The following is a 57,671-nucleotide window of genomic DNA, read 5'->3' on the forward strand; positions in this document are numbered from 1 at the left end:
AGAGCCGCAAGGGTTTGGGGAGAGTGAGGGGGAGGGGAAGGACGAAACCAACATTTTAGCAGTTGAATAAACTGTAAAGTAAAGTCTTTTAAGGTTGTAATCATGTTGCACCGTTTTACCCCTTTGGATTATTTTTAATCTAAAGGGGTGTTTTTATGTCGAAAAGTACTAGAACATCTGAAATGAAGAAATGGATAAAACAAGGCGCTATCATTACTGGTTCGCCGGGGGACTGGTAAAAGTACAACGGCTTCTATTGTTGCTAAAGAATCTAAACTGATAAACTCAGTACATATGCACACAGAATCGAATGGTGATTCAATTTTTCTTTCATTTTAAGCTCTTGCTAATCCTCTTTCAAAAGCAGCAAGATGATTTAATGATGCGTCGTGTAGTTGAGTAAATACTGCCTGAACGTCTGAAGGTAGATTTTGCGATAGGAATTTTTCGTACATGCCAATATTCTCTATTTCTCCTTGCACACCTAAAGCATAAGCGTCTTTAATTGTTTGGGGTGTAGTGACAAACATTCGGGAAATATCTTCAGGAATTGGCACTTGGTATCTTGTGAAAAGGGGAAGAAGTAAGCGAATATGTCTTAATTCTGCTTCCTGTATGTTTGCGAAAGTACGTACATAACCAAAGTTTAAGAGAATATCATTATATCTTGACTGAGCTAAAAACTCATCTTGTAGTGCAAAGGTTAGCATTTGTGGTAAAGAAAGCGTGGATGCATTTAAAGCACCTTTCGCACCATATTCTGCTTCTGTTTGTCTATGTGGCATCTCCTGCATATTTCTTAGGGAAAAATTAAACCATACCGCATGATTCTGTTCATCATCTGCTGCCCTACGAAAAGCTTCTTTTACAACGTTATCTGAGGTTCGGTCAACTATATCTAGATAAAAATCAACGGTTTCTTGTTCATCTTTGAAGGAGGATATTAATCCTTCCTTATACGTATTAGAGCATTCTTCGATAATTTGAGGTGTTGGTTGTTCACCTGTAACATTTACATATATTGAAGAGAAAGTTTGTAAATGCCTCCTTTCATCTTTAATTATTTCCCAAATTTGATCCCTTTCGATAATGGTAGGTGCTAGACTGGCTAATTTTTCATAGCAAATAATCGCACTGTACTCTCCACTAATCGCAGTTCGCAAGTCTTTTACTAATCGAGAATCAATGTAACTATTATTCGGATTGAGGTTCCAGTAGCTATTTGAATACACAAGTTATCCCTCCATGTTTGAATATGTCATTACAACATATGCTTTTAACATGGGTATAGGTTCATGGACCTCCATATATCTTGAATGAAAAAGAAGTTACGTATTTGCTTTTATGCATAAACCTCACTTGAATCTAAGTACAGATCTATATTTTTCACCAAAAGAATAAAAATAGTGGAATAGCCCCTTCAGTGAGGTCAAGGAAAGGTTATTAGAATTGAATTTAATGAGGTGAAAATATACGGAACCAATAAGGGTCTTGTTAATAAATGTAATTTAAATGTCGATATAAAAAGAAAAATGGAGGATAACCCTTTTGATGATTTTATTAGGAATTGTATTTTATATTATATCTGTTTTTATTTACTTTTTTCCAAGTTATGTGGCTAATAAAAGAAATAAACATAATAAAATATTCATTTATTTAGTTAACTTTTTTGGAGGATGGTTTATAATCGGTTGGATTTTAGCGTTAATTTTAGCGACTAGAAAAGATAATCGTGACCAGATTACCGTTAATAAACGTATTTGATGCAAGGGATGAATGAGGGTTATCCACCAAAGAAGTAGAAAAGAAAAGTTATAAATGTATGGAAGTACTCTTCCACACCTGATAATTAGCAAGATAAAGCAAACTTTTCTATAAAATTATTGAACATGTCCTTTTGATTTAATATAATAGGAACAAATGTTTCTGTATAGGTGTAAGGGGATAAGAATATGCAACTTCATTTTTACCATGCTAGATTCAATGACGCAGTAGAGGAATATAAATTATCAGAAGAACAGCTATACTATACAGGGTCACCAAAACAAAATATCGCATTATCAAAAGCTGATCAAGATCGATATTCGGTATTAGCTATGGAACAAGAAAGGCTAGTAACGTTTTTCGTTTTACATAAAAATGAAGGTGTAAAACCATATGTAAGTAATAATGATGCCATTTTATTACGATCCTTTTCAACTGATTATCGCCATCAGGGGAAGGGCTACGCTAAAAAGGCATTAATGCTTTTGCCTAGTTTTGTTAAAGAGAATTTTGACCATATAAATGAAATTGTCCTAGCTGTTAATCGGAATAATGAAAGTGCGCAATACTTATATAAAAAGTGTGGCTATGTTGATGAGGGTAAACGGAAAATGGGGAAAAAGGGAGAACTTATCCTAATGAGCTATTATTTATAAGATATTCAGAATTAACAATTCGATGTTATTGAAAGAGGTTAAAGAAAACAGGTGAAATGATGATCATAGAGACAAAATTAGATAATCGCTTCCAGCCTCTAGTAGCACATGTAAAGGACACATCCAATGTTTTGGACTGTTCAGGTGCAGGTATAATGGTTATCCATCACGATAAAATCGTAACAGAGCAGTATTGGGGAAAACATGCAAAAGCTCCTGATGCCAGACCGATACAAGAAGATTCTCAATTTCATGTGGCTTCCGTTCGGAAAAGTTATATCGGCTTTGCTGTTGCATATGCTGTACAGAATCGATATATAGTGTGTATTGATGATAAGGTTACGAAATATATAGCTATACATAACACTGCCGTTTATAAAAATATGACGATTAGACACCTGCTTACACATACCCATGGTTTAAACATCAAAGAAGGAAAACAGATTCGAGAATTTGCTGCGGGACAAAGCTGGGCATATCGTGACATAAATATTGATTTATTGGCAGAGATTGTTGAACAAACGACTGGAAAAACGATTGCTCAAATTGTTAGTGAGCACGTATTTGAGCCATTAGAGTTTAAAGAAACCGGTTGGTATGATGAACAGAATGAGCAGTTGGTGCAAGTTATTAGGAAGCCCAATAATAAATTTTGGTCAACAAGTAAAGGTACAGACGGGGATAAGAAAAATATGTATGTATCGACAAGAGAACTTGCATATTGGGGTTATATCCATTTGAAGCAGGGATTCATAAATGGGAGACAAGTAGTTTCTGAAGATATCATTCGGCTAGCTACATCACTTCAATCACCAAGCTTAAAGAATAAGGAACTGCCCCAAAATGGCTTTTTATGGTTTGTAAAGGATTTGCCTGCGATGAAAAGTGAAATTGGCGAACGTGTGCCTAAAGGCTCCTTTCAAATTTTAGGCTATACAAGTGTCGCATTATTGGTTATTCCGAAGCATGATCTAGTAGCAGTTCGCATGTTTAATAGTTTTGGCTCTACACCTGGATACGATTATTTATCGGATATTAGATCGTTTGGGGATACAGTAATAGCGTGTTTGTAGATTAAATAATTTTGTATAAAGAGTTACGGCAAGGAGCATTCACAAGTGGAATGCTCTTTTTTTTTGGGATAAAACCTACGAATAAACTTTTACGAAAGTTTTATTTTTTTGACCAAATTAAATATTTAGGTTACAATATAAACATAAGTTTATAAAATAAACAAATGTTTGAGGAGGTGTTCCAGTTTGGAGAAAAAGATGCATTCCTTAAATGAAAAGGAGAAAAAACTCTATCAACTGATTAAGAACGATCCGTATTCATCTCAGCAGGAATTAGCTAATGCACTTGGTTTATCGAGGCCTTCCATCGCAAATATGATTTCGGATTTAATCAAAAAAGGGTTTATTTTAGGAAAAGCATATGTTTTAAATGAATCAGAGCAAGTCTTTTGTATTGGCGGAGCGAACGTTGACCGCAAGTTTCATGCAAAGAAAAAGCTGCAGCTAGGTACATCGAATCCAATTCATTCGGAACAGAGTGCAGGTGGTGTTGCACGGAATATCGCTGAAAATCTTGGAAGGATTGGTATGGATGCCACGCTGTTAACTGCAGCTGGTACGGATACGGAGTGGTCCTTTATTGAAAAGGCGTCTTCTCCTTACATGAATTTAGATTATGTAGCAAGCTTTATCGATGAATCTACCGGATCGTATACAGCTGTACTGGATGCCAACGGCGATTTAACCTTTGCTTTAGCTGATATGGATGTGTATGAACGGATAACTCCAGAATTTATTCGACAGCATGCATCTGTGATGAGCCAAGCGAAATGTTTAGTAGCGGATTTAAATATCCCACAAAACACGTTAGAAATGCTTTGTGAATTTGCAGGTAATCATGCAATTCCGATTGTCCTTGTTACGGTTTCGGCTCCAAAAATGGACAGGATGCCAACTAATCTAAAGCATGTAACATGGTTAATTACAAATAAAGAGGAAACAGAGGCGTATTTCAAGAAAGCGCTAACAACAAGGGCCGACTGGGAAAATGCGGTGAACGAGTGGCTTCAGTTAGGTATCTCCAATGTAGTTGTAACAAATGGAAATCAAGGTGCGATGCTTGGAAATCATGCAGAAGGCATTCGATTTGCGGCTTCCGGTGAACCGAAAAGAATCGCAGATGTTACTGGAGCTGGTGATGCGTTTTCTTCAGCAGTTATTTTCGCATGGCTAGAAGGAAAATCGCTTGAGGATATTGGAAAAGCAGGAATTGCCAATGCAACCAAAACATTAGAATCTACCTTTACTGTTCGTCAAAACCTGACAGAAGCACAACTACAAAAGGATATGGAGGAATTACAATGATAAAAGCATACATTTCACTTTCGGAGGAAGTACAAGCAGCGAAGGCTGAAGGAAAACCGATTGTTGCGTTAGAATCAACTATTATTTCGCATGGAATGCCTTATCCGCAAAATGTAAAGACAGCACGTGAGGTGGAACAAATTATTCGCCAACAAGGCGCTGTCCCGGCAACCATTGCGATTATGGATGGTAAAATAAAAATCGGCTTATCAGAGGAAGAATTAGAGACGTTTGGGAATAGCACGGATGTTGCCAAAGCATCTCGTCGCGATTTAACGTATTTACTTGCTACCAAACAAAAAGGAGCAACTACAGTTGCGGCAACGATGATTTGCGCGGAGCTTGCTGATATTCCGATTTTTGTTACAGGTGGAATAGGTGGGGTTCACCGTGGCGCAGAAACAACGATGGATATCTCTGCTGATTTAGAGGAATTAGGCAAAACAAATGTCGCTGTAGTATGTGCTGGAGCAAAATCGATTCTTGATTTAGGATTAACGATGGAATATTTAGAAACGAAAGGTGTTCCGGTTATCGGCTATCAGACCGATGTATTGCCTGCTTTCTATACAAGAACAAGTGAGTACCCGGTGAATTTCCGATCGGATGACATCAATCGTATTGCTTCTACATTAAAAATTAAATGGGATTTGAATATGGATGGTGGCGCGGTCATTGCGAATCCAATTCCGGAAGAACACGCCTTGCCTGAAGCTGAGATTAACTTAGTGATATCAAAAGCTTTGGCAGAAGCGGAAAAAAACAATGTACATGGAAAAGAAGTGACACCGTTTTTGTTAGCTAAAGTAAAAGAATTAACTAGTGGTAAAAGCTTGGAAGCCAATATCGCGCTTGTGAAGCATAATGCCGTTGTCGGTGCAAAGCTAGCGGTTCAATTCCACCAAATGAAGCAAGAAGGTTAATGGGTAAATCATATTGAAAATAAGGCCACGGCCTTAAAAAATTATATAAACGTATTTCGCATAATGGAGAGCGACTCATTTTTAAAGCGCATTCTTAGGAGGAATGCGCTTTGAACTGTACATTTCCGTTTACAAGGATACACTTTCTGCTCTTTCTAACTGCAATAGTTTTTCCTTCATATCTAGCCCGCCACGGAACCCTGTTAATGCACCGTTTTTTCCAATCACCCGATGACAAGGAATCACGACTAAGACCGGATTGGCACCGATTGCTGCTGCAACCGCACGTACAGCACGGGGATTTCCGATGGAATGTGCAATTTCAGAGTAAGTTACGGTTTTGCCAAACGGGATATGCTGCAATGCTTGCCACACCTGTTTCTGAAAGGCGGTGCCGTACAAATCAATCGGTGCGCTAAATTCCTTTCGTGATCCATCAACATACTCACGTAGTTCAGAAATATACGATGTCAGCTTTTCCTCATTTTCTTCAAGCGGTTCGTTTGGTAGCTGCTTTTGCAAAAATGGATGCATTTCACTTTCCGCTATATGCTGAGGACTTAGATAGCAAATGCCATTCTCTGTTGCTGCTACATAAAAGCGCCACTCCCCTTGCTGAAATGTTGTCCAATAGATGGTCATTTTTCCTTCGCCTCCTGTATCAATCCTGGAATAAAAGCTATAAGTATGTTAGCTTTCCTTTTGAAAGGATAACCGAAATTGTTTTGGTGTTGTTCCGGTTTGTCGTTTAAATAACGTAATGAAATATGAGGTGTTGGGTATCCCAACGTTTACACCGATATTTGCAATGGATTTTTCTGTTTCCACCAGCTCCTGCTTGGCATGTGCTATTCGTACACGTTGTAAATAAGCGATTGGGGATATATGCATGATTCGTTTAAAGGTTTTTTGTAAATGATAGGGGCTGCCATGACACTGATCGGCTAAATGAGCCAGCGTTAATGGCTTGTCATAATGCTCGTTAATATAGGCTTTGATTTTGAGTGTCCAATCCTCATCCGGCATCCGCAAATCACAAGGCTTACATCGTTTGCAAGGTCGAAATCCTTCTGCTATTGCTTGCTGTGCATCTTTAAAGATTTTGACATACTCTTTTTTAGGGTTTCTGGATTTGCAAGATGGACGACAGAAAATACCTGTTGAACCTACACCATATAGAAAGGTGTTATCAAAAGTAGCATCATTTGTTATAATGGCATGCCATTGTTCTTCTGTTAATGAAGCAAACATTTCGTCTCACCCCTTTTATTATTTCTATTATACCTGCATTTTTTGATTAGCAGAATAGCTTCCGAATATCGTAGCAAGATAGTGAAACTTTTCAGGCAATAATTATGATACAACTATAGAAAAGGGAGGAATCAGAATGCACGAGGAATTGACGTGGCAAATAGAAGCTCCAAAAGCATTTTCCTTTGAACAAAACTTGCTTTACCTTGCAGAGGGTGGTGATGAATGTACATATGACATACAAGGTAATCATGTACGGAAGGCAATCGCCCTAGGAGAGGCATATTTTTTAATAGAATTGAGCGAAGCAACGAATGGAAACGTGATCATTCGTGTATTAAAAGGCTCTATTTTTCCTTCCGAAAAGATAAAAGCACAGCTAACTTCCTTCGTACGAGACTGGTTTGATCTTGATACCGATATTTTGCCCTTCTATGAAATGGCTAAAGCGGATGATTATTTGCATTCACTGATCGATCATTATTATGGTCTCCGTAATATCGGGATTCCTAATTTCTTTGAAGCGCTTTGCTGGGGGATTATCGGGCAGCAGATTAATCTTCGCTTTGCTTATAAGTTAAAAAGAAGATTCGTGGAAACATATGGCCAAGCAATCGAATGGGATGGGGAACAGTACTGGTTGTTTCCGACTCCTGAAGCGATTTGTAATGTGTCTGTTAATGAGCTTATGTCATTACAGCTTTCTCAAAATAAAAGTGCGTATTTAATTGGAGTAGCACAAGCGATGGTTCGCGGCGTGTTATCGAAGGAAAACATACAAGCTTTACCAAGCCTTCAAGAAGCAGAGCAGGAATTAACAAAGCAAAAAGGGGTTGGGGCTTGGACAGCGCATTATGTACTCATGCGCTGCTTTCGTTTTCCCGATGCTTTTCCAGTTGCAGATGTAGGACTACAAAATGCAGTAAAGCAGCTAGGAGAAATGGAAAAGAAACCATCGAAGGAGGAGTTAATCCAATTGGGCGCCCCGTGGGAAAATTGGAAAAGCTATGCTACCTTTTATTTGTGGAGATCGCTCTATGAAAAAATGTGAAAATAAGCTTGCGCATTTGGATGCATTCACATTTTGCTATTGATTTACTTTTTTAATTGGTTCCTGTAAACTAAATTTACTAAATTTTTAATCAAAATCTGAAACTTCACTTTATCCATATACCAATTTTTCAAGGAGGAAAAGCAATGATTAATCGAGTAAATCTCATTACCCTCGGGACGAAGGATATTATCAAATCGCATGCGTTTTTTAAGGAACTTGGGTTTGATACGTCGATTCGCGGGACTGAAGAAAATCCTATTATCATCTTTTTCAGAAATGAAGGAACGAGGCTGGCATTATTTCCTTTACAGGAGCTTGCTAAGGATATTAATGAAGCGGCACCACCTGAGATTTCTACAGGTTTTCAAGGAATTACATTAGCTTACAATGCGAAATCGATGGAAGAAGTGGATCAGGTGATGCAAAAAGCCGAGCAAGCAGGAGCAACGATTCAAAAAGCGCCTAAGAAGCTTGATTGGGGTGGCTATGGCGGATATTTTACCGATCTGGATGGTTATTATTGGGAAGTTGCTTATGGGGAAGACTGGGAATTTGACGATGCAAATATGCTTGTTATTGAAGATCAATAATAGAATATAAGAGGCATTATATGTATGACCGCAGTCAGTTGGGCTGTGGTTTTATTTATTATCACAGCATCTCTCAATAAAGAAAAAACCACTTGTTTCCACCGGTTTTGTCAAAGAAAGTTCCTATTTCTTCTTGAATTTTTTTCTTTTATAAATGTATAGTTAAAAGGCAAGGGCATCCTATATCATACAGTAGCTATATTGCATTTTAACGTTAAGGGAGTAATTGTTTTGGCCTATTTATTAAGGAAAAATATTTGGAAACCAGCACAAATAATTGTGTTATTTTATATTTTAGCTGTGATTGTTTCAACAGCTTTGCTTAGTTTACCAGTGGCGCTAAAGCCTGATGCTTCTTGGTCTTTTGTTGATGTGCTATTTACTGCGGTAAGTGCGGTAAGTGTTACTGGCCTATCTACTGTTCCTATTGTAGACATGCTTAGTACAACAGGGATCTTTTTCTTTTTATTCATTTTACAATTTGGCGGAATTGGAATCATGACTTTAGGTACGTTTATTTGGTTAATGGTTGGAAAGAAAATCGGTATGAAGGAAAGACAGTTAATCAAAACGGATCAGAATCAATCGAATTTGTCTGGGCTTGTAAAGCTCATGAAGCAAATTTTAGTTATTATATTAATTATAGAATTTTTTGGCGCGTTGGTGTTAGGTACGTATTTTCTGACGTATTTCCCAACTTGGCAGGAGGCCTATATGCAAGGGTTGTTTGCATCTGTTAGTGCAACAACGAATGCGGGCTTTGATATTACGGGAAACTCATTAATTCCATTTGCGGATGATTATTTTGTTCAAATTGTTACCATTCTGTTATTAACATTAGGTGCAATTGGTTTTCCGGTTTTAATTGAAGTGAAAGACTTTTTAAAAACTAGAAGTCAAGGTCATTTCCATTTTTCGTTATATACGAAGCTAACAACAGTTACTTTTTTTTCCTTAATGGTCTTTGGAACGGTTATTATTTTACTGCTCGAGTTTAATCATTTTTTTGCAGGTAAAAGCTGGCATGAGTCCTTTTTCTACGCTCTGTTTCAATCTTCGACAACGAGAAATGGTGGGTTAGCGACGATGGATGTTAATCAATTTTCGGAGCCAACCTTACTGGCACTCTGTTTGCTTATGTTCGTAGGTGCATCGCCTAGCTCTGTTGGAGGCGGGATTCGTACGACGACATTTGCTGTTATTCTGCTGCTCATTGTTTCTTTTGCACGAGGAAGTAAGGATGTAAGGGTGTTTGGTCGTGAGCTTCATGAAGAAGATATTCGGAAATCGGTCGTTGTTGGTTTTCTTGCTTTGCTTATCTGTATGGTGGCGACGATGATTCTTACAGCTACCGAACCTTTCACACTAATGGAAATTATTTTTGAGGTAAATTCTGCATTTGGTACGACGGGGCTTTCGATGGGGATCACAGCTGATCTAAGTACAGCCGGTAAAATAGTCATTATTGCGTTAATGTTTATCGGTCGGATCGGAATCTTGTCATTTATTTATCTTTTTAACCGCCGGAGAGAAGAAGCGGCATATCATCTTCCAAAAGAGCGTGTGATTGTAGGATAATCTCTACATGTGGATAAGCAACTTGGGGAATAAATTATATTCCCCAAATAGCTAAGCCTCATTATGATTCTTGATTATATTTATTCACTTCAAATAAATCGATCAGCTCAATCGTTGGATGCTTATCTTGGAACCAACGTAAGGAAAAGTCGTTTTTGAATAAAACAACAGGCTGCCCATCTCTATCCTTTACGAGCATATTTCGCTCGTCAAAGAGTGTTTCATCCACTTGTTCGGGATTCAACCAGCGAGGAATACGTTCGCCAATTGTTTCCAGCATTACCTCTACGTTGTATTCATTCTTCATGCGATATTGAAACACTTCATATTGCAGCTCGCCAACAGCGCCTAGAATAAATGCCTCTGTATGATGTTGCTTAAATAATTGGATAGCACCTTCCTGCACAAGCTGCTCAATACCTTTTCGATATTGCTTTGATTTCATTACATTTTTTGCGGTAACTTTTTTAAATTGCTCTGGCGGGAATTGAGGCATTTCATCATATTCAAATGTGCGTTTTCCATTAATCAATGTATCGCCAATTCGATAAATATTCGGATCGTAAATGCCGATGATATCGCCAGCATATGCCTCCTCAATCGTATCTCTAGACGAAGCTACAAATTGCTGTGATTGAGAGAGCTTCATTTGCTTTCCAGTTCGAGCCAGCTTCACATCCATACCACGCTCGAATTTTCCTGAGCATATGCGAAGAAACGCGACACGATCGCGATGTGCTGGGTTCATATTCGCTTGGATCTTAAAGATAAACCCTGAAAAGTCAGGTTCTTCAGGCTGAATGATGTCTGCCGTTGATCTTCTTGCTCCTGGCGCTGGTGCCATTGAGACAAACGTATCGAAAAACGTTTGGATTCCGAATGGTGCTAATGCACTGCCAAAAAATACAGGTGTCTGTTCCCCAGCAAGTACTTCATCTAATGAGAATGCATCTCCAGCTTCCTCGACAAGTGAAAGCTCTTCTTTTGCATCCTGGAAGGTTGGGTTTGCTGTAAGATCTGAATGATTGTCTAATTCTGTAAATGGAATATAGCTTTCTTCTTCATTGCCATTGAATTGGACAAATTGCTCATGGTGACGGTCAAAAATCCCCAGGAATCTTTTGCCCATTCCTGCTGGCCAATTTAAGGGGCAGGTCTCAATGTCTAATACTTCTTCAATTTCCTCAAGCAACGCGAGTGGTTCCTTTCCTTCACGGTCTAGCTTATTAATAAAAGTAAAGATTGGGATTCCGCGCATCCGGCAAACCTTAAATAATTTTATCGTCTGCGCCTCGATTCCTTTCGTCGAATCAATGATCATGACGACGCTATCCACCGCAGTTAATGTTCGATACGTATCCTCACTAAAGTCCTCGTGTCCAGGAGTATCTAAAATGTTGATTTGATATCCTTGGTAAGGAAAGTTCATCACGCTTGATGTAACGGATATCCCACGCTGTTTTTCAATTTCCATCCAGTCCGAGGTAGCATATTTGCCAGATTTTTTTCCTTTTACCGTTCCGGCTGAACGAATTAGATTTCCATAAAGTAATAGTTTTTCAGTTAACGTTGTTTTCCCTGCATCGGGGTGAGATATAATTGCAAACGTCCTTCGTTTTTTCACTTCATCCTGTAAACGCATGTTTTTTCCTTCCAATCTATTTAATTTGTCGTTTTCGGTAATTGATACATATTGGAAAGATGATTTACATCGGTATAATCTCCTTTATATACGATTTGTTGACACTTTCAAAAGATAGCACGCACCATAGCTTGAAGTCAATCATCACTTAAGGGAAGATGGCAAATGAACGAGGAACGATTATTTGTCCTGCCGTTCTTTTAAAATATCTTGTATGATCTCGATGTGAAATGCAGCCCACGCTTTTTCACGGAAATGAACGAAGGTGCTAACGGTTAACAGTATTAAATAAAGACTACAAAAAATAATCCAGAGCATGCTTCCATTCTTAAAGAGCATTTCCTGTATCTTATCCGAAAAAAGGAAGAACAGCCATGGGATAGCAGAAACGAGAATAGGAATGATACCGGAACCATTATTTTCTTTCACCATCCGGAAATAGATTCGTTTTAATGTTTTACTATCCAGCGTTTCATAAAATTGTTGTATTTCCTTTGTTTCTTCTAATAGCTTATGGTGAGAAATCTGATCGGGAGCTTGTTTTAATTGTCGATATAGCTTATGTACATCCCCACGGAACGAAAACATCTTCTAACGCACCCCCTTTTTGTAAATGCTGTTTCTTATTTTGTGTGTAATATGGCTGATTATGATATATTTCTTCAATTCAGCCTATCAGCAATAATTTAACAGTCATCGAACCATACTACTGAGGAGGTGAAAGCATTGTATACATTATTATCACATACGGATCTAGATGGAGTAGGCTGTGGCGTTCTAGCGAAGCTCACATTTAAAGAGGATGTACGCGTTCGTTATCACTCGGTTGGAAGCATAAATATGCACGTGGAAGCATTTTTGGAAAAAGCGGATCAAAACACGATGTTATTGATAACGGATTTATCGGTCAATACGGAAAATGAAAGGCGTTTAGAGGCGTATTATCAGTCTGGTGGGAAAGTTAAATTACTTGATCATCATAAAACATCACTACATTTGCATGCTTATGAATGGGCAACAGTCGTCGTTGCGGATGAAGAAAAAAGAAATACTTCCGCAACATCTTTATTTTATCAATATTTATTGGATCATCAGTTGCTTAAGGAGACGGAGGCGATAACAGAATTCGTCGAGCTTGTTCGGCAATATGATACATGGGAATGGGAAGAGAACGCGAACTTTGAAGCGGCCCGCTTAAATTCATTATTCTACCTTGTATCGATTGATGAGTTTGAGGAGAAAATGGTAGAGCGACTTCGAACACAAGATCATTTTGCATTTGATATGTTTGAGTCAAAGCTGCTTGATATGGAAGATCAAAAAATAGAGCGGTATATAAGGCGAAAAAGACGGGAGCTTGTTCAAAAAAAGGTCAAATCAAATTTTGCAGGTATCATACATGCAGAATCCTATCACTCGGAGGTTGGAAATCGGCTTGGAAAAGAGTATCCGCATTTAGATTACATTGTCATTGTTAATATGGGGGCACGACGAGCAGGCTTTCGAACGGTTCATGATAGGATAGATGTGGCGGAAATTGCGGCACGGTTTGGAGGAGGAGGTCATGTAAAAGCTGCGGGGTGTCGATTAACAGAAGCGGCGTTTAAGGAGTTTGTTGTCGAAGCATTCCATTTGGATCCCTTGCATGAAGATGCGCAACGTAATCGTTTTAACGTGAAAAAGGCATCGTTTGGCACATTGTATCTGACACGGGAAGAGGGGGAATTATTTTTATCTCTATCTGAGGATGGAACATGGAAGATTGAGCAAAATCATCGTGTGCTGAAGGATCGTTTTGATAGCTTTGAGGCTGGCGAGAGCTATATGAAACGTCATTTCGGAGCATGGCTTGCATCTGATGATATATATGTTCAATATTTACAAGCTGCCTTGAAAAGATAGCAATGATAGTGAACCTGTATACAATAAAAAAGACTTCTTCCACTAAGAAAGAAGTCTTTACACAATTATTTTCATGAAATTTCTAGTCGCTCAATTGTTTTTACAATATAGGAAATGGCTTTTTCACCATCTTGTTCCCATTTGCTTTTATCTCGAATGTTTCCATCAGTGTCTAGCGGTTCCTGAAATTGACTAATCCCTGTTGCGGTAAGTAAGGAATTTTCATCCTTATCTAGTCCAATATTTACGACATGTTTAATAACATAAGGGGTGTTAAATTGAATATATGCATCATAATCGTCAAGCAAACCGTTAATCGTATGGAATGGGATTCGTATGTAAATGGTTTCGCCATGTTCCCGCCATAAGATACCGTCAAAAGAACCTTTATCATATTCCCAATTTCCACAAAGTGTGTATCCATTTGATGTAAACATGTGGTGTGCTGCTCCGAAGTAAGCCGTTCTTCCTTCAAGCTCTGTCTTTAATTTTAACAACAATATCTACCTCCTATGCACCTATTCCATAATAGAATAAACGGTTAGCGCATAATTTATACGAGGAAGATAGATAGAAATAAAAAAGAGATTGAGACAAAACAAACGTATTTGTATCAAACTCCGAATAATATCATTATAAAAATGGGTTCGCTTTCCTCGGGCACGGCCTCAACTAACTCGGAAAATATAGTACGCTTTTCCGAGTGGATTTTTCGACCTGCAGGACGTACTAGCGCAGACGTTGCCACAGGACGTAGGGTTTTAGTCTGCGTTCCCCTGTTGCTGTTCCCGAAGGAGTCTCACCCATTTCAACTGTTCGATTAATATTCTTTTAATTGTTCGTTTGGATTTTTTGTATGAAAAAATGTTTGGTCCCAGACTCGGAATTTACATGCTAATTCAGGTTGTCGGATGCCCGAAAACATGGTATACTATTTAAGTTATATGTATTTATATAAATATAATATAATTATCCAATTATATTATATCAAATTGATTTTCGGAAGTCAACAACGATGCTCAAAAATGTGGAAAAGGGGTTGGATACTACGATGAATCAGGATGGTGCCAAGCGTTCAGAGGAACAACAACGATTAGCACAAATTATCGAGGTCATTGACGAGAAAGCAAAAAAGCTATATGGCAGAGCGAGTGGAATTAAGGGTAGTGTCGTAGAGTTACGGAAGGATTTCTGGGAGGATGTTACGGTTAATCTAGATGATCCAGATGATATCATCGAAACACAGGCAAGTATAAAGCAACAAGCAGAGCTATTGTCTGAAAGAGAGCGAACCCACGGAAACATTGCGAAAGAGCTAACTATACTAAAGCGACTAAAAGATAACCCATACTTTGGGCGAATTGATTTCTTAGAGGACGGAACGAAAGATGAGGAGAAGGTTTATATTGGAATTGCCTCCCTTATGGATAAAGAGGAAACAGATTTTTTAATTTATGATTGGCGTGCTCCGATTGCGAGCTTATATTATGATTTTTCTCCAGGAAGGGCTTCCTACCAAACGGTAGATATGGAAATACAAGGAGACATGACCTTAAAAAGACAATTCATCATAAGGCAAGGTCAGCTCAAAGGGATGTTCGATACAGGAGTTACGATTGGTGATCACTTACTACAACAAGCATTAGGGAACAATGCGAGTACAACGATGAAAAGTATTGTTGCTACGATTCAAAAAGAGCAAAATAAAATTATTCGTAATGAAAAAAGTAAGCGATTAGTTGTACAGGGTGTAGCTGGAAGCGGAAAAACGTCGGCCGCCTTACAGCGCATTGCTTATTTAATGTACCGTCATCGAGAAGAGCTGCATGCGGATAATGTCGTACTACTTTCTCCTAATCCGTTATTTTCAAGCTATACGGCGAACGTACTTCCAGAGCTTGGTGAGGCGAATGTGCGCCAGGTTACATTTTTACAACACATCGAATCAAAAGTAACAGAGAAGGTAACCGTTCAATCTCCATTTCAACAAACAGAGGATCTATTGACGGCGGATGACCAAGAACGAAAAACGCGAAAGAAAATAATCGATTATAAGTCAAGCCCTGCTTTTAAAGAGCTGCTTGATGATTATTTGCATTCCTTAAAGCAAGAAGGGCTACAATTTAAAAACATTGTCTTTCGCAAGGAGATATTGATCTCGAAAGAAGCGATAGCGTCTTATTTTTATGGGTTAGATGATCAACTTTTACTTCCAAATAAAATCGAGCTCGTCAGAAAATGGTTGCTTCTGGAATTGCGTCGTTTTGAAAAGCTGGAAAAAGATAAGGATTGGGTAATGGAGCAAGCGGAGCTATTGGATAAAGCAGACTATTTACAAGCGTATTATTATAATCAGAAGGAAAATGAGGACGATTTTAGCTTGGAAGAGGATTATCTACGAATTGCGATTGTAAAACGATATTTCTCGAAGCTGAAAAAACAAATTAATCAGCTTGCATTCGTTCATGTATGGAAAACCTTTAAAGCGTTATTTACGCAGTGGCAACCAGCAATAGCTCCACTTGATTGGCAGGAGATTTCTGAATATACGGTAGCATCACTTGCGAAGCGACAGCTTTTGTGGGAGGATGCTGCACCATTTGCCTATCTAAAAGGAAATATACTAGGAGATGTGGGTGATCGATCTGTTCGACACCTTGTTATTGATGAGGCGCAGGATTATACGGCATTTCATTATGCATACATTGTACAGCAGTTTCCGTATACAAGGATTACATTATTAGGTGATGTGAATCAGGCAATCTATGCTAGTACAGCAGAGGAAAATCCGCTAGCTGTAAAGGAAGGAACGAATGATGAACGAATCACGTTAACAAAAAGCTATCGTTCGACAAAGGAAATAGTGGAATTCACAAAGTGTTTTGCACCTGGAAAAGAAGAGATTGAGCCTTTTAACCGGCCAGGGAAGAAACCCCTCCTTATCGAAGTGGATAGTGAAGCAGCTTGGACAAAAGCGATTATTGCGCAAATAAAAGCGCACCAAAGAATTGGTCATGAGACAATCGCGGTTATTTGTAAGTCTCAAAAAGAGAGCGATATGGTGTATGAAGCACTTTATCCAGCGCTTGCAATAAAGCAAATTAATGAGGAAACATATATCTTTGAAAAAGGCGTGCTCGTGCTTCCTGTTTATTTAGCGAAGGGAATTGAATTTGATGCGGTTGTCATTCCAAATGCTTCTAGAGTGCAATATGAAAAGGAATCTGACAGATCAATGTTTTATACTGCATGTACCAGAGCAATGCACGAACTAACACTATTTTATAGAGGGAAACCAAATCGATTTATAGAAGAAGTACCCCGTAATTTTTATGACACGCACTTAGGTCAATCGTAAAATTGTGGAATTATTTGGTATAATGGCATCGGACAATCAAATGAAATAACATGGATGAATGATAAAAGGGGAGTGAGCGGATGCCAACGATTAAAGTGAATGATGTTCATTTATTTTATGAGGATAGGGGAAGTGGAGAAGCGTTGATTCTGCTTCATGGATTAACAGGAAGTCACCATATGCTGATGCAGGAGCTAGAAAATTTTCAAGCTGATTTTCGAGTGATCGCCATAGATGCGCGCGGACATGGAAAATCGGATAAGCCTCGTTCTTATACATTAGCTGACCACATTGAGGATGTGATTCAATTAATGGATGCATTAGATATACCGGAGGCGAATCTTTTAGGAATGTCAATGGGGACGTATGTAGCCCAAGGAGTAGCAATTGCTGTTCCGGATCGTATTAAGAAAATGATTCTTATTTCAGGAAGTACGCATGCAAAAAGTGATGGAACTGGATTATTAGCAGCGCATGCGGATGAAATGGAAGGCTTTACGTTTGAAGAGCAAATGGCTCACTTGGCAACGCACATTTTTCATCAAATGGACGAGGTTGGAAAATGGTTGCAGCGTTTGCCGGGAGGTTTAACTCCGGAAGAGCAAGAAGCAGGAGCAAAAGCGTTAGCACAGTTTGACTTTCGTCCGCAGCTGCATACTGTCACCGCTGACACGTTAGTGATAAGCGGAAGGTATGATGGCTTAAATCCTCCAGAGGAAGGGCAGGAAATTGCAGCACATATCCCTGGAGCGCGGATGGTGGTTTTTGAGCATTCAGGACACGCGCCAAATATTGAAGAAAAAGAAAAATACATGGAGCTTGTAACAAGCTTTTTGAAACAATGAGCATTTGCCGGTAGCGCCGGCGGATGCTTATTTTTCCTAAGAATTAAAAAGTTATTGCTAAGTATTTACTATTAATTCAATAAACGGATTATGTATTTTCTATTGACCTCGCAAAGCCTAAGAAGCGGGTGCCTTGAAAGTGAAGCATTCCAACATCACCTTCTGCAAGCTGACCAAATTCCTTCCCGGAAATTTTAAATTCTGATCGGTCACCACTATCAAATTCCATTGTTACAAAATATGTCGTAGTTACGTGACCCATGTTGTTTTCGCCTGAATGAATGTGTCGGTTTACTTTAGTGCGTTTTGTTTTTACAACTGCTGGAACGGTTAATTTTGGCGACTGTTCGTTCTTATTCCATTGTTTTACTGCTCCGACAGATCGAACGATAATTATTATGATCATAATGACAAAGATAATACCGATAAAAAGCGGGACTATATTAAACATAAAGTCGCCAGAAGGATTTATATCATTCATAACTGGATTCTCCTTTTGTTCGTGTTTTTTCATTTCGAAAATGAGTGGATATATATGGAATAGTATAGCATAGGATCCATTTCCCCCTCCTGCAAATTTGCAGGAGGCACTATTTGCAGGCTAAACTGCCGATGAATACGTGATATTATTCAACGGACCATCATGAAGCGACGAAGGAAACGGTGCTGATCGAACGCATAAGATGACATATGACGACATTAAATTTTCTTGTGTTTCAAAATAAACAAAAAATTTGCCGAAACCTGTTGTTTTTTTAGACTAAAGGTAGTATGATGATTCCACTGATATATTGCATATTTTAAAAGTGGTGTGCAGATCGTAGGGGGAACATTGGAATGAATTCAAAGCTACCATTTTCATCCTATTTCATAGTGGGTGTTATGTTATTTGCTTTATTTTTTGGTGCCGGAAATTTAATTTTTCCAGCACAGCTTGGTCAAAATGCTGGAGAAAATTTATGGCCGGCTGTAATTGGTTTTTTAATAACAGGGGTAGGGCTGCCGTTGCTAGGGATCTTAGCGATTGGATTTTCTGGAAGTCGTGATCTGCAAGAATTAGCGAGTAGAGTACACCCTGTTTATGCTGTTTTATTTACATCGGTATTATATTTAACGATTGGCCCGTTTTTTGCAGCTCCTCGTACAGGTGCGGTTGCTTATGATATTGGAATTGCCCCATTTGTGAGTGAGTCCTTTCATCCAATCGGTTTGTTTTTATTTACCTTTATATTCTTTGCGGTTAGCTTATGGCTTTCTTTAAATCCTGTGAAGCTTGTTGATCGTGTTGGAAAAATATTATCACCAGGGATTATAGTTCTATTAGCGATATTGCTTGTGATGGTTTTTGTAAAACCGATGGGAGCATTTCAGTCTGCGCAGCCAGGCTATGCAAACGCCCCGTTTATGAAAGGTTTTACAGAAGGATATAATACAATGGATGCCTTGGCCTCACTTGTATTTGGTATTATCGTCATCAAAGCTGTCCAATCGATGGGCGTAAAAACAACGCGCGGCATACTTTCTGCAACTACAAAGGCCGGCGCTGTGGCGATTCTTCTGCTTGCTGTCATCTATATAGGAATTGCTTATCTTGGAGCAACCAGTATGCAGCAGTTTGGCTTATTTGATACGGGTGGCCCTGTTCTTAGCAATGCAGCATCACACTACTTCGGAGTGGCTGGCAGCTTTATGCTAGCAGTTATTATTACGCTCGCTTGTTTAACGACTAGCATTGGCTTAATGACTGCGTGTGGAGAATATTTCCATACACTATTTCCGCGTATTAGCTATAAGAAATTTGTTGTGTTCTTTTCATTGTTAACTTTTATTATAGCTAATTTTGGGCTTGCCAATATTATTAATTATTCGATTCCGGTGTTGATGTTTTTATACCCATTAGCAATTGTACTGATGCTATTAACTTTTCTTTCACCGCTTTTTGCGCATGCGCGGTTCGTATATGTATCTACCATCGCGGTGACTTTTTTGATTAGTATTATTGATGGGTTGAAGACGTTTTGTGACTTATTTAAAATCGATTATTTCGACTGGCTTGCACCGATTATCTCATTTTATGAAAAGACCCTGCCACTTTATAGTGATGGGCTCGGCTGGCTCGTTCCAGTATTAATTGTTATTTTCGTTACAGGGATTATTAGTCGCATACAGCGTGCAGTTACAGTAGAGGCATAATACGAACCCGGCTTCCATAATGGATAGCCGGGTTTTTAGTATACTTTATAACGTTTATAAAAGCGTTTATATTTGTAAGAAAGTATTCTTTAAGCTTTGTTAAAGGATTGGAATTCCTCAATTGCGCGCAACCAATTTTCTCGCATTGCTAACGATGCTTTTGTGCGATCTTTTTCCTTTATATAGTTTATGATATGCACATGATCTTGTACCGATTTTTCGGTCAATATAATAGAGTTATGAAAAAATAATCGTCTCACATGAGCTTGAAGTGAATCGATAATTTTATGAATGTACGTGTTGTTTGCTGCGTCGACAATCATCTGATGGAATTCTTCATCAATTTTCAGTGCGGTAAAGTAGTTCTCTGTACGAATTGCCTCTGCAAACCGATGGTTCGTTTGCTCTAACTGGAAAATTTGTATATCTGTGAGTTCTGGAATGGCAAGCTCGGCAGACATCGATTGCAATGCGGCCAGAGGCGGGAGTAATTCATTGATTGATTCCTTATCGACTTCGGTAACCTGTGTTGCTTTCCCAGGATACATCTTTACAAAGCCTTGTACCTCTAAAAGTTGTAATGCCTCTCGGACAGGAGTTCTACTTACTCCAAGTGCTTCCGCTAGTTCTTTATCATTTATCTTTTCACCTGGTGTTAACGTTCCGTCAATAATCCACTGTTGAAGCTGCATGAGGACGTTTTCCTTTGCTGATTTACGAATTAGTTTTGCAGAATTGGAAGGTATAGGCATTTTTATTCATCCTTCTACTAATATAGTAATATACGTCTATATGTAGTATACATGAAACCGCTGTATATGGACATAGACTTGATTATGCAAACGCTATAAAGGATTTAACATAGAGTATAAAAATGAAGAAATAGTAAGAGACTAGCAAATAAACAGTTAGTATAGGAAGCATTTATTCGGAATTAATAGCTAACATAGCAAAAATCCCGTAGTAAATCGAAATATGCCCAGAATAGTTAGGAAATGGCGGTTTGACAAACAACAAGTCGTTCCTTATAATTTTTAATCGTGTATATATGAGCAAGCTGGTGGTTTCTGTCAATGATTATTTTAGCTTTGAATAGTCACTTTCTGCCCAACGGTCTAAAAGGCAAACGTATTATTTTGGACACTTGCTCCTAATTTCAATTAGGAGGAAAAGCGTGAAGTATAAAGAAAATAATCATTTAGATTGGCCAGTTTTTATAATTAGTGGTGGATTTTTAGTTTTATTTATCGTCGTATCTTATTTTAATAGTGATGGAGTAGACAAAGTGATCACATCGCTTTTTAACTACTCCGCTAACTTTTTTGGTGCATATTGGCAGGTCCTGCTTTTAGCCAATTTTGTTGTTGGTCTTGGATTAGCTTTTTCTAAATATGGAAAAGTTCGACTAGGGAAACAGGACAAACCAAAGTATAGTTATTTTCGCTGGGTATCCATGATTTTGGTTACACTGTTAGCAAGTGGTGGTGTGTTTTGGGCTGCTTCTGAGCCAATGTATCATTACATGACGAAGCCACCTCTATTTGGAGAAGATGGTTCAAATAGCATTTTTAATGCATTCGCACAGTCGTTTATGCACTGGGGTTTTAGTGCATGGGCGATTTTAGGGACATTAGCTTCCATTGTAATGATGTATGTGCATTATCATAAAAAGCTACCACTTCGTCCGAGAGGATTGTTGTATCCTATTTTCGGGGAAAAAATATATGGTAAAAGCATCCTTGGTACTTCGGCAGATGCGTTTGCTATTATCGCAACGGTTGCTGGAACATTAGGGCCGCTCGGTTTTTTAGGACTACAAATTTCATTCGGACTTCATCACTTATACGGAGTGCCGAATACACTTACATTAAGTGTTATCGTCGTTCTGTTTTTGGCTGTTATTGCTGCAATATCTGCTGCAACAGGAGTCGATCGGGGAATTCAAACATTAAGTAGATATAATGTTGGATTTACTATCTTTTTAGCGATTATTATTTTAATAATCGGTCCAACAATGTTTATCATCGATGCGTTTGTTGGTGGAACAGGCGTCCATTTGCAGCATTTCTTTACGATGAGTCTTTATCGCGGAGATGCAGATTGGCTGAGTTATTGGACCATATTCTTTTGGGGTTGGTTTATCGGCTATGCACCAATGCTGATTGTATTTATTAGCCGAATATCTCGTGGGCGTACGATTCGAGAATTGATAATTGCGGTATCGATTGTAGCTCCTATCGTGAATAATTTCTGGTTTTCGGTTGTAGGTGGAACAGGTGTGTTTTTTGAGATGGAGAATCCAGGTTCAGTTTCCAAGGCATTAGATGAAGGAGGCATGTCTGCTGCTGTGATGGCTATTTCTGATCAGCTTCCAATGGGATTATGGATTGGCATTGGATTTTTACTTGTATCTGTTATCTTTGTTGCAACAACGGTGGATACTATGTCATTTACAGTTGCGGCGACTTTAACAGGGAATGATAACCCGAAGCGTTGGTTACGTGTGTTTTGGGCAATCATTTTTGGATTAACGACAAGTATGATTTTGTCAATCGGAGAAAACAGTATTGCTTCGATTCAAAATTCGATTGTCATTACTGCTGTTCCCGTCTCATTCCTGTTATTACCACCATTATGGAATGCGCCACGAATTGCTAGGAAGATGGCAATGGAGCAAAGACTTTTTAATAAAAAGTAATAAGAAATATGCAGGCGGGCTCTCTTAAAGCAGGAGAGCCCATTTATTTGGGAACGGAAATATATAATTTCCTAGCATTCTATCCAATTTCCAGGCAAATGCTGTATCCATATGATACCATGGAATGTACTATATCGAAGGGATAAGGATTTTTGCATGGATGTAGATATACTGTACGAGGATAATCATTTATTAATCGTACATAAGCCTATGAATATACCGGTACAAGGAGATCATTCGCGAGATTTAGACTTGCTCTCTATCTTAAAGCAGGATTTAAAGCTGCGATATCAAAAGCCTGGCAATGTTTATTTAGGACTCGTTCATCGATTGGATCGTCCGGTTAGTGGTGTGATTACTTTTGCTAAAACGTCGAAGGCAGCCGCTAGATTATCACGAATGCTACAACGGCATGAAATGGAAAGAAAGTACTTGGCGATTGTTCGAGGAACACCAGTAAAGCAAAAAGGGGAATTAGAGCATTTTTTATGGAAAAATAAACAGAAAAATATTGTGTATGTCGTAGAGCCGACACGGAAGGGTGCGAAGAAGGCGCGACTTAGTTATGAGGTGTTGGGACGAAAAGCAGGAATGAGCCTTGTATCGGTTCAACTGCATACTGGAAGATCTCATCAAATTCGAGTGCAGCTCGCTGCAAACGGGACGCCAATTTATGGTGATCAAAAATATGGTCAAACAGTAAACCAACCTGGACAACAGCTTGCCTTATTTGCGCATACGCTCTCGTTTCCGCATCCAGTTCGTGATGAAGTAATTGCAGTAGATGGGATTTATCCAGAGACTTATCCGTGGAACCTATGGAAGCAACCGTTGATAAACAAAGAAATTGGATAACGATACAGTAGATGAGACAAAACAATAGCATCGCAGTTTGAAAATGGATTCGCTTTTCCTCGGGCACAGCTCGGAAAAGATAATGCGCTTTTCCGAGTGTTTTTTGTTGTATAGGACGTATTAGCGATCCAGAATCCCCCAGCTTGAGCGTGAAATACCTGGACTCGAGCGAGAATCCTCAACTCGAGCGAGAACACTCCAAACTCGAGCGAGAACAGCCCCAATTCGATCAAGAAACGCTCCGACTCGAGCGAGAAATGCCTCAAACGATCAAGAAACACCCCAACTCGATCAAGAAACACCCCAACTCGATCAAGAAACACCCCAACTCGATCAAGAAACAGCCTCAAACGATCAAGAATACTCCAAACTCAATCAAGAAACAGAGGATGTAGCTATTATAGCCTGCCTTCCCCTGTCGCTGTTCCCAAAGGACAAGACAGCGTCACATCGCACGTAGAAAAAAAGCGACCTCCTTTTTCAAGGAGGTTCGCCCATTTCAACTGCATAATAATTTTTTTAATTCTCCAAAACTTAATTTAAGTTCATGAATATTTCGTGTGTGTATTTATATAAAGAATCATTTTCTTTTATACTTAGTTTCCAAAACGGTTGTATGCGCCGTGCATGACTGGGCCAACGTATTGATTTAGCTTCCAACCGTGCTTGATTGCTGCAGTAACAAAATCCTTTGCTGCGGAAACTGCTTCTTGGACCGATTTTCCATTCGCTAAATTAGCTGTAATTGCTGCTGCAAATGTACATCCAGCACCATGATTGTAATGGGTGTCTATTTTTTCTTTTTCCATTAAAACAAATTGCTTTCCATCATAGAATAAATCAACTGCTTTTTCATGTTCGAGTGCTTTTCCGCCTTTAATTACGACGTTTTTTGCACCAAGCTCATGAATTTTAACTGCAGCTTCCTTCATACCTTCAATGTCTTTGATTCGCCCAGTTTTAGCTAGCTGTCCTGCTTCAAATAGATTAGGAGTCGTAACGATGGAACGAGGTAAAAGCAGTTCTCGCATTGCATCTGTGTTTTCTGGCTGTAATACATCATCCTCCCCTTTACATACCATAACAGGGTCGAGTACATAATTTGTAAGGTGATGTTCATCGATTTTTTTGGCTCCAAGCTCAATAATATCAACAGAACCAAGCATTCCAGTTTTCATTGCATCTATTCCCACGGATAAGACCGTATTTAATTGTTTTTCAACCTCATCGACATCGATCGGATAGACACCATGGCTCCAATAGTTGTTTGGATCCATTGTTACAATGGATGTTAGTGCGGTCATTCCGTATACTCCATGCTCTTGAAAGGTTTTTAAATCCGCTTGAATGCCTGCTCCACCACTTGAGTCAGAACCGGCAAGGGTTAGTGTTTTTTTCATTGTCATAGAAGTTACCCCCAAAATTGAAAAAGTTAAAGTTCTTATCCTCATATCATATACCAATTAAAGAGTGGAAAAAAGTAATAGATGTTGGAAGGGACGAGATTTTGTAAAACAATAAAAAGATGTATCATGGATAATAGGAAAAGGATTGGATAATACAGAAATCGTTGGATGGGTGGGAGACATATGGAAATATGGGATTTATATGATAGGAAAAGGAATAAAATAGGGAAAACCCATGTCCGAGGTGTTCCGATTGATGAAGGGTTCTATCACCTTGTAGTACATGTATGGATTCAAAATGAAAAGGGAGAGGTTTTATTATCAAAAAGGGACCCTAACAAGTCATTTGGAGGGCTTTGGGAATGTACAGGTGGTTCTGTATTAGCAGGGGAGTCTAGCTTGGAAGGGGCAATAAGAGAAGTGGAGGAAGAAATTGGATTGCAGCTAGACGATAGAAAGGGGACCTTTGTCTTCTCAAAAATTGCCTCCACGCACCATTCAGATTACTGGCTGTTTCCTGCGAACCCCTCACTTTCGGACTTGCAGCTGCAGCAGGGAGAAGTAGTTGATGTTATGTGGGCGAATGAAGAGCAGTATGAAAAGATGGTAGAACAACAGCTAATTGTTCCAACACTTCCTCACTTTTATAAGAATGCTGCCATCTTAAAATGAGTTGCTGTAACTAAGTGCGGAATATGGAATTGACCGGTAGTCTATCTGTTTCTATACGACTGTTGTATACAAAAAAGGATGCTCATCGTCTTGTTTAGACGTTAGAGCATCCTTTTGCAGGAAAGCGATTCGCTTAGACGCCTTTATATGCTTGGCGATAGATGTCTGCTAATTCGGACACTAAAGGCAGCTTCGGATTGGAGATGGTACATTGATCGTCAAAGGCAAGCTCGGCTAATTGATCTACATTTGCTTCAAAGTCTTTTTTCACAACGCCCGCCTCCTTGATACTCATTGGAATATTTAACTCTTTTGCTAAATTGATAATTGCCTGTACTAGGCTTTCGACCCCTTCTTCAACGGTGCTTGCAGGAAGGTGAAGTGTGTGGGCAATTTCTGCGTACCGTTGATCAGCAATAAAGTATTCGTATTTTGGAAACGTAGCAAATTTTTCAGGCTTGCTTGCATTATATCGGATCACATGTGGTAATAAAATAGTATTTGCTCGTCCATGGGCGATTTGGTAAGCTGCCCCTAATTTATGCGCTAAGCTATGATTGATTCCTAAAAATGCATTGGAAAATGCCATTCCCGCAATGGTAGAGGCATTGTGCATTTTTTCTCGAGCAACTTCATCATTCCCGTTGTGGTATGCCTTTGGTAAATATTCAAAAACAAGCTGAATAGCTTTAATGGCAAGCCCATCTGTATAATCATTTGCCATGCTAGAAACGTAAGCTTCGATCGCGTGTGTCAGAACATCCATTCCTGTGTCGGCAGTGACTTCCTTCGGCACGGACATGACAAACTGTGGATCAATAATTGCTACATCTGGTGTGAGTTCATAATCTGCTAATGGATATTTTGTGTTCGATTGTTTATCTGTCACGACCGTAAAGGATGTTACTTCTGATCCTGTACCAGAAGTTGTTGGTACCGCAACGAATTTAGCTTCTCTTCCTAGGTTTGGATACTTGACGATTCTTTTTCTTATATCCATAAATTTCTGTTTTAAATCATTAAATTCTACATCTGGATATTCGTAAAATAACCACATTGCTTTAGCGGCATCCATTGGCGATCCTCCACCAAGTGCAATAATTACATCTGGTTTAAACTGCTGCATTTGAGCAGTTCCTTTTTGAATGGTTTCAATAGAGGGATCTTGTTCAACATCAGAGAATATTTCACAATGGACATAGTCCGAACGTTTTCGTAAATAATAGAGTGCTTTGTCGACATAGCCGAGCTCAATCATCATTGGATCTGTAACAATAAATGCTTTCGTGATATTCGGCATCTTTTCTAAATATTGAATCGAGTTTTTTTCAAAGTATATTTTTGGAGGTAATTTAAACCATTGCATATTATTATTCCTCCGTGCCATTTTTTTAATGTTCATCAAGTGTACAGTGCTGACGTTTGATGATACAGAATTTCCGCCAAATGTCCCGCAGCCTAATGTTAGGGAAGGCATATGGGCATTGTAAATATCCCCGATTGCACCTTGTGAGGACGGTGAGTTAACAATGATTCGTCCGGCCTTCATTCGGAGCGAATACGCTTCGATGACCTTTTGATCTGTAGAATGAATGACAGCAGAATGTCCTAATCCACCAAAGTGAAGCATTTCTTCTGCTCTTCTAAATCCTTCGTCAGTACTTTCTACTCGATAGCAGGCTAATACTGGGCTAAGCTTTTCCCGTGATAATGGAAATTCAGGACCAACTCCTGTTAGCTCAGCAATGAGGATTTTTGTATTCTTCGCTACTTTCACTCCTGCTAATTTTGCAATTTCATATGCAGGCTTTCCGACGATATCAGCATTAACCGCACATGTAGTAGGGTTGATTACGAGTTTTTCGACTTTGGCTTTTTCCTCGTCGTTTAAGAAATAACAATTGTTTGCTTCTAAGTCACGTTTAACAGCAGGATAAATCTCCTTATCGATGATAACAGCTTGCTCTGAAGCACATATCATTCCATTATCAAATGTTTTAGATAAGATAAGGTCATTTACTGCGCGTTTAATTTTTGCGGTTTTTTCGATATAGCAAGGAACGTTTCCTGGTCCAACACCAAGTGCAGGCTTTCCTGAACTGTATGCGGATTTCACCATACCTGCACCACCAGTTGCGAGAATCAATGAGATGTTTTTGTGATGCATTAAAGCCTTTGTTGCCTGTACTGAAGGATATTCGATCCATTGAATACAATCTTCTGGAGCGCCTGCTTTAATTGCTGCATTATAAAGTACTTCTGCGGCTCTGCTGCTACATTTTTGTGCAGATGGGTGAAAAGCAAATATAATCGGATTCCTTGTCTTTATTGAAATAAGTGCTTTAAACATTGTTGTTGATGTAGGGTTTGTTACAGGTGTGATGCCGCAGATTATTCCTACAGGCTCTGCTAGCTCGACAATCCCTTCTTGTTCATTTTCATGAATAATACCAACCGTTTTGTTGTATTTTATATTGTGATAAATATATTCCGTTGCAAATATATTCTTGATGACTTTGTCTTCGAATACGCCTCGCCCAGTTTCCTCAATAGCCATTTTTGCCAGGTGCATATGTTGATCTAATCCAGCTAATGCCATTTCCTTTACAATTCGATCGATTGTCTCTTGATCTAATTGCTTTAACTCTTCTAATGCATGTACAGCGTTTGCTGCCAACTTATCAATCATTTTGGAAGCATCATCTGCCACTTTTGCTTTTTCTACTTGAGTCATGGAAATTCCTCCTTTAATATTGTGAAATGGTGAGCATAAATAAAAACGTTCTATAACTTACACCTATATTATATAAAGGTTTATTTGTTATTTCCATTAATTTTATGTGAAATATTGAGCAATCTTTTATTTGGAAGCGTTTGAAAGGATTAAAGAAACGCTTCCATTGTTGATAGAATAGGATTGTGGATAAAATGTGAACAACTAAAATTCGTAGTGGTCAAATACATCGTTAAAATTATGCTTTTTTAAGTGAATAAGCTTCCATGTTTTGCAAAAGGTGGAGTAAGCTTTGAAATAGCTTTTGCTGGGCATGATTTTCCCAATCTTCCTCATATGCTGCCATTAACCACATCACTTCATCCAGAAAAATATGCTTTAAGGCGATTGACCATTGCTCTACTTCTCGTTCCGTTAGTTGAACCGACTGCTGATACCCATTTAGAAATACGTTCCATTCGTTCGGTGTAAAAACCCTGTCAGGAGCTGTGGATAATTCATTGTGAAAAAGGAGTAAAGAAAGCGCAAGATCAAATATGCGCGGAATCCATGTTGCATTATCGGGGTCAATGACATAAGGCTTCGGTGTGTAGATGAGATTATTCGCCTTATAATCATATGGAGATGCAACGGATAGCAGCGTGCACGTCTTTAATTGTTCTTGCTGTGTAACTGCTTCAAGCAAAACCTTATGTAAAAACGCTAGGTCAAAAGGGAGCCCCTTCTTTTCCACATGCTGGCTAATTTTTTGTATGCTTTCCTCTACTTCTTCCAGGGTAAAATCAAAAACATCATATGTATCTAACAGATAGGTGTTTTCTTTCGGTGACAGTGCATGGATTTTTCCAAGCAAGCTACCGGCATCTCTTATTTGATGTATGGTACCACGATACGTTTCTCCAGATATAAATGGATAAACAACATATACTTCTTTCTCGTCTACCTGCTGTGGATTAGCAGTAGGAAGCGAAACTGGAATAACAATATCAATCCCATGCTTATGGAGAAAAGTTGTGAAGTTCATTAATCGTGTTGCACGCGATAATGGTGCTTGTGTTCGCTTCACAATATATTGATTTATTCGGTAAACAGGTGAGAATGGATAAATACTTTTCGGTTCCTCGTCGAGCTCGAAGCCAAATTGTCTTATACGTGCGATTTCACTCATAACAAAGCCTCCTCCGTTTATACAACCATAAGAAACTAGTATTAAGAAAATAGTAGCAGTAATCACAACGACCAACAAGGTGAAACCGTATAAATGTATAGAAAAGAGCAGTCCACATCTATTAAAAGATGAGGAACTGCCCTTAAAAGCGTTTATTTGCTGTGCTTTATGCTATTCTTTTGCTTTGATTTTGGCTTTGTTAATAGCAAAATCGACGGGAAGAACATTCCACGAATAATGAACGTATCAAGTAGAATACCAAATGCCATGGTAAAGCCAAATAGGAATAACTCCTGTAACGGCTGTGTCATTAAGACGGCAAAGGTAGCTGCTAATATTAGTCCTGCTGAGGAGATGACTCCTCCCGTTAAGCGAATCCCTTCAGCTACTGCTTCATTCCAAGGGAGTTCATTTGCTTTTTCTTTAATTCTAGATACGAGCATTATATTGTAATCAATCCCCAAAGCGATCATAAAGACAAAGGTATACACCGGCAAGCGATAACTAATCGACGTATAGCCTAACCAATGTTCGAACATCCACCAGCTAAATCCTAGTGTTGCAACATAGGATAATAGAATACTGCCAACCATGAGAATCGGATACAAGAAGGAGCGGGTTTGGAAGCCTAATACAATGGTGATAAAAGCGATGACCATCGAAAAGAGAACAATGGTATCACGTGTATTCATATCTCGGACATCAAGCTGTGTAGCTGTTTGACCACTATAATGTAATTCAAAGTGATTAGATAATCCGCTTGCTTCTAATAATGTTTCTTCTTTATCCCGAAGTTGTTCCAGTGTTTGCAACGCCTTCGGCTCATATGGATTGCTTTCTAAGGTTAGCTCTAGCTTTACAGCATTCCCATCTTCGGATAAAAAGTTGTTCGGCAATGCTTTTTCTCCTTGAATAATCGCTGGTTCTAAATCGGGAGAAACCTTACTTACATTATTTTCTGCTGCTAGTTTTTCAACTAGCTTAGAAACACGTTGCAAAAATGTCGAATCGGCATCAATGCTATCCTCTGTTTTTAAAATAATTGTAACAGGTGCTAATTCTCCCGCAGGATAATGGTTTTCTAGTAATTCAAACCCTTGACGGGAAGACATGTCATCTGGGAATGACTTTAATATATTAAAAGAATAGTTCATTGTTGGGACTTGAAAAGCTCCAATTAAGAGAACAATTAAAAGAGAGCCCGCGAGAAATGCTGGATGTTTTTTAACGAATTGTCCGATCATTCCCCAAAACTTATGCTCTTTTTCTTGTTCGTTATTAACCTTTGGAATAAATGGCCAAAAGGCTTTTCGTCCCATTAAAGCAAAAATACTCGGAATGAGCGTTATTCCAGCGATCAAAATGATAACTACAGCGATAGAAAATACTGGCGCAAAAGCATGATACGGTTCAAATATTGTAGCAAACAAAGTAAGCATTGCTAGGAAGATTGTTCCCCCACTAAAGAAGATAGGTTCCGCAACATGATACATTGCTTGAGACATCGAATCATACTTCGACTCTATTTGCGAGAGCTTTTCTCGATATCTTGAAAAGACAAATAAGCTATAATCGGTTAATACGGCAAAAAGTAGTACAAGCATAATAGAAACAGCAGAGCTGTCCACTGCAAACCACTCAAATTTTCCTGCCATTCCTAGTATTCGATCAACAACACCATATACTAATCCAGCGATGATAAGCGGAGTAATCGCTAGAAGTGGTGAGCGATAAATCAATATTAATAGGATAAATATTAATACTACTGTTGCTGCCATTAAAACAAAGTCACCGTTTTTAAATAATGTAATCGTATCCGCAGAAATACCAGCTGGTCCAGTAATCTCAAATTGCATGTGATCCAGCCCTAGTCCAGTAACCTGATCTGATATTCGTGTTAAGGTGTCATGGGTTTCATCGGTTGAGATTCCTTCCTTTAACGTTACATTGAAAAGAAGCGTTGTTTTGTCTTCTGAAAATAATTGCGCTTGCACATGCTCAGGGAATTTGTGATATGGGAGTGCCTTTGCAACATTTTCTGGCTTGTTTTCAGAGGCAAACCATTGACTAAGCTGATTAAATTTTTCCTTATCTGTTTCTGAAAATGTCTCTTTTTTGTGAAATACGAGCAAGGCAGTTAGTCCATCCTTGGATGGAAACTGTTCTTTTTCCAATTGTTGTGCGATTTCTGATGGGGTGTTTCCTGCTATACTTCCTTCCGTACTATTTGATTCATAATCTTTTGCAGACGGGGCTAAAACCGTAAATAAAAGGACAGCCATTATCCAGGCAATAAGTGTTACCTTTGCTCCTTTTCTGCTACTCGTATATGCGACAATGTTACGAATAAATGTAAGCATCGTAATTCATCTCCTTCTTATTCAATGCTCTTATTTTAAGTGTTGAATATGAACAGAAGATGAATAGGATGTTTCAAAAAAGTTTGTATGAGGCGCTTTTAGGCTAGCTTTTTGTGGTAAGCTAGAAGGAAAGAATAAAGGGGTTTTCATGATGATTATATGGTTGAATGGCACCTTTGGCGTTGGCAAAACGACGCTTGCATTTGAATTAAAGAGGCGCTTGGACCAGGCAATTGTTTATGATCCAGAGCATTTCGGTGCTGTTTTCATGGCGAATATACCGAGAGTTATGGCAGAAGCTGACTTTCAAGATTATTCGCTCTGGCGTGAGGCGAATTACAAGCTGTTGCACCATATATCAGAGACGTATAATGGTCCCATTATCGTCCCAATGACATTGACAAACCCATCATATTTTAATGAGATCATAGGAAAACTAAGACGTGATGGAAGAAACGTTCACCACTTTGCATTAATGGCATCTCCGCAAACAATAGCGAAACGATTACGAAAACGGCTGGAAGGCAGTCGGAGCTGGAGTTATCGACAAATGCAGGGGAGACTGCAAAGCTTACAAGACACGCAGTTTGGCATCCATCTTTTAACCGATGGGAAAACCGTTGATGATTTAGTAGAAACGATTGCTTCCCGATGTGAGCTTTCGTTATTGCCAGATAAACGTACAATATGGAGAAAAAAGTGGGACTATATCAGCATACAAATGAAAGAGAGATTGGTTTGGATAAAATGAATAGAGCGATTATCGAAGTAACCGTAAAAAATAAATATGAAAAATCCTTTCAAAAAGGATATCCATTAATACATAAGGACGCAATTGTTGAGAATGAGCTAGAAGGCAAAGAGGGAGCGATCCTTCATTTGAAATCGGCACATGGAAAGTGGATTGCGAAGGGATACTATGGGATTCAAAACAAAGGTATAGGTTGGGCATTAACAATCGATCAACAGGTGGACATTGATGTGTCTTTTTTTAAGCAAAAGCTAGAAAAGGCCTTGTCCAAGCGAAAGTCATTTTTCACAGATCCGAATACGACTGCTTTTCGCGTTTTTAATGGAGAAGGCGATGGTATCGGTGGTCTCACGATTGATTATTTTGATGGCTGTTATTTAATGCAATGGTATAGCCTTGGAATTTATTCATATAAGGAAGAAGTACTAGAGGCATTCGAACAGGTTGTCGATTATCAAGCAATTTATGAGAAAAAGAGGTTTGATCATAAAGGACAATATATTGAAGATGATGATTTCGTAAAAGGAACACGTCCTACCTTCCCAATCATCGTGAAGGAAAACGGCATGCACTATGCGGTGTATTTAAATGATGGTGCCATGGTTGGCATATTTTTAGATCAACGTGAGGTTCGCCAAGCGATTCGAGAAAAGTATGCAAACGGAAAGCATGTGCTAAATACATTTTCATATACAGGAGCTTTTTCGGTAGCGGCTGCACTTGGTGGGGCTCGAAAAACGACTAGTGTTGATTTAGCAAAGCGAAGCAAGCCGAAAACCGTTGAACAATTTGAAGTTAACGGAATTGATGTTGCAGCGCAGGATATTGTTGTCATGGACGTATTTGATTACTTTAAATATGCCAAACGGAAAGGCTTCACCTTCGATATGATAATCCTAGATCCGCCAAGCTTTGCCCGATCGAAAAAACGAACATTTTCAACTGCAAAGGATTATCCGATGCTATTGAAAGAAGCAGTTGCTATCTTAGAGGAGGATGGCTTCATTGTTGCATCCACAAACAATGCCTCTTTTGGAATGAATAAATTCAAAGGGTTTATCGAGAAGGCGTTTCGCGAGATGAATGCTTCTTATAAGATTTTGGAGGAATTTTCCCTTCCTGCTGACTTCCAAACGATCTCAGCTTATCCAGAAGGAAACTATTTAAAGGTTGTCATCCTTCAGAGAACATCATGACTAGGCATAGATAAAGAAATATTATTCAAAACTACCCATTTAATAAAGTGGGTAGTTTTTTGTGGTTGTAGGTATGATCCTGATAGATGGAACAAGGATTGTGAAAAAGAGAAATCTAATTGCCTTAGAGCGGTGAATTTACTTCCTGATTTTTTTCAAGCGTTTATTAATCTCTGCACTATATCATGTATTAACTTACATTATGATACGTTTAATGCTGAACAGCCCTACCCTCCTAGGCCACGTCTTTTTCCAATCTAGTGGGCTTTTATTTGCTACATGGTACCGGGACAAATTCACAATGAATAACATGATAGGTAGATATGTAAGATTGGGAGGGAAGGATATGAAAATACATGTAGTGAAGCGTGGCGATATACTTTGGCGAATTGCCCAGCAATATAATGCGGATTTAAACGAGATTGTATTAGCAAATGAAATCAAGGATCCAAGTGCACTTGTTGTTGGGCAAGCATTAGTTATTCCAGAGCGAGGGCGGGAATATGTTGTGCAGGCTGGCGATAGCTTGGAGGAGATTTCAAGACGGTTAAACATACCAGTTGAATCCCTTGCTAGCGTAAATAATATTACAAATCCATCTTTAATTTATATTGGGGAAGTTTTGCAATTGCCTTATACCACTCATCAAGTTCAGCCAGGGGAGTCATTGTGGCAAATTGCCAAACGGTATGGGATTACGGTTAATGAGCTCGCTGCCGTAAATGGAATAGCTAATCCATCACTTATTAATCAAGGGCAAATGCTGCGAATTCCTTTGCCAAAAAAGCCGACGAAGGAGGTCAACGCATACACAACTGAGATTAATGAGCAAGGGGCAGAGGAAGTGCTCGTATTAGGAAGAAATTTCACGTATTTATCTCCATTTATGCACCGGGTAAAGGAAGATGGAACAATTAGTGCACTTCAGGATACAACGATTTTAGATGCAGCACGAACTACAAAGGTATCGCCGCTTTTAGTGATTACTAATTTCAAAAATCGAAAATTCGATTCGGATTTAGCAGCTGCAGTTCTTCGTAACGCAGATGTTCAAGATAAACTCCTTACAAATATCGTTTCAACGATGAAAGGGAAAGGCTATCGTGGCTTGAATATCGACTTTGAATATGTATACCCAGAGGATCGAGAAAACTACAATGCTTTTTTACGAAAGACCGTTTCTCGGTTGCATCCAGAAGGATTTACAGTTTCAACAGCATTAGCCCCAAAGGAGCGCGGAGAGCAACAAGGCTTATTGTATGAAGCACATGACTATAAAGCACAAGGACAAATAGTAGATTTTATCATTTTAATGACCTATGAGTGGGGGTGGGCAGGAGGAGAACCGCGAGCCATTGCACCACTTAATAAGGTAAAGGATATTCTTGATTATGCAGTAACAGTAATTCCGCGAGATAAAGTAGTTGTAGGTATGCCACTGTATGGCCGTGATTGGAAAATCCCATGGGTACAAGGAACCTTTGCCACTTCAGTTAGTCCACAGCAGGCAGTACAGCTTGCTCTAAAATATGGAGCAGCGATTCAATATGATATGGTGGCACAATCTCCGTTTTTCCGCTATACAGATGAAAATGGACAACAGCATGAAGTATGGTTTGAGGATGCAAGAAGCATGGCAGCGAAATATAAGTTGGTGCAGGATTATGGCTTGCGAGGTGTTAGTTATTGGGTGCTAGGCAATGACTTTCCACAAAATTGGGCCGTGCTTCGTGACCACTTTACGATTAAAAAAATATAACACGCATTCAAAACATCTTTGGCCTTGAATCAAAGGTGTTTTTTTGCTACATCTAATGTTAGGAAAAAGGAGTTGCGTGTATTTTTGTCGAAGTTCCTTAAAGAAGGAAAAGCATATGAAGCGGGCAGAAATAGTATAGAAAAGTAACAATTTATGTAGAATAAGATCCCTTATGTTACAATAAATAATGGAACAAAAATTAAATAATCGCCACATGGTGACCTTGCTTGCAAGGTTGAAAAGGGAAGCTGGTGTGAGTCCAGCGCGGTCCCGCCACTGTAATGTGAAGAATCGACTTGTATACACCACTGATTTCATTAGAAATTGGGAAGGTAAGCGATTCGTTGAAGCAGAGCCAGGAAACCTGCCATGCGGAAGGACATTTTTTCCTACGGGAGATAGGAGGGTGTGACGAAATGATGCATGTTAGGATACATGTGTATTTCGACTAGGCCGAAAACCTTCTATATCATCTTAGAAAGGTTCTTTTTTTATTCCCCATGAGCCTGCTACTTAAGTGAGGGTCAAGTTGCACGTTGCATGTTGTGCTCAACGAACAATTAGTGTGGGATAGAAGAATCACCGCGGGTTGAAGCTTCACTATAGGGAGGAAACGGAGTGCAGAAGAAAACAATAAGTGAAACAAAAACAGTGCAAACGCGATTAGTTTTGCCGCCAGATACAAATCATTTGGATACTATTTTTGGTGGGAAGGTGCTAGCATATATCGATGAAATTGCAGCATTAACAGCAATGAAGCACGCAAAGAGTGCGGTTGTTACAGCTTCTATTGATTCGGTTGATTTTCTCTCATCCGCTAAGGCAGGAGATTCATTAACCTTGGAAGCCTATGTAACCTATACAGGAACAAGTTCTATGGAGGTCTATGTAAAAGTAGTTGCACAGGATTTAATTAAGCATGAGGAAAAGCTTACTACCGAATCATTCCTAACAATGGTAGCTGTGAATGAAGCGGGGAGGCCAATTCCGGTTCCAAAGGTATATCCAACTACACCTGAAGAACAGCAGCTTTATGATTCTGCACCATCTCGGAAAAAGCATCGCGAAAAGCGTGTAGCGATGCGACAACAGCGTCAAACAATGCAGGTAAGCAATACGTAAATGAAAAGAAGAGACGATTAGAGCAGGAGGCAATGTTAGCAAATATTGCTGTAAGACGGAAAAAAGCAAGCGCTTTGTTCCGTTTTTTCCTGCTCTTTTGTGTGCGCTTGCAAAGGGATGTGCCTATGCTTTAGCCCTTTGGACGGTTTGCAGGAGTAAGACGGTGAATTTTTCCCGATCCTCCTCTGTAAAAGGCTTAGGACCTTTTGTACGTTGGCCTGCGCGTCTCGATTTTGCACTTAAGTGCCGTGTTTGAAGCAGTCGATCGATGTTATTTTGTGTGTAAGCAAATCCTTTATGGTGAAGGACATGGCATCCTTTTCCTAGTCCAAGCGAGGCAAGTCCGTAATCCTGTGTAATTATAATATCGTTTTTTGATACGAGTTGAATGATGCGATAGTCAGCAGCATCTGCCCCGTGATCGACATAAACTGTTTTTACCCCATCTGGATCCTCTTCATGTGAAAAGTGATTAAAGCTCTTCACGAGAATTACTGGAATAGCTTCTTGTTGCCCGATTGTTATCACAATATCCTTTACAGGACTTGCATCTGCATCTACATATATATTCATTTCTGATTCTCCTCAAATAATATTTCGAATATCTCATATAATAAGTTAGAAAAAATAGTGTCCATCCTTGCTGGAAATTGTTGGACAGCGTAAATATTGCTACAATAATCATAAATCAAGTGTTAGCTTTTTTCGATTAATAACAGACTGGATTCTATTATTATTAGATGAAAGAAGGGGTAACATGGAAGCGGAAAAGGATCAACAAGCAGAAAATCTACACAAAACTAATGTGGAACAAGGGCTATCAGCAGAAGAGGCAGCAAAGCGGTTAGCTACGTTTGGACCGAATCGCTTTGAAGAAACAAAAAAGGCATCTTTTCTAGTCTTGGTTTGGCGGCAAGTAAACAGCTTACTTATTTATATTTTAATTGCTGCGGCAGCGATTTCAGCAATAGTCGGTGAGTGGAGCGATGCAGTCATTATTTTGCTCGTCATTGCCTTAAATGCGGTAATTGGGGTTGTTCAAGAATCAAAGGCTGAAAAAGCTTTGGAAGAATTAAAGAAGATGTCTACTCCAAAAGCTATTGTTCGTCGAGATGGAACAACACAGGAGATCCCTTCTGAAGAGGTAGTTGTTGGTGATGTTATATTACTCGATGCGGGTAGATATGTACCAGCAGATGTCAAGCTTGTTGAAACAGCAAATTTAAAAGTAGAAGAATCTTCTTTAACAGGAGAATCGTTAGCGGTCGACAAGGATGCGAACTGGCAAGCACCTAGTGAGGATGTTCCTTTAGGAGATCAGAAGAACATGGCATTTATGTCCACGCTTGCAACATATGGAAGAGGAACAGGCATTGTCGTTCGAACCGGAATGGCGACAGAAATTGGTAAAATCGCGAAGATGCTGGCAAACCAGGACAAAGAGATGACCCCACTTCAGAAAAAACTAGACGAAGTCGGAAAAGTACTCGGAATAGGTGCGATTGCCATTTCAGCAGCCATTTTTTTAATCGGATTTTTACAGGGACGCGAACTCCTCGATATGTTCCTTATTGCTGTTAGTTTAGCAGTAGCAGCTATTCCTGAGGGGCTTCCTGCTATTGTAACAATTGTACTGGCGTTAGGTGTCCAGCGAATGATAAAACAAAACGCCGTTATTCGTAAGCTGCCTGCGGTAGAGACACTTGGTGCGGTTAGTGTTATTTGTTCAGATAAAACCGGGACATTAACGCAAAATCGGATGACGGTAACAAATGTTTTTACAAATAATAACTATACCAAGTTATCTGATGTGGCGATTTCAGATCCGACCGTTGAACGGTTTATAAAAGCAATTACATTATGTAACGATGCAACGATTGATCATGAGAAAAAGACGGGTGATCCAACAGAAATTGCCTTAGTTGAAGCGGCGATGGCATTGGGATTATCCAAGCAAACGCTGGAATTAGAGCATCCTCGGGTTGATGAGCTTCCATTCGACTCGGATCGGAAAATGATGTCTACCGTTCACCAAGAGGATGGACAGCAGGTTGTATATGTCAAAGGGGCACTAGAAAGTGTTTTTCCAAAGCTTGTTTCCATTGAAATCAATGGAGTTGTACAGCCGATAACAGATGCCGATCGTGCGAAAATAATGCAGCAGGCAAATGATATGTCCGAACAAGCGTTACGTGTATTGACGGTTGCTTATAAGAAGCTTTCAGATGAGAAGAGTGGCGAAGCACTAGAGGAAGAGCTTGTATTTCTTGGATTAACAGGGATGATTGATCCACCTAGAGAGGAAGTAAAATCATCCATTGAACAGTGTAGTAATGCAGGGATTCGTGTTGTCATGATTACCGGAGATCATCAAAAGACAGCACTTGCTATTGCAAAAGAGCTGCATATTGCAGCCCATGAAGATGAAACAATGACAGGAAAAGAACTAAATGCTATTAGTGATGCAAAGCTGGAAGAAAAGGTAGACACCATTCGTGTATTTGCTCGTGTTTCTCCAGAGCACAAGGTGCGTATCGTCCAAGCACTTCGTAACCGTGGGAAAATCGTTTCGATGACAGGTGACGGGGTAAATGATGCGCCATCCTTGAAAGAAGCCGATGTTGGCGTCGCCATGGGAATCACCGGAACAGATGTTGCGAAAGGGGCAGCAGATGTTGTCTTGACCGATGATAACTTTTCGACAATAACTGCTGCTGTTGAAGAAGGACGTAACATTTATAAAAACATTAAAAAATCAATTTTGTTTTTACTTTCCTGTAATCTCGGAGAAATTGTCGCGCTTTTTATTGGAATTTTAATGGGGTGGCCTGCGCCATTAACGGCAGTGCATATTTTGTGGGTGAACCTTATTACAGATACGATGCCTGCTATTGCACTAGGGGTTGATCCAGATGATCCGGATATTATGAAAGAAAAGCCAAGGAAGGCAAGCGAAAAGATTTTCTCAAGCGAAAACATTGCGTTTAGTTTGTGGAACGGGGCGCTAATCGGGGCGCTTACGCTTTTTGCCTTTATGGAAGGGTTAAAGGTATATACAGGCTCTGAATCGTTGTTTTCCATGGATTTAAAGCATCTTTCTGGTGATGCATTAATCCATGCACAAACGATGGCATTTATTACATTAAGTGTTTCGCAGCTATTTCATTCCTTAAATTTACGGAATGAGCGGAAATCCATTTTTCAAGTGGGTCTCTTTACAAATCGGTGGTTAATTGGAGCGATACTTCTTGGACTAGTCATTCAAATTACGATTGTCAATATCCCGCTTTTCCAAGGGTTATTCGATGTTCGTTCACTAGCCCTATTAGATTGGCTATTCGTGATCGGGTTATCGATTATTCCTATCGTTGTTAATGAAATTGTGAAAGGAATCAAGCGTGTCTTTGTATAAAATATAAAGGAAATGAGACAAAGCAAGCGTATTTGTATTAAAATAAGAACACTAACACCGCAGTTTGAAAATGGGTTCGCGATCCCTGGCACGGCTCAACCCCCTCGGAAAAGAGAAGCTGCTTTTCAGAGGGGGGTTATCTCAAAAAAACACCCTAATCCATTTTCGGCAGCCCTTCTTCTTCTTGCCAATGGATGAATTCTAAAATTCCATACGCTGCTTTTCATGAGTATTCGCCACTGCATCCAAGACCTAATAGATCAGCAATCTCTCCCCACTTAAGCTTGACATTTTTATTGGATTTACCAATAATTAGTCTGTACTTCCAGGCTAAGGCGCTTTCTTCAGGTGCTGCATATATTCTGGTTTGATTCTTTTACTCACTTGCCCTCTCCTCCTATCGAAATAAGTCTGAAAATAGGTCCCTAACAGATTCATTACCGAGGATAGAGGCTTATTTAAACAGGCAAAAACTGCACCAACAAAAACGAGACCCATAAGAGTAAAATCTCTTACAGGCCTTGTTGAACTAGAAGGTGTTTAGTTTTTAATCTTCCTCTTTTGCAAATCCTTTTGAGTGCCCGTAGGTAATCATTACAAGACACGCTATTATGCCTAACAAGCCTCCAGGTCCAGTAGTGATAAAACTTGATCCTTCTGGGTAGAAAAATTTCAAGAGACCAAAAATTAACGCAATCACCCAGCCCATCATGTTGACTTTTTTAACTTTTGTCATATCCATTCTCCCAACTCATCGTCTCTAATAACTTTACAATCTTTTGTATACTGCTGGATAATTGGTCTTTTTATTGTAAGTAACAATACATATTATTCTGTGCGCGATTTGGAAAGTCCTTTATTTTTTTATAATTTCTCGTGATTTACTAAATTTAACATTCGACACAAAAATGTAGAAGATCACGCCTAAACATGACTTTCTACATTTTGTGTTTTTATGGTCTTTTATAATTCTTCCCCAGAATCTCATAACGCTTTACGTAATAGTAGCATCGCAGTTTGAAAGTGGGTTCGCTTTCCTCGGGCACGGCCTCAACTAACTCGGAAAAGAAAGTTTGCTTTTCTGAGTGGATTTTCGGCTCGCGCTGTTCCCGTAGGAGTCTCACCCATTTCAACTGCTTGATAAATTACTTCGATTTAAAATGATGCTTAAAAAGAATGAAAAATCCTTTTCTGCCAACTTGTTTATGCAGTGTGTAGGTTATTTTGAAATATAAGGATTTCCTTTTATCCAAAACCGATAAGGGTAATGCTTTGCCTTCCCGGAGTTTTCGATTCCGATGCGCGGCCCAGCTTCAATCTCTATCGGTGTTTTTCCGTTGGCGATAAATAAAGGAGGCTCTAGAAAGGATCTGCCATAATCATGCATGTCGATTCCCATCGCTTTTGTTAATTTCCCAGGTCCATTGGTAAGGCTTTTAATATCCTTTACAGGTCTGCGTTGCTGCATTAAGTCAATGCCGCAACAAGGCTCCAATGCGCGAATTAGAATCGCTTCAGGGTTTTCTATTTCTCCGCTTACGACATTAACGAGACAGTGTGTATGCATGGAGTAAGTATAGACCATGCCAGCTTTTTCAAACATAATGGCGGTCCGCTTTGTGCGCCGGTTTTTAAAGCTATGTGCTGCTTGATCGACTGCACCAAGATATGCTTCTGTTTCTACAATAATCCCAGCCGTCATTCCTTCATCTGTATTTTTTACAAGCACTTGTCCGAGCAATGCTTGCGCTAGTGGGAGAGTTGGTTGTTGATAGAATGTCTCGGGTAGAGGAGTGAAGCGCTGTTTATTATTAATCATGGTAACCTCCTTCTATGTCGAAATGGAAGATGTAGCTATAGTATGTGGGAACGCATGGAGGAAAACAAGAAATTGACTACAGAACTAAGAAAAATTATCCAAACCATGCTAAGATTAGGATAGGTGGCAATAACAAAGAAATCGGAGTTGTTTTTAATGAGAAGGAAAATGCGTAAACAAGCGGATTAGGGGACGATGCCAACGTCAGTGATTTCAAGCATACACCTACTGGTGGAAGGTGGGAGATATCCCGTCTTACAGTGGCTGGTACAATGAAAGGAAAGCTAGAATAACTAAAGGGCGCATAAAACAACTATCTCCTGAATAAAAAGAAGGTGCTTTATTGGAAATTAAGAATTTCTATCTAAAAAAAGAAGTATATGATCTAGATGATCTTTCTTTAAACGCAGATTCTTATATTGGCGGTTATAATAACGAGTATTTGGTTGAAACAATCGAAAAAAATAGAGAGAAGCATGTTGAAAATGGTATATTGATGATAGAAGGAAGTATAGTGTTTATATCGAATTATAAAGAAATTGGCAACATACCAATCTTTGATGATCTAACTACTTTATATTCCTACTATTTGAATACCATTGAAGAATACCTTGACAATGGAGAGGCTACTTTTTATTATCCAAGTCAACCAATTGAAGTAATTATAAAACAGGATATTGGTCAACAAACAGAAATAACTATAGACGAAAATTCTTTGAAGGTTAACGAACGTTTTCTATTGGAGGGTCTCCTCAATAGCTCACAACATTTTTTTGACATATTGGTGACCCGCTTAATGCTTAATAAATATCAGCATGAGCTTACTCAAATAGAATCAATTAAAAAGAGACTTACTAAATAAAATAATATAGTTTTTGAAAAAAAGCACTCTAAATAGGGTGCTTTTTCTAATCCAAAATAACTACTAGGAAGGTAATTATATGTCTTATTAAAGATGAGTTTGATCGTTCGAATCAAGTGATAGTTAACCAAGATAAATCATGTATTACTGCATCTAATTATAGCGCAAAATTTGAGTTTTCGAACTCTGGCTTAAAACACCGCAACTAATCTTAATTTTCCTTCTTGACGAATTACGCTTCAATCTATATACTACATTACAACAGTAATGCACTAACCTGCATGAAGGGAGGATGCTGGATTGAACCTGGATATAAATAGTACAAAGCCAATCTATATACAAATAGCGGAATGGATTGAGAATGAAATATTAGTTGGTCATTTTAAGACGGAGGAAAAGGTTTTTTCTCAATATAAGCTAGCAGAAGTGTTCAATATTAATCCAGCAACCGCTGCCAAAGGGCTTAATCTCCTGTCAGATGAGGGGATTTTATATACAAAGCGAGGATTAGGGAAGTTTGTAACAGCGGATGCAAAGCACATTATCCAACAAAAGCGTAAAAACGGCACATTAAAGGGGCTTATTTTAGATAGTGTGCGCGAGGCGAAACGACTGAAGGTTAGTGAGCAGGAGCTAATGGAAATGATCACCAAGGCGCATAAGGAAATAGAGGGGGATGAAGCATGAATATTGTACAATGTAACGCGGTATCAAAATCCTATGGAAACGTAGCTGCCTTGGATGAGGTTACTTTTTCCATTAAACAAGATACAATCACTGGTATCATTGGACGAAATGGCGCAGGAAAAACAACCTTATTAAAATTAATCGCGGGATATTGGAAGCATTCAAAAGGGGACATTCACGTGTTTTCGGAAAATCCGTTTAATAGCTTAACGGTTTCCGCCAATATGATTTATATCGACGATCAAATGACATTTCCAGATGCAATGCCACTTCATAGTATACTGACCGAAGCGGCACGATTTTATCCAAATTGGGATGCCAAGCTTGCGAAGCGGTTATTTGATTATTTTTCCTTTCATCCAAATCAGTTTCATGATCATTTATCAAAGGGAAAAAAGAGCACTTTTAACACGATCATTGGTCTTGCTTCTCGGTGCGCACTTACTATTTTTGATGAGCCTACAACTGGAATGGATGAAGCGGTAAGAAATGATTTTTACCGTGCCTTGCTTCGCGACTATATTGTAGCACCAAGAACAATTCTTATTTCGAGTCATCATTTAAATGAAATCGAGCATTTACTTGAAGATGTCTTACTAATAGATCGTGGTAGGGTTAAGTTGCACTTATCCATCGATGCACTCCAACAATATGCGATTGGTGTAACTGGAAATCAAGCAGTTCTTTCACAATGGGCAAATGATCAGGAAATCTTGTTTTCCAAGGACGATGGGGAAAACAGCCTTTTTTTAGTAGTAAGAAACAATGTATCAAAGGAAAAAATGGATCAGTTATTAGGGCTAGGAATAAAGCCGACGTCAATTTCACCAGCTGAACTCTGCCTGTATATGACACAACTGAAAAAAGGAGGAATTGATGATGTCTTTCGCGACGCCTAAACTAATCGATATCGTGAAAAAGCAATTTTTATTTAAATGGAAAGGGTATCGTCCTTTTTTTACAAACCTCGTTATATTGCAAGCGATAGCTATTATATTTTCTCTCGGTGGTATTGGTTCATCTTCACATGGAAGAGAAGGTGTTAATGTAAGTGAATCGATTTACTCTGCAGACTTTGTGCTCGCCTTTACCATGCTTTGGGCATTTATTGTCGCAATCCTATTGACGTCAAAAGCATATCGTGAAGCTGATTTTGTTTTTATTACGAATCGTTTTACTGCACAGCTAGCAAATGTCGCATTTTTATTTACCATAAGTGTTATTGGAGCGATTACAGCAATTTTATCAAGAAATTTGTTATGGATGATCACGTATTTTAGTTCGGATAATATTACATTCGTAAAAGAAGCAGCGCTGCATCCTTCAGAATATGTAATGGGCGGTATAGCAACCATCCTGTATGTTTTTCTCTTTAGTGCTGTCGGATATTTGCTCGGCTCTATTGTACAGATGAATAAAATGTTTGCCTTTATTTTGCCAGTCGTATTCATTGCTTTACTTATCCTTTTCGGGATGCAAGAGCAGTATCTATTATTATGGCTCCATGAATTCTATTATCAAGAAGACTCGTTTATATGGTGGTTCGTAAAGACTGGATTTACGGCTACTGCCTTCTTTATTGCTTCCTTTTACCTTTTGAACAGACAGGAGGTTAGCAAATAATGCATATTATCTTTGGATTTATGCCGATAATTATTGTGGTAGCTCTCGTTATTATAGCTGTATTTATTGGACTTAAGGTTGGTAGATCGAAAAAAACGCGTGGAAATAAATCGTTATACTTACTAGTTGGCTACGGCTTTCTGCTCGTATTGTCGACGATATTATATTATTTGTTGCCAGTAGCGGCTGAAGATCCTACACAGAAAATAGATGTAACGCAAATTCCGAATCTTTCTATGGAGGCATATGAAGGGAAGCTAGCAAATGTAGACGAGAAGTATATTACCCAGAAATGGACGTTTCCATTTGAAGGAAATCAATTAAATATCGAAGAATACTGGGGAAATGGGGACGTAATTGATGTATATTACGGAACAAGAAAGAATACGAACGAGATTGAAGTGCTACTATATGAAACCCCACTTATTATTGGTGAAAGCTTTGATGCAAGTGAGATTCGAATCGCCCCCAAAGTATCGTTGGAGGATGACCGATTATTGATTCAGCATCCGGATGCTGGAAATATTCAATTATCTCAATTTAAAAATGAATTTCCATTTAGGCAGTTTCTGAAGGGATCGAAGGGCGACTTATTTTACAGTGCCGATTTGGATTGGGATTCGGATTATTATGGCGATCGAGTTATCTATATCCGTGTTCCAGCTCGTGTCCAGCTAGAATCGAATGTGGATGAACAGTAGACCCTAACATGAAAGGAATCCTTGCAAAAAATGGGCGTTCAGCTATAATTTAGTCATTCAAATGAAGGGGGAATGGGGATGCGACTAGTAAGGCCATCAATAGAGTGGCAAATGGAGCATGAGTCGTATGTGGAAGAGTGGGGAACCGATCGGATGACACCGAGTAGCTTTCATTTAGGCGGCTATAAAAGCTATGAAGCTTATTTAGCATCCCTTCATAAGCGCGAGCGTGGTGAAGGAAAATGGCTACCAAGTACGAATTATATGCTAGTAGATGATCAAGATGTCGTTGTCGCGCTTGTAGACATTCGCCATGCGCTTAATCGGCATTTGTTAAACGTTGGCGGCCATATTGGCTATAGTACACGTCCATCAAAGCGTGGAAAAGGCTATGCAACAATCGTACTTGCAGAAGCGCTCAAGAAATGTAAAGCCCTTCAAATCGATCGCGTGCTCGTTACCTGTAATCTATCGAATACGGCTTCCGCTAGAGTAATTGAAAAAAATGGCGGAGTAGAAGCGGAACATTATGTGGAGAGCGATGGAAACGTGGTTAGGCGATTTTGGATTGATAATGGAGAATAGAATTTTTGGGAAGCTGAAGGCTTGGTTCGCACCTATTGCGATACCAAGCCTTTTTTTACAAAATCCAGCCATTATGTGTTGGGTCTTGCCGAGAAATCGCGGTAAAAAATGAAATGAAACCTTATTCATTATTTTTCGTACAAACGGGTATACATAAAATGACACGCAGATTCATTTTGCCTCGATTGAATGGAGGAAGGCTTTCAAAAAGAACTTGAGCTTTTGATTACTAATATTGTAATTGTAAATATTAGTAAGGCGACTTTCGATTACTGAACAATAGGTGTAAATGAGCCTGAACATATGATAAAAGGAGGAAGTGCACATGAAACGAACAGGAGAAATGGTGTTAGGTGTAATTGGTGTTGGGATGGATGCATTATTTATGTTGCTTGGGATAGTTGTACTCATTATTATGAACAGTGGTGTTGGTTTGTTAGAGCAGGGGATAAATGAATTGGGATATGGAGGATTTAATCAATTTCTTTATTTATTTATTAATTTAATATGGATTCCCATTGTTAGCTGTGTTATTAGTTTTGTGTTAGGCATAATTGGTCTTTTAAATTTATCCAAAAAACCAAATGTGGCAGGTGCATTTTTTATTGCTGCAACGGTTGTAAGTAGCTGGCTTATTTTTACCGGTATTGCTTTCCAATCGTTGTTATATTTGATTGCCGGAATTATGTGCTTTGTTCGCAAGCCAGATAGACCTTCCGTTTCTTTATAACCGAATAGTCCGATACAAACATAAACGGAATGGAATATGTGAATAGCACAATTCCATTCCGCAAAAAATTACTCCAAACGTGTTTTTCTTCTTCTTCTACCTAAGGTATTCACAATTAGTACACTTGCAATGGCAATGGTTCCACCTATTAATGACAGCGTATTTGGCCACTCGTTTAACCAAAACCAAGCAATAATAATTGTTAATGCGGGCTCTAAATACATCATTGGCGTAATTTTGCTCGCATCTCCTAAGGAAAGTGCAATTGCCCATGTTGCATAAGCTATCCCTGCCGGAAAGACACCGACGAAGATAGCGGCTATATGCGCTTCTGCTGTCGCAATCATCATATTTGAAAGTAAACCAGGCAAAAAAATCAGCATTGGCAATGTGCCTGCCCATGTAAAGTAAGCGGTCAACTCTATCGGATCGTAGCGTTTAAATAACGGCTTTTGAAATACGAAAAAAATAGATGTTGCTATCGTTGCAATCAGTACATAAATCGTCCCTTTCGATATTGTGAATGCGGGACCTGCAGAACCAAGTGTAATGAGTACGATGCCACTAAATCCAATCGCTAACCCGATCCAGCTGCTTGCTGCCATGCGTTCTTTTAATACAATTACTGCAATAATTGTTGTGAAAATAGGAGCTGCACCAACAATCATGGCAGCAGTCCCTGCAGTAATGGTTTGCACGCCAAAGGTAATGCCTACGTGGTATACCGTAATACCAACGAATCCAAGGAGAAATATTCGCACGGCATCTCGTATATTTGGAAGCTTAAAATGGACATGAGGCATAAGGCTATACAATCCGAAAATAGAAGAAGCAATCAAGAAGCGGACAAGCACAAGATGCTCTGGTGTGTATCCCCCTTGTAAGCTTGCTCGCACGCCTGGAAAAGCAGCCGACCAGATAACAATGGTGATAAACGCCAATACTAATGCTTTTCTATTCATTTTGCTCGCCTCCTAATCAATCGCATAATAAGAAAAAGGTATCATACTCGGTGATGTACTGGCAATCCCTATCTTCAACAATTTCTGACACTCCTAATTATGCTTCGCCTGAAAAAATCGCTAGACTTGCCTCAAAGATAGTCTATCAATTTGGATAAAATACGATATAATGAATAATTCAGGTATATGAATGAATTTTTCGAGCGTGAACCTACCAAATATTAATGCAGAGAACAGCATGAGGGAGCTTTGTTATTATGGAATTTGAGATTAACTATTTATCATTCTATGTTATCGAATTAAAGGATCAGGACGATAAACGGTATAAGCATTTTCAAACATTAGATCATTCTTTATATGAGGAAAGCCCTTTAAAAGACTTTTTAGATGGAGAATTAACAAAAATCGCCAAACGAAGAGTGGAACGACATGCGAAATCTGTCGATGCTCCAACAAAAATTGGCCGGTTTATTGTGGAGCCAGGACATGAATTAACATCAAACCCCAATTATAATCAATTCCATCGTGTGCGTTTTGCTGCCTCGACAGATGATTTTCGTATCGCAGCAGATGAGATTGCTCAAATGTATATTGAAACAAGCGCAATACGAGAAGGTGCATTAATCATTGTTTCTGCGAAGCTGACGAAGTTTTTTGATGATCCGTTTATTTTTATTTTGAAATGTGATTTTGAGCAGAAAGTAGCGCGGATCACCGATGAAGCCACTTTGATACATAATGTAGAAATGGCTATTACAACAAAAAACATGAAGTCGATTCAGTATCCATATATGCCTGAAGAGGGCATGATGGATAGTGCAGAATTAAAGGTATATCAGGCATCCCATGCACGATACTTTGAGGATTTTTTGAAATTTGTTGCCTATGAGAAGGCGATGCCGGAGATTGTCCGCAGCCAAGTGGTTGACCTTGTTCACGCACATATCGAAGAAGCATACCCTGAGGATAGTGAAGAAAAAACAAAGTTTGAAGAAGCCATTGCGGAATGGGCCATTACACCAAAACGAGAGCTGCAGGAGCGGTTTACGACAGAGGAAGTGATAGAGGCAACCTCGCATATCGTTGAATCAGCACCAGAAGTAGAACTGAAGATGAAACTTGATCATCACTCGGTACGTTCTATGCTTTCTGATTTTGGTGATACGGTTCATTTAGCAAAAGCGAATGATCGCTATGTTTTGTTAATTGAAGCGGAAGCAATCCATTTTGAAAAAGGCTTCTCACCAATTGAATTCCATAAGCCAGAACAGTTAGAAACAGTTGTGAAGCAGTTGCTGGATAAAGAATAAATTATAAAAGAGGCTGGGACAAATCCAGAACAGGTTACTTTAAAGACGAATAATAAGATTTGAAGGTAATCTAAGTGCAGTCAAAATACAGAGACTCCTGCGGGAACAGCACGAGCTGAAGATCCACTTGGTAAAGGGCTTTTCTTTACCAAGTTAGCTGAGGCCGTGCCCGCGGAAAGCGGAGTATTTTGACGAAGCGATGAGAAATGCTGTTTTTGAATACAAATAATCCGAACTTATTCGAGTGAATAGTTCGGATTTTACTATGCAGAAAATACTTTTATCCCAGCTCTTTTAGGTGTGATCTTATTTATCTTTTGTTTCATATGCTCCATATGTTTCGCCAAAGAAACGGTTATATCGTAATTTAAATTTGCCAAATACGTAAACGACGATTACTTTAAGAATGGCATAGCCTGGTATTCCAAGAATAACACCGACAATACCAAATAAATTTCCAGCGACAAGTAGTACAACAATGATTGTTAGAGGATGAATTTGCATTGTTCTTCCCATGATATTAGGAGAAATAAAATGTCCCTCTAAAAACTGCACCGCTGCCCAAACAATCGCTAGCTTTAAGAGCATAAATGGTGAATTAACGATGGCGATAATAATTGCAGGAGAAATAGCGATAATCGGACCAAGATAAGGAACGACACTTGTAATTGCTGCAACAACTGCCAACGTAATCGCATATGGCATGCCAATAATTAAATAGCCAATGAATAATAGGATACCAATACAGGAAGCGACTATGATTTGCCCTTGAATATAGGAACCTACTTGCACATCCATATTTTTCAGGATTTGTTGAAAATCATTGCGATACTTCGGTGGAAGCAATCGTAATGAATATTTTTTAAATTTGGCACCATCCTTCAATAAAAAGAAAAGGATAAATGGAAAGGTGAAAATTGCCACCATCACATGGGTCAAGGTGCTAGCAACATTGCGTATTCCTTCTACCGCTCCACCAAGGTATTCGCTTATTTTTCCAGGTAGTTCACTAAGATTTGAGGTTACCCAGCGGTAGCCCTCATCATAATATGGTCCAAGGAAGGAATGATCAACCCAAGATTTTATCCCATTGCTCATTTGCTGTAAGTACCGTGGGAAATTCGTTGCTAATTCTTTGATTTGCGCTTCAATAGCAGGTGCTGTTAATAAAACAACACCAGTCAGCAATCCACTAATTCCAAGAATAATAATGATAATCCCCCAGAGGCGTTTAATACGGAGACGTTCCAGAAAGCTAACGATGGGATTCATTAAATAATAGGCAATAAAAGCCAGAATAATAGGTGCTGCCACTGTTGAAATAATGACAATGATTGGATGAAAGATAAAAGATATTTGGTTGTAAATATAGATAGCAATCCCGATTAGGATGAATACGACAAGTCCAAAAACTAAATCACTGCCACCTAAAAATTTCATAAAGCGGCTTTCTGTATTTAATTTCATAGATATCTCCTTTATATAGAAAATAGAATGGTTTTAGATTTTTTATGTATCTATAGTATAGATGAAAGTAGGGATGGCTGTCATTATTTAGCTATAAAAAGGTTGCGAAAAGTTGTCAGAAATATTAAGCTAGTATTAACGATAAAAAGGAGGTAGGTGTAGCATGTTATATCAAGCTGTATTTGCACGCGGATATTGGACAGAGTTCTTATATTTTAGCCGTGCAAAATTTGCTGTTTCTGTTATTAACGGGATACGTATGCCCTTTTTTAACAAGTGAATAGCAAATTAAAACAGTGAAAACACTCTACCTACTTATAATATGAACGGTTAAAGAGGGCGTTTTAGACGTTCTTTTTTTATTTAAAGGATTCGTAGCCATGGGAAGTGCTGTATTTCTCATGGCTTTTTATTATGTTAATAGGAGGAACTGCAATGATATTATGTAGTTGTAATCAATTAGAAAAAACATATGGTGGGAACACCATTTTTAAAGAAATAAGCTTTGAAATTAAGGAAGGTGACCGAATTGGATTAGTTGGAAGGAATGGTAGCGGAAAAACAACGCTATTTCGATTGCTTTCTGGTGAAGATACCCCCGATTCAGGACAAATTCATTGGCGTAAGGGTATAAAAGTTGGTTATCTCGCGCAAATTCCAGAGGCTGCTCCTGATCAAACAGCACGTGATGTACTCTTAACAGCGTTTTCAGAGTTGCTCCTGATGAAGCAGGAGATGGAGAGCTTAGCAGCGAATATGAACCAAAATCATAGTGAAAAGGAAATGGAACGCTTGTTGCAGGCATACGGTCAATTACAAGATAGCTTTACGATAAAAGGTGGCTATGAAATCGAAGCAAAGCTGCAAATGGTTGTTCAAGGATTAAGTATTACCGCTTTAATGGAAAAGCGATTTACTTCTTTAAGCGGTGGAGAAAAAACAAAAATAGGCTTAGCCCTTATTCTTTTGCAAGCGCCAGATTTATTAATCTTAGATGAACCAACAAATCATTTAGATTTACAGGCAATTGAATGGTTATCAAGCTATTTAAACAATTATTCAGCAACATGTATGCTCGTTTCCCATGATCGGTATTTTTTAGACGATGTCGCAGAAAAAATTTACGATCTAGAGGATGGGGAACTAACGATATATACAACGAATTTTTCAGGATATGTAAAAGAAAAGGAGGAACGTTTATTACGAGAGTTTCAAGCTTATCAAGAGCAGCAGAAGAAGATAAAGAAAATGAAGGAAGCGATAAAACGGTTACGAGATTGGGCTAATCGAGCCAATCCCCCGAATGAAGGACTACACAAACGAGCGCGAAACATGGAGCGTGCTTTGGAACGGATGGAAAAACTGAATCGTCCTGTTATCGAGCGAAGGAAAATGCAATTCGAAATGGAAGTCACAGATCGCAGCGGTAAGGACGTGATTTTACTAGAGGATGTAACGAAGCGTTTTGGAAACCAATTACTTTATGCACATTGCACCATTCATGTGACATACCGGCAGCGAGTAGCGATTATTGGTGAAAACGGCACAGGGAAATCCACCCTCGTTCACATGATGTTACAGCAGGAGGTTCCGGATGAAGGAAAAGTGCGGCTTGGAAGCAATGTGAAAATCGGTTATTTAGCACAGCATGTGTTTACTGGGGAAACAGAGCAAACGGTGTTACAGGCGTTTCGTGAAAAAGCGAACGTTTCAGAAGGAGAAGCACGATCGATCTTAGCACGTTTTTTATTTTACGGACCAATGGTTTTTCAACTTGTTTCACAGCTTAGTGGTGGAGAGCGGATGCGTTTACGGCTTGCGCAGCTCATGCAGGAAGATACCAATTTGTTAGTGCTGGATGAACCAACAAACCATTTAGATATTGAGTCACGAGAAATATTAGAGGATGTACTTGATACGTATGAAGGCACGATTATCGCAATCTCCCATGATCGCTATTTCTTAGATAAGTTATTTGATCATATTTATTGGATCGCTAATAAGAAAGTTCGAAAATTTTCTGGTAACTATAGCTATGCGAAAAAGAAAATGGCTGAAATAGAAAGAAATAATGAACAGCCTCAGCTAAAAGAGCAAGCAAAGAAAAAAGCGCGGAATGATTGGAAAACTCCTGTTAACGAAGCACATAAACTCGAACAAGAGATAAACAGCATTGAAGCCCAGTTGGAAAAGCTGGAAGCGGCAATGGAAAATGAACAGCGCGTCGAACTGTTGCAGCAAATGCATTTGGAGAAAACAGAGCTCGAGCAAAAATGGGAGAAGCTTGTAGGACGTTTCGACTGAAAAAAAGTTCTTTAGAAGGAAGCTTTCACACCGGGTTTGTTATAATTATTGAATAAGTCAAAATTTAATGGGATTTAGGTTAAGGACTGCAGAGCAATGGGGTATAGCGAAAAAGTATTAACAAAATTCGAGAAGAGGTGGGAGAATGCAATTAGGCACTTTTTATTTGCAAATTATCAATGAGCGGTTTTCGAGCTTAAAAGACCTTGGAGAAAAAACCTTACAGCAGCTCGAAGAAAATGAATTACATTGGGTATATCATAGCTCATCAAACAGCATTGCTGTCATCGTAAAGCATTTGAGCGGGAATATGCTTTCACGGTGGACGGATTTCTTAACAACGGATGGGGAAAAACCATTTCGAAAGCGGGAACAGGAATTTGAAGCAGCGGGACTTGCTGTTGGCGAACTGATGCAGATTTGGAATGAAGGCTGGGATACGTTATTCTATGCGTTAGGACAATTAGAGGAAAAGGATCTTCTCAAAAAGATAACGATCCGAGGGGAACAGCAAACGGTCTTGGAGGCAATTGAAAGACAGCTTGCGCACTATGCCTATCATGTTGGGCAAATGGTGCTAATCGCTAAGCAATTAAAAGGGGATAATTGGGAAAGTCTTAGTATTCCAAAAGGAAAAAGTGAAGAATATTTAGAGCAAATGCTAAAAAAACATCAGCAATCATGAAACAAATATGTGAATTTTTTCAAAAAATAACTGGGTAGAGAAAAGAAGTAATTGTAACATTAGCCTCGCAGTTTGAAAATGGGTTCGCCTTCCCCGGGCACGTGCTGTTTCCGAGGGAGTCTCACCCATTTCAACTGCTCTATACATCCGTTTAATTAAATTTAAAGGATTGTCGTTCATATTTCGTTCGTGTTTTTTGGATAAAAAGATGTTATTTCTCATCTTCTTTTGATTTGAATATAAAGCCTAAAGCTGCTCTTGCTTTTTCGGTAGTTGCTTTTTTTCGTGCATGGATAATAGTGCTGTTCCTAATGCTAACACAACTAATAATCCGCCAACGGTAGCATTATGCGTCACAGAGGTATGCTCAATGACAACACCACCAACAACAGAACCAAACGCAATTCCTAAATGAAGCGCGGAGTTATTTAAGCTTTGCTGAATGTCAGACGTTTCTGGTGATGATTCAATGAGATAGCTTTGCATTGCTGGAGACACTGCCCAGCTCATCATTCCCCAAACAATCATCACAACAAGAAAGACTGGCATCGCAAATGTCGTATACGGAATCGCAAATATAGCACAGCCAAAGATTACCGTAACAACGAGAATCGTCCGTTTTGTACCAAAGATATCTGCTAGGGTTCCACCAAAGCCTCCCCCACTAACAGCGGCAACACCGAAGACGAGATAGGCCACGCTAATGGCAGTGCCTTCCATGCCCATTGTAGTTTTTAAAAAAGGAGTTAAGTAAGCATATAACACGGTATGTCCCGCTAAAAAAAGAAATGTCGTTGATTGTGCAAATAATATTTTTCTGCTTTTTAAGGTCGCAAGTTGTTTGCCGATTGGAATGGAAGGCTTTGGTTCCACTCGTTCCATAAAAAAGAATACACCAACAATAGATAAGACGGTTAATAAACTAATCATCACAAAGGGTGCACGCCAGCCAAAAGCATTTCCGAGCATTAGTCCAAGTGGTACACCGAGTACTAAAGAACCACTGACCCCCATCGATACAAGGCCAATTGCTCTGCCCCGATACTTAGGGTCCACGATCGTAGGCGCCATAACTAAGCATAAAATAATGAGAAGTGCTCCACTCATCGCTGAAATAATTCTCCCTAGGAACACAATCATATACGTAGAACTAAACAAGGTAACGATATTGCCTAGCAAAAATACAAAAAGAGATACAATAGTTAGTCGTTTTCTTTCTACTCCGGCGGTAGCAATGAGTAATACCGGTCCAGCAATGGCAAAAATTAATGAAAATATCGTAATTAATAGACCGGCTTTCCCGAGACTGATTTGCAAGTCGTCCGCAATTAAGTCAAGAATCCCGCCAATAATTAATTCGACCATACCAACAATAAAAGAAACAATCATTAAAAAGTAGACACGTTTATCCATACAGGCATTTCCTTCTTTCGCTGTTTATCATTATGTTTTGTCCACCTGTAAAACAATAGAAAGAGCCTTCTTCGCCAGGAACGAAGAGAGGCTCTTGTCTCCGAGGCAATAGGTGGCAATATTTACCCACCCTCACCCTAATCATATGTATATCCTACCCTGTTTAAAGGAAAATTACAAGAGGAACTCGTTTCCGTTTTTTTATAGGATAACGAGCAGTTGGTTGCGATAGGATTTTTAACGTGTTTATAAAGGAGATCGTTAAATGAAGCAGTGCTGTAAAACGATTGTTCCCACCATTTTAATTGGATGTTGGGTGGCAATGGTCTTAATTGACTCATTGCCGATACTTGGTATAGCGGCAATAAGTGCCAAGACGAATGATCCCCATACAAAGCAAGTTACAACGGTTCCGATTGACCAAGGGGCATTAGATGTATGGTTTGAAGGAGAAGTTCGTGTTACTTCTAAAGCTGTTCATGTGAAAGGAATGACGAACTTACTTCCAGGTTCTAAGATTCAGCTTGTTGTTAAAGGAGAAAATGCTATACTCATTCAAACAGATACACAAGCGATTGTGAATGAAAATGGCGATTTTGTATTTCATCGTAATCTACCAAAAGGTGTGAACGGAATTCTTCATGTAGAAATAGAATTTGATCCACGTTTCCAATCACGATCGATTGCACAGCATTACGAGGAAAAAATGTCTGGAAACTTCGTTCGTTTATTTAGTGAATTACATGAAATGTATAGCGTAGCTACTTTTCAGCATACGGTCTTTTTAGAGGATGAAGAAGTAACATTTCCGATAAAAGAACCAGCATGGGATATTCCAGAGGATTATGCCATGCCAGATATATGGATTGAGGTTGATTTAAAAGAGCAGGGAGCATATTTAGTTATTCAAATGAAAAGTAATATAATTGAAGGAACGTTTTTAAGAGCAAATGCCGCAATTCCAGGTTATATAACAGCTGGATTTCAAGGAACAGCATATACAAATCCAGATGGTACAGCTGTTTTTTATATGGAAAACCCACGAAAAGACCGCCGTATTAAGAATTTACAAACGTATGAAATTGTTCTATCGATGGATCCAGAGGAAGGAAAAAATGGGCAGCATGTTCGCGAACAATATGGTGAAGGTGGAGAAAAGCTATTAGGAGAGTTTGTGAAAAAAGAGCCTGACGGGAGTAAGGGAATTGAACGGAAAATAAAAGTGCAAGTCGATGAATTGTAGTCGGTTTGCCTTCGGTTGTTCTTGTGAATAATTGAAATCTATGATGATTGGTTATGCATAGGAAAAGAAATAACGCATCGTTTTTGTTATACTAGTAATAACGCATGTTCCTTAAAGGAGGCACTTTCAGTGAGTGAAGAAGTATTATTGGAAAAAGAAGCAATGCATGTATTAAAGCTTACAAGCAGAACCTTTTATATACCAATAAAATTATTAAAACAACCATTGCGAAAAACAGTAGCATCGGCATATTTATGCATGCGTGCGATTGATGAAATGGAAGATCATCCTGAGATGGATAAAGCAACAAAGCAGCATCTATTACGAGAAACGAGCCGCTTGTTATCTGGTCCTTTTGATAAAGAAGCATACCAAGCGCTAATAGAGCCACATGCGTCATTATTGCCAGAAGTAACGCTCCGTCTAGGAGATTGGATTGATTTTTGCCCACAAGAAATTGTACATAAAGTAACCGAATCGACTCGCATTATGGCAACAGGTATGGCAGATTGGGTGGAACGTGAGTGGCAGGTTAAGACGAAGGAAGATCTAGACGATTATACGTATTATGTTGCGGGTCTTGTCGGTGTCATGCTTTCAGATATTTGGAGATGGTACGATGGAACCGAAACAAATCGAGAACTGGCTATTGCCTACGGAAGAGGACTCCAAGCAGTAAATGTGTTACGAAATAAAGATGAAGATGCAGAACGAGGTGTTCGTTTCTTTCCTGACAATTGGACGCGCGCTGATATGTTTATGTATGCAGAGGACAACCTTGCTAAAGCGGATGAATATATGAAGGATATACAGACGCGGAATATCCAGTTGTTTTGCAGTATTCCGTTAGCACTTGCGAAGAAAACCCTGAAGGCATTAAAGCGCGGAGAAGAAAAAATGTCACGCCAGGAAGTCGAAGAAACCGTGGAAGAGATATTAAATAAGTGATGACAATATAGGAATACAGCATTTCTTTCTATGGGGGAAATCAGCTGTGTTCGTAAAAAAGAAGG

51 protein-coding genes and 1 riboswitch are annotated in these 57,671 nt (G+C 39.0%); of the genes, 33 read left to right on the top strand and 18 right to left on the bottom strand.

Annotated features, from left to right (window positions below):
* Nucleotides 1-335: 335 nt before the first annotated feature.
* On the bottom strand, nt 336-1,232 hold the full coding sequence (locus QBK89_RS12455) for a ferritin family protein (RefSeq protein ID WP_284141387.1): 897 nt from the start codon (nt 1,230-1,232) through the stop codon (nt 336-338).
* 319 nt (nt 1,233-1,551) lie between these two features.
* Here QBK89_RS12455 and QBK89_RS12460 point away from each other — a divergent pair, with 319 nt between their 5' ends.
* From QBK89_RS12460 to QBK89_RS12480, 5 genes are all read left to right on the top strand, one after another.
* Nucleotides 1,552-1,764 (top strand): superinfection immunity protein, encoded by a 213-nt coding sequence (locus QBK89_RS12460; RefSeq protein ID WP_284141437.1) that lies wholly within the window; start codon nt 1,552-1,554, stop codon nt 1,762-1,764.
* 188 nt (nt 1,765-1,952) lie between these two features.
* Nucleotides 1,953-2,420: a GNAT family N-acetyltransferase gene (locus QBK89_RS12465; protein WP_284141388.1), complete on the top strand. Its 468-nt coding sequence runs from the start codon at nt 1,953-1,955 to the stop codon at nt 2,418-2,420.
* A 56-nt stretch (nt 2,421-2,476) separates the two neighbouring features.
* Nucleotides 2,477-3,493: a serine hydrolase domain-containing protein gene (locus QBK89_RS12470; RefSeq protein WP_284141389.1), complete on the top strand. Its 1,017-nt coding sequence runs from the start codon at nt 2,477-2,479 to the stop codon at nt 3,491-3,493.
* Between the two features lie 186 nt (nt 3,494-3,679).
* Nucleotides 3,680-4,798: a carbohydrate kinase gene (locus QBK89_RS12475; protein WP_481937833.1), complete on the top strand. Its 1,119-nt coding sequence runs from the start codon at nt 3,680-3,682 to the stop codon at nt 4,796-4,798.
* Nucleotides 4,798-5,721, top strand: coding sequence for a pseudouridine-5'-phosphate glycosidase (locus QBK89_RS12480; RefSeq protein ID WP_284141439.1), 924 nt, complete (start codon nt 4,798-4,800; stop codon nt 5,719-5,721). The genes QBK89_RS12475 and QBK89_RS12480 overlap by 1 nt, the downstream gene beginning before the upstream one ends.
* 129 nt (nt 5,722-5,850) lie before the next feature.
* Here QBK89_RS12480 and QBK89_RS12485 read toward each other — a convergent pair whose 3' ends face one another.
* Nucleotides 5,851-6,363: a methylated-DNA--[protein]-cysteine S-methyltransferase gene (locus QBK89_RS12485; protein WP_284141390.1), complete on the bottom strand. Its 513-nt coding sequence runs from the start codon at nt 6,361-6,363 to the stop codon at nt 5,851-5,853.
* 48 nt (nt 6,364-6,411) lie between these two features.
* Entirely contained in the window at nt 6,412-6,972 is a 561-nt protein-coding gene (locus QBK89_RS12490; RefSeq protein WP_284141391.1) for a bifunctional transcriptional activator/DNA repair enzyme AdaA, read from the bottom strand.
* Nucleotides 6,973-7,108: 136 nt separating this feature from the next.
* On the opposite strand from QBK89_RS12490, the gene QBK89_RS12495 reads away from it, so the two are divergent.
* The 3 genes from QBK89_RS12495 to QBK89_RS12505 all read left to right on the top strand — a co-directional run bounded on the left by QBK89_RS12495 (nt 7,109) and on the right by QBK89_RS12505 (nt 10,194).
* Complete coding sequence (locus QBK89_RS12495; RefSeq protein ID WP_284141392.1) at nt 7,109-8,023, top strand: DNA-3-methyladenine glycosylase family protein; 915 nt, start codon at nt 7,109-7,111, stop codon at nt 8,021-8,023.
* A 149-nt stretch (nt 8,024-8,172) separates the two neighbouring features.
* Nucleotides 8,173-8,616 (top strand): VOC family protein, encoded by a 444-nt coding sequence (locus tag QBK89_RS12500; RefSeq protein ID WP_284141440.1) that lies wholly within the window; start codon nt 8,173-8,175, stop codon nt 8,614-8,616.
* Between the two features lie 231 nt (nt 8,617-8,847).
* Nucleotides 8,848-10,194, top strand: coding sequence for a TrkH family potassium uptake protein (locus QBK89_RS12505; RefSeq protein ID WP_284141393.1), 1,347 nt, complete (start codon nt 8,848-8,850; stop codon nt 10,192-10,194).
* Between the two features lie 61 nt (nt 10,195-10,255).
* Here QBK89_RS12505 and QBK89_RS12510 read toward each other — a convergent pair whose 3' ends face one another.
* Nucleotides 10,256-11,836, bottom strand: coding sequence for a peptide chain release factor 3 (locus QBK89_RS12510; protein ID WP_284141394.1), 1,581 nt, complete (start codon nt 11,834-11,836; stop codon nt 10,256-10,258).
* A 180-nt stretch (nt 11,837-12,016) separates the two neighbouring features.
* A complete protein-coding gene (locus QBK89_RS12515; RefSeq protein WP_284141395.1) occupies nt 12,017-12,424 on the bottom strand; it encodes a hypothetical protein in 408 nt (135 codons plus the stop codon).
* Nucleotides 12,425-12,562: 138 nt separating this feature from the next.
* Between QBK89_RS12515 and QBK89_RS12520 the strand changes: the two genes are divergently transcribed.
* Complete coding sequence (locus QBK89_RS12520) at nt 12,563-13,738, top strand: DHH family phosphoesterase (protein WP_284141396.1); 1,176 nt, start codon at nt 12,563-12,565, stop codon at nt 13,736-13,738.
* A gap of 71 nt (nt 13,739-13,809) precedes the next feature.
* Here QBK89_RS12520 and QBK89_RS12525 read toward each other — a convergent pair whose 3' ends face one another.
* Entirely contained in the window at nt 13,810-14,235 is a 426-nt protein-coding gene (locus QBK89_RS12525) for a YugN family protein (protein ID WP_284141397.1), read from the bottom strand.
* Between the two features lie 518 nt (nt 14,236-14,753).
* Here QBK89_RS12525 and helD point away from each other — a divergent pair.
* Together helD and QBK89_RS12535 are read left to right on the top strand one after the other, a co-directional pair.
* Nucleotides 14,754-17,096 carry an RNA polymerase recycling motor HelD gene (helD, locus tag QBK89_RS12530; RefSeq protein ID WP_284141398.1) on the top strand — a complete coding sequence of 781 codons (2,343 nt, stop codon included), beginning with the start codon at nt 14,754-14,756 and terminating at the stop codon, nt 17,094-17,096.
* Between the two features lie 80 nt (nt 17,097-17,176).
* Nucleotides 17,177-17,941: an alpha/beta fold hydrolase gene (locus tag QBK89_RS12535; RefSeq protein ID WP_284141399.1), complete on the top strand. Its 765-nt coding sequence runs from the start codon at nt 17,177-17,179 to the stop codon at nt 17,939-17,941.
* A gap of 88 nt (nt 17,942-18,029) precedes the next feature.
* On the opposite strand, the gene QBK89_RS12540 is transcribed toward QBK89_RS12535, so the two are convergent.
* On the bottom strand, nt 18,030-18,422 hold the full coding sequence (locus tag QBK89_RS12540) for a DUF2500 domain-containing protein (RefSeq protein WP_284141400.1): 393 nt from the start codon (nt 18,420-18,422) through the stop codon (nt 18,030-18,032).
* A gap of 356 nt (nt 18,423-18,778) precedes the next feature.
* Between QBK89_RS12540 and brnQ the strand changes: the two genes are divergently transcribed.
* The gene (gene brnQ / locus QBK89_RS12545) at nt 18,779-20,134 is read left to right on the top strand and encodes a branched-chain amino acid transport system II carrier protein (RefSeq protein WP_284141401.1); all 1,356 of its coding nucleotides are present in this window, start codon (nt 18,779-18,781) and stop codon (nt 20,132-20,134) included.
* An 89-nt stretch (nt 20,135-20,223) separates the two neighbouring features.
* Here brnQ and QBK89_RS12550 read toward each other — a convergent pair whose 3' ends face one another.
* Nucleotides 20,224-20,886: a GntR family transcriptional regulator gene (locus QBK89_RS12550; RefSeq protein WP_284141402.1), complete on the bottom strand. Its 663-nt coding sequence runs from the start codon at nt 20,884-20,886 to the stop codon at nt 20,224-20,226.
* Between the two features lie 422 nt (nt 20,887-21,308).
* On the opposite strand from QBK89_RS12550, the gene QBK89_RS12555 reads away from it, so the two are divergent.
* Both QBK89_RS12555 and QBK89_RS12560 read left to right on the top strand, forming a co-directional pair.
* Nucleotides 21,309-22,832, top strand: coding sequence for a BCCT family transporter (locus QBK89_RS12555; RefSeq protein WP_284141403.1), 1,524 nt, complete (start codon nt 21,309-21,311; stop codon nt 22,830-22,832).
* A 156-nt stretch (nt 22,833-22,988) separates the two neighbouring features.
* Nucleotides 22,989-23,687: an RluA family pseudouridine synthase gene (locus QBK89_RS12560; protein WP_284141404.1), complete on the top strand. Its 699-nt coding sequence runs from the start codon at nt 22,989-22,991 to the stop codon at nt 23,685-23,687.
* 596 nt (nt 23,688-24,283) lie between these two features.
* Here QBK89_RS12560 and pdxK read toward each other — a convergent pair.
* Nucleotides 24,284-25,093, bottom strand: coding sequence for a pyridoxine/pyridoxal/pyridoxamine kinase (pdxK, locus tag QBK89_RS12565; RefSeq protein ID WP_284141405.1), 810 nt, complete (start codon nt 25,091-25,093; stop codon nt 24,284-24,286).
* A gap of 183 nt (nt 25,094-25,276) precedes the next feature.
* Here pdxK and QBK89_RS12570 point away from each other — a divergent pair, with 183 nt between their 5' ends.
* On the top strand, nt 25,277-25,765 hold the full coding sequence (locus QBK89_RS12570; protein WP_284141406.1) for an NUDIX hydrolase: 489 nt from the start codon (nt 25,277-25,279) through the stop codon (nt 25,763-25,765).
* A gap of 133 nt (nt 25,766-25,898) precedes the next feature.
* Here QBK89_RS12570 and adhE read toward each other — a convergent pair whose 3' ends face one another.
* The 3 genes from adhE to QBK89_RS12585 all read right to left on the bottom strand — a co-directional run bounded on the left by adhE (nt 25,899) and on the right by QBK89_RS12585 (nt 32,027).
* A complete protein-coding gene (gene adhE, locus QBK89_RS12575) occupies nt 25,899-28,499 on the bottom strand; it encodes a bifunctional acetaldehyde-CoA/alcohol dehydrogenase (RefSeq protein ID WP_284141407.1) in 2,601 nt (866 codons plus the stop codon).
* Between the two features lie 238 nt (nt 28,500-28,737).
* Nucleotides 28,738-29,667, bottom strand: a complete 930-nt coding sequence (locus QBK89_RS12580; RefSeq protein ID WP_284141408.1) for a phosphotransferase — start codon at nt 29,665-29,667, stop codon at nt 28,738-28,740.
* 152 nt (nt 29,668-29,819) lie between these two features.
* On the bottom strand, nt 29,820-32,027 hold the full coding sequence (locus QBK89_RS12585; RefSeq protein WP_284141409.1) for an MMPL family transporter: 2,208 nt from the start codon (nt 32,025-32,027) through the stop codon (nt 29,820-29,822).
* 148 nt (nt 32,028-32,175) lie between these two features.
* On the opposite strand from QBK89_RS12585, the gene QBK89_RS12590 reads away from it, so the two are divergent.
* From QBK89_RS12590 to QBK89_RS12605, 4 genes are all read left to right on the top strand, one after another.
* Entirely contained in the window at nt 32,176-32,778 is a 603-nt protein-coding gene (locus tag QBK89_RS12590; RefSeq protein ID WP_330949730.1) for an AAA family ATPase, read from the top strand.
* On the top strand, nt 32,775-33,974 hold the full coding sequence (locus QBK89_RS12595; RefSeq protein WP_284141442.1) for a class I SAM-dependent rRNA methyltransferase: 1,200 nt from the start codon (nt 32,775-32,777) through the stop codon (nt 33,972-33,974). Before QBK89_RS12590 ends, QBK89_RS12595 begins: the two co-directional genes overlap by 4 nt.
* A 346-nt stretch (nt 33,975-34,320) precedes the next feature.
* On the top strand, nt 34,321-35,733 hold the full coding sequence (locus QBK89_RS12600) for a glycoside hydrolase family 18 protein (protein ID WP_284141410.1): 1,413 nt from the start codon (nt 34,321-34,323) through the stop codon (nt 35,731-35,733).
* A 198-nt stretch (nt 35,734-35,931) separates the two neighbouring features.
* Nucleotides 35,932-36,119: riboswitch (cobalamin riboswitch) on the top strand.
* Nucleotides 36,120-36,351: 232 nt separating this feature from the next.
* Entirely contained in the window at nt 36,352-36,855 is a 504-nt protein-coding gene (locus tag QBK89_RS12605; RefSeq protein ID WP_284141411.1) for an acyl-CoA thioesterase, read from the top strand.
* A 123-nt stretch (nt 36,856-36,978) separates the two neighbouring features.
* Here QBK89_RS12605 and QBK89_RS12610 read toward each other — a convergent pair whose 3' ends face one another.
* Nucleotides 36,979-37,428 (bottom strand): YaiI/YqxD family protein, encoded by a 450-nt coding sequence (locus QBK89_RS12610; RefSeq protein WP_284141412.1) that lies wholly within the window; start codon nt 37,426-37,428, stop codon nt 36,979-36,981.
* Nucleotides 37,429-37,612: 184 nt separating this feature from the next.
* Between QBK89_RS12610 and QBK89_RS12615 the strand changes: the two genes are divergently transcribed.
* Nucleotides 37,613-40,267: a calcium-translocating P-type ATPase, PMCA-type gene (locus QBK89_RS12615; RefSeq protein WP_284141413.1), complete on the top strand. Its 2,655-nt coding sequence runs from the start codon at nt 37,613-37,615 to the stop codon at nt 40,265-40,267.
* A gap of 547 nt (nt 40,268-40,814) precedes the next feature.
* On the opposite strand, the gene QBK89_RS12620 is transcribed toward QBK89_RS12615, so the two are convergent.
* Both QBK89_RS12620 and QBK89_RS12625 read right to left on the bottom strand, forming a co-directional pair.
* On the bottom strand, nt 40,815-41,003 hold the full coding sequence (locus tag QBK89_RS12620; protein WP_284141414.1) for a hypothetical protein: 189 nt from the start codon (nt 41,001-41,003) through the stop codon (nt 40,815-40,817).
* 483 nt (nt 41,004-41,486) lie between these two features.
* Nucleotides 41,487-42,086 (bottom strand): DNA-3-methyladenine glycosylase, encoded by a 600-nt coding sequence (locus QBK89_RS12625; RefSeq protein WP_284141415.1) that lies wholly within the window; start codon nt 42,084-42,086, stop codon nt 41,487-41,489.
* A gap of 343 nt (nt 42,087-42,429) precedes the next feature.
* On the opposite strand from QBK89_RS12625, the gene QBK89_RS12630 reads away from it, so the two are divergent.
* The 7 genes from QBK89_RS12630 (at nt 42,430) to QBK89_RS12660 (ending at nt 47,274) form a co-directional block, all read left to right on the top strand.
* Nucleotides 42,430-42,948, top strand: a complete 519-nt coding sequence (locus QBK89_RS12630; RefSeq protein WP_284141416.1) for a hypothetical protein — start codon at nt 42,430-42,432, stop codon at nt 42,946-42,948.
* A 300-nt stretch (nt 42,949-43,248) separates the two neighbouring features.
* Nucleotides 43,249-43,635: a GntR family transcriptional regulator gene (locus QBK89_RS12635; protein WP_284141417.1), complete on the top strand. Its 387-nt coding sequence runs from the start codon at nt 43,249-43,251 to the stop codon at nt 43,633-43,635.
* Entirely contained in the window at nt 43,632-44,534 is a 903-nt protein-coding gene (locus QBK89_RS12640) for an ATP-binding cassette domain-containing protein (protein WP_284141418.1), read from the top strand. The genes QBK89_RS12635 and QBK89_RS12640 overlap by 4 nt, the downstream gene beginning before the upstream one ends.
* Complete coding sequence (locus QBK89_RS12645) at nt 44,515-45,258, top strand: hypothetical protein (protein ID WP_284141419.1); 744 nt, start codon at nt 44,515-44,517, stop codon at nt 45,256-45,258. The genes QBK89_RS12640 and QBK89_RS12645 overlap by 20 nt, the downstream gene beginning before the upstream one ends.
* Nucleotides 45,258-45,959, top strand: coding sequence for a hypothetical protein (locus QBK89_RS12650; protein ID WP_284141420.1), 702 nt, complete (start codon nt 45,258-45,260; stop codon nt 45,957-45,959). Before QBK89_RS12645 ends, QBK89_RS12650 begins: the two co-directional genes overlap by 1 nt.
* 78 nt (nt 45,960-46,037) lie before the next feature.
* Entirely contained in the window at nt 46,038-46,544 is a 507-nt protein-coding gene (locus tag QBK89_RS12655) for a GNAT family N-acetyltransferase (RefSeq protein WP_284141421.1), read from the top strand.
* 325 nt (nt 46,545-46,869) lie between these two features.
* Nucleotides 46,870-47,274, top strand: coding sequence for a DUF4064 domain-containing protein (locus tag QBK89_RS12660; RefSeq protein WP_284141422.1), 405 nt, complete (start codon nt 46,870-46,872; stop codon nt 47,272-47,274).
* Between the two features lie 68 nt (nt 47,275-47,342).
* Here QBK89_RS12660 and QBK89_RS12665 read toward each other — a convergent pair whose 3' ends face one another.
* Nucleotides 47,343-48,236, bottom strand: a complete 894-nt coding sequence (locus tag QBK89_RS12665) for a DMT family transporter (RefSeq protein WP_284141423.1) — start codon at nt 48,234-48,236, stop codon at nt 47,343-47,345.
* 257 nt (nt 48,237-48,493) lie between these two features.
* Here QBK89_RS12665 and QBK89_RS12670 point away from each other — a divergent pair, with 257 nt between their 5' ends.
* A complete protein-coding gene (locus QBK89_RS12670; RefSeq protein WP_284141424.1) occupies nt 48,494-49,546 on the top strand; it encodes a DUF3900 domain-containing protein in 1,053 nt (350 codons plus the stop codon).
* 306 nt (nt 49,547-49,852) lie between these two features.
* On the opposite strand, the gene QBK89_RS12675 is transcribed toward QBK89_RS12670, so the two are convergent.
* A complete protein-coding gene (locus tag QBK89_RS12675; RefSeq protein WP_284141425.1) occupies nt 49,853-51,013 on the bottom strand; it encodes an AI-2E family transporter in 1,161 nt (386 codons plus the stop codon).
* A gap of 163 nt (nt 51,014-51,176) precedes the next feature.
* On the opposite strand from QBK89_RS12675, the gene QBK89_RS12680 reads away from it, so the two are divergent.
* The 3 genes from QBK89_RS12680 (at nt 51,177) to QBK89_RS12690 (ending at nt 54,002) form a co-directional block, all read left to right on the top strand.
* Nucleotides 51,177-51,293, top strand: a complete 117-nt coding sequence (locus QBK89_RS12680; RefSeq protein ID WP_284141426.1) for an RAxF-45 family protein — start codon at nt 51,177-51,179, stop codon at nt 51,291-51,293.
* A 155-nt stretch (nt 51,294-51,448) separates the two neighbouring features.
* Nucleotides 51,449-53,317 carry a ribosomal protection-like ABC-F family protein gene (gene abc-f / locus QBK89_RS12685; RefSeq protein ID WP_284141427.1) on the top strand — a complete coding sequence of 623 codons (1,869 nt, stop codon included), beginning with the start codon at nt 51,449-51,451 and terminating at the stop codon, nt 53,315-53,317.
* 145 nt (nt 53,318-53,462) lie between these two features.
* Nucleotides 53,463-54,002, top strand: a complete 540-nt coding sequence (locus QBK89_RS12690; RefSeq protein ID WP_284141428.1) for a DUF1572 family protein — start codon at nt 53,463-53,465, stop codon at nt 54,000-54,002.
* A gap of 246 nt (nt 54,003-54,248) precedes the next feature.
* On the opposite strand, the gene QBK89_RS12695 is transcribed toward QBK89_RS12690, so the two are convergent.
* On the bottom strand, nt 54,249-55,415 hold the full coding sequence (locus QBK89_RS12695; protein WP_284141429.1) for an MFS transporter: 1,167 nt from the start codon (nt 55,413-55,415) through the stop codon (nt 54,249-54,251).
* Nucleotides 55,416-55,680: 265 nt separating this feature from the next.
* Here QBK89_RS12695 and QBK89_RS12700 point away from each other — a divergent pair, with 265 nt between their 5' ends.
* Entirely contained in the window at nt 55,681-56,658 is a 978-nt protein-coding gene (locus QBK89_RS12700) for a hypothetical protein (RefSeq protein WP_284141430.1), read from the top strand.
* 129 nt (nt 56,659-56,787) lie between these two features.
* A complete protein-coding gene (locus QBK89_RS12705) occupies nt 56,788-57,606 on the top strand; it encodes a squalene/phytoene synthase family protein (protein WP_284141431.1) in 819 nt (272 codons plus the stop codon).
* The last annotated feature ends 65 nt before the right edge of the window (nt 57,607-57,671 follow it).

Origin of the sequence: Virgibacillus sp. LDC-1 (genome assembly GCF_030137545.1) — a bacterium.
Lineage (GTDB): Bacteria > Bacillota > Bacilli > Bacillales > Amphibacillaceae > LDC-1.

Coding starts and splice junctions, on each gene's coding strand:
- QBK89_RS12640 (WP_284141418.1), top strand. CDS start 43,632: ATGAATATTGTACAATGTAACGCGGTATCAAAATCCTATGGAAACGTA.
- QBK89_RS12650 (WP_284141420.1), top strand. CDS start 45,258: ATGCATATTATCTTTGGATTTATGCCGATAATTATTGTGGTAGCTCTC.
- QBK89_RS12580 (WP_284141408.1), bottom strand. CDS start 29,667: ATGAGTGAAATCGCACGTATAAGACAATTTGGCTTCGAGCTCGACGAG.
- QBK89_RS12625 (WP_284141415.1), bottom strand. CDS start 42,086: ATGATTAATAATAAACAGCGCTTCACTCCTCTACCCGAGACATTCTAT.
- QBK89_RS12460 (WP_284141437.1), top strand. CDS start 1,552: ATGATTTTATTAGGAATTGTATTTTATATTATATCTGTTTTTATTTAC.
- QBK89_RS12570 (WP_284141406.1), top strand. CDS start 25,277: ATGGAAATATGGGATTTATATGATAGGAAAAGGAATAAAATAGGGAAA.
- QBK89_RS12670 (WP_284141424.1), top strand. CDS start 48,494: ATGGAATTTGAGATTAACTATTTATCATTCTATGTTATCGAATTAAAG.
- QBK89_RS12550 (WP_284141402.1), bottom strand. CDS start 20,886: ATGCCTATACCTTCCAATTCTGCAAAACTAATTCGTAAATCAGCAAAG.
- QBK89_RS12535 (WP_284141399.1), top strand. CDS start 17,177: ATGCCAACGATTAAAGTGAATGATGTTCATTTATTTTATGAGGATAGG.
- QBK89_RS12560 (WP_284141404.1), top strand. CDS start 22,989: ATGGATGTAGATATACTGTACGAGGATAATCATTTATTAATCGTACAT.
- QBK89_RS12540 (WP_284141400.1), bottom strand. CDS start 18,422: ATGAATGATATAAATCCTTCTGGCGACTTTATGTTTAATATAGTCCCG.
- QBK89_RS12610 (WP_284141412.1), bottom strand. CDS start 37,428: ATGAATATATATGTAGATGCAGATGCAAGTCCTGTAAAGGATATTGTG.
- QBK89_RS12515 (WP_284141395.1), bottom strand. CDS start 12,424: ATGTTTTCGTTCCGTGGGGATGTACATAAGCTATATCGACAATTAAAA.
- QBK89_RS12700 (WP_284141430.1), top strand. CDS start 55,681: ATGAAGCAGTGCTGTAAAACGATTGTTCCCACCATTTTAATTGGATGT.
- QBK89_RS12470 (WP_284141389.1), top strand. CDS start 2,477: ATGATGATCATAGAGACAAAATTAGATAATCGCTTCCAGCCTCTAGTA.
- QBK89_RS12465 (WP_284141388.1), top strand. CDS start 1,953: ATGCAACTTCATTTTTACCATGCTAGATTCAATGACGCAGTAGAGGAA.
- adhE (WP_284141407.1), bottom strand. CDS start 28,499: ATGACTCAAGTAGAAAAAGCAAAAGTGGCAGATGATGCTTCCAAAATG.
- QBK89_RS12485 (WP_284141390.1), bottom strand. CDS start 6,363: ATGACCATCTATTGGACAACATTTCAGCAAGGGGAGTGGCGCTTTTAT.
- pdxK (WP_284141405.1), bottom strand. CDS start 25,093: ATGACAATGAAAAAAACACTAACCCTTGCCGGTTCTGACTCAAGTGGT.
- QBK89_RS12585 (WP_284141409.1), bottom strand. CDS start 32,027: ATGCTTACATTTATTCGTAACATTGTCGCATATACGAGTAGCAGAAAA.
- QBK89_RS12600 (WP_284141410.1), top strand. CDS start 34,321: ATGAAAATACATGTAGTGAAGCGTGGCGATATACTTTGGCGAATTGCC.
- QBK89_RS12690 (WP_284141428.1), top strand. CDS start 53,463: ATGCAATTAGGCACTTTTTATTTGCAAATTATCAATGAGCGGTTTTCG.
- QBK89_RS12615 (WP_284141413.1), top strand. CDS start 37,613: ATGGAAGCGGAAAAGGATCAACAAGCAGAAAATCTACACAAAACTAAT.
- QBK89_RS12620 (WP_284141414.1), bottom strand. CDS start 41,003: ATGACAAAAGTTAAAAAAGTCAACATGATGGGCTGGGTGATTGCGTTA.
- QBK89_RS12695 (WP_284141429.1), bottom strand. CDS start 55,415: ATGGATAAACGTGTCTACTTTTTAATGATTGTTTCTTTTATTGTTGGT.
- helD (WP_284141398.1), top strand. CDS start 14,754: ATGCTCAAAAATGTGGAAAAGGGGTTGGATACTACGATGAATCAGGAT.
- QBK89_RS12680 (WP_284141426.1), top strand. CDS start 51,177: ATGTTATATCAAGCTGTATTTGCACGCGGATATTGGACAGAGTTCTTA.
- QBK89_RS12660 (WP_284141422.1), top strand. CDS start 46,870: ATGAAACGAACAGGAGAAATGGTGTTAGGTGTAATTGGTGTTGGGATG.
- QBK89_RS12590 (WP_330949730.1), top strand. CDS start 32,176: ATGATGATTATATGGTTGAATGGCACCTTTGGCGTTGGCAAAACGACG.
- QBK89_RS12595 (WP_284141442.1), top strand. CDS start 32,775: ATGAATAGAGCGATTATCGAAGTAACCGTAAAAAATAAATATGAAAAA.
- QBK89_RS12645 (WP_284141419.1), top strand. CDS start 44,515: ATGTCTTTCGCGACGCCTAAACTAATCGATATCGTGAAAAAGCAATTT.
- QBK89_RS12510 (WP_284141394.1), bottom strand. CDS start 11,836: ATGCGTTTACAGGATGAAGTGAAAAAACGAAGGACGTTTGCAATTATA.
- QBK89_RS12665 (WP_284141423.1), bottom strand. CDS start 48,236: ATGAATAGAAAAGCATTAGTATTGGCGTTTATCACCATTGTTATCTGG.
- QBK89_RS12655 (WP_284141421.1), top strand. CDS start 46,038: ATGCGACTAGTAAGGCCATCAATAGAGTGGCAAATGGAGCATGAGTCG.
- brnQ (WP_284141401.1), top strand. CDS start 18,779: ATGAATTCAAAGCTACCATTTTCATCCTATTTCATAGTGGGTGTTATG.
- QBK89_RS12490 (WP_284141391.1), bottom strand. CDS start 6,972: ATGTTTGCTTCATTAACAGAAGAACAATGGCATGCCATTATAACAAAT.
- QBK89_RS12495 (WP_284141392.1), top strand. CDS start 7,109: ATGCACGAGGAATTGACGTGGCAAATAGAAGCTCCAAAAGCATTTTCC.
- abc-f (WP_284141427.1), top strand. CDS start 51,449: ATGATATTATGTAGTTGTAATCAATTAGAAAAAACATATGGTGGGAAC.
- QBK89_RS12675 (WP_284141425.1), bottom strand. CDS start 51,013: ATGAAATTAAATACAGAAAGCCGCTTTATGAAATTTTTAGGTGGCAGT.